The organism is Stenotrophomonas sp. STEN054, assembly GCF_056854535.1.
In genome coordinates this window covers 1-56750 of the sequence record NZ_JBXFWG010000025.1, presented here as the reverse complement: position 1 = coordinate 56750, position 56750 = coordinate 1, and the positions used below count along the sequence as shown (strand labels likewise).

The window sequence follows — 56750 nt, the reverse complement described above, 5'->3', positions numbered from 1 at the left end:
AACGGCACTCCAGCTGACAGTGCACTGGATGCGTATCGGGCGGGTTGCGGTCTGGTACTTAGTGTTGAAGGTGATACTCGGCGTGCCGGGCGGCAGCGTGACCCGCGTGGATACCTCGTTGGAATAGCCACTGCAACCTGCTGCATTGCAGGCCAGGACCCGATAGGCGTAAGTACCGTCGGCGCCTTGGCTGATGCTTCGCTGGGTCGAGCCGTCCCGCTGTATCTCACCCCAGCCACCGCCGTTGGCACTCTGCTCCAGCCGGTACTCCGTCGCCAAGGGCACTCCATTCCAGCTGACAGTGAAATTGCCGGTACTGCTGGCCTGTGGGGCACTGACAACGGTTGAGGAAGGCGGCTGCAGCGAAGCGACCGATACGGTGTTCGAGTAGACAGCACTCCACCCAGCGTCGTTGCCGGCACGAACCCGGTAACTGTAGTTTCCTGTCGGCTTGCCCGAGAACGACAAGCTGCTGGACGCCAGTTCGCTGTGCACGCTCCAGCTTCCACCATTCGGCAGCTCCTCGACGCTGTATTTATTCGCACTCGCAACGGTCGACCACGTGACAGCACAAAGGCCGTAGCCGAGCTCTACCAGGAGCGCTGGGAAATCGAACTGGGCTTCCGCGATCTTAAAAGCTCGATGCAGCGAAATGCAGTGACAACCACACCCTGTTCGTGCGCGACGACGAAGTGTGCGCGGCGTGGGCCTGGATCGACAGCGTGGCCGATGCCTGGAAGGCCGCCAACCTGCTGCGCAGCAAGACCATCCAGCTGGTGTATCAGGAAGTCTGGAGCCTGCTGCTGGCGTACAATATCATCCGCCGCGAGGCGAGCCAAGCGGCGGTTGCCTACGGCCGCGCGCCCTCGGAAATACGCTTCAAACCTGCCTGCCACTACATTGCGGCACAGCTGATCGTGATGGCTGCGGCGCAACCGGCATCGGCTACCGGGAGGCGCTTGTCCCAACTGCGGTCAGGAGTTGCCAGCCTATTCCTGGAACACCGTCCCCGGCCGACAACGCCGAGGACGGTGAAGATTTCCAAGACGCGCTATCCGGTAGATCGCAAGGCTGCACCGCTTAAGTGAACAGCATTACGACCAAGGCCGGGCCTTTTCTACAACTGGTGACGGAAACAGGAGTCGAACGTGCGACCTACGCATTGTCGAGCGGCAGACATGACTGAGACGATTGGGCATACCCAGTGAAAGAGTCAGCCCACCTCTTCAATCGATACGTAGACGTAGTCATTTGCCGGAAATTGCCACGACCAGGGGGCTACATCTCCTGGCAAAGTCAAGAGCAGTGCACCCGGCACGTCCACCGCAACGACTGAGAGGATACGGTCATCAGAGAAGTGCAGGCGAATACCAGAGTCAACGAGCAATCCAGCACCTTGCCAACGAACGACTTCAACAGACGTAACGTCAAGTGCTTCCGAAAGCTCTAGAGTGACCCACTCACATGCCGATTCAGTCAGAGCACTCGACAAGATCTCAACATTAATGGTTCCAAATTCGTCCCATCCTTGAACAACGGTACTGGACGATGTCACTTCAAGAGACACATTGGAGTCAAAGCTAAAGACTACTTGCCAAGCTAGGTTCGCTGTCTGCGTAGCGGGAAACCTGCAAGCCAGAAGCCGACGCCCTTGGAGCAGCTGAGCCACTTCACTCGGCTTCGCACCATTCCACTGCATCGGCAAATAACGCGTGCCGTCCGGAAGTACTTCAATCGTAGTGTAGGGTTTCATGTGGCTTGTCACCATTTGCAGGAATATCGATACTTTTGCCGCCCGAGCTATTGGTCTCGCGACCAAACACGCCATTCGCTCCGATCTGCGCCCCAGGAGGAGCGCTATCCCCGCGAACTGCGGGCCTGGTATCGCCTGCAAGGGTCTTGAGATCCTCGTCGTAGTTGCCTGTACCCCCGGACTCCGGCCTCAGATTTCCGCTAGTGTGGCGGGTACCATTCCTATTTGGTCCTGCCAATGGGCTACTCTGATCACCCACGAGATCAACGGGGAGGGCCGGAGAACTGGAACCGCCATCACCAGCTCCTGCTGCGTCTGAGCCGCCTGCCTCATTCTTCTGAAATAGACCTTTTACCCCTTGTATGAGGGCTTCGCCCGCCTTCTCACGCTGCTGAGGAGTAGTCATCGCATAGTAGCCTGTCGCGACGAATATGGGTATCAACACGAAAGGCGCCGCGAGCGTTGCACTGCGCCCATCCGGATCCGTGAACTTGTACGGATTCCCGTTCGCATACCGATACCGGTTGAATTGCCCAACCGGCTGGTCATACGCCGTGACCGGGTCCACCGACAGGAACATCCCAAGCTGCGGATCCATGTAGCGCTGCTGCATGTAGCTCAGGCCGGTTGCCGCATCACTCACATGCCCGGTGTACCCCGGCCCATCGGTGACCTGACCACCCACCACGGCTCCATAGGGCTCGTAGTCATAACGCTTGATCACATTACCACTGGCATCGGTCTCGGCCACAACCGAGCCCAACGGGTCCGTGTGAAAGTAGGTGACCGTCTGGGCACTGACATTGGAGACCTGGCCCAATGCAAGCAATACCAGTGCCCAAGCCCACCACACCTTCCTGGCAGCCCACCCATCACGCAGTCGGGTCACAAAGCCTGCCACGCCTGCTGCACCATGCTCCTTCATTGGTTATCTCCGATGACCAGTTGCTGGACGGAAGGGGGATTCGACCAAGCCGAACAACCGGCCGCGTTGCACGCCCTCACCTGGTGCGAGGTGGCGCAGTAGTTCTGGTTACTGGAGCTGACGCTGGTCAACGGCCCGCTGTAAGCGGTGACGCTTCCATCCTTGAGCAGTTCATAGGTCGCCGCACCGGGAACGGCACTCCAGCTGACAGTGCATTGGATGCGTATCGGGCGGGTTGCGGTCTGGTACTTGGTATTGAAGGTGATGCTCGGCGTGCCAGGTGGCAGCGTGACCCGCGTGGATACCTCGTTGGAATAGCCACTGCAACCTGCTGCATTGCAGGCCAGGACACGGTAGGCGTAATTACCGTCGGCGCCTTGGCTGATGCTTCGCTGGGTCGAGCCGTCCCGCTGGATCTCACCCCAGCCACCGCCGTTGGCACTCTGCTCCAGCCGGTACTCCGTCGCCAGGGGCACTCCATTCCAGCTGACAGTGAAAGTGCCGGTACTGCTGGCCTGTGGGGCACTGACAACGGTTGAGGACGGGGGCTGCAGCGAAGCGACCGATACGGTGTTCGAGTAGACAGCACTCCACCCAGCGTTGTTGCCGGCACGAACGCGGTAGCTGTAGTTTCCTGTCGGCTTGCCCGAGAACGACAAGCTGCTGGACGCCACTTCGCTGTGCACGCTCCAGCTCCCACCATTCGGCAACTCCTCGACGCTGTACTTGTTCGCACCCGCCACGGTCGACCACGTGATGGTGTAGTTGCCATTCAATCCCGACGCAGGCGCAGACAGTGCCGGCGCGGTGCCCGGCGGCCATACGGACACCACCGAAGCAGTGGCGGAGAAGGCACCACAACCTGCGGCATTGCACGCCCGCGCACGGTACGCGTAACTGCCAGCAGGCCGCCCTGAATACTGCATGGAATTGAGCGTCGTCGTCGGAGTGACGGCAAGCCAGTTACTGCTGCCCACGCGCTCCTGCAGTTCATACCTGCTGGCACCCACGACATTGGACCAGCTGACCGTGTAACTGCCATTGGCTGCCTGCGCAGGCGCCGAAACCGACGGTGCCTGCGCGGGCGGAAGCTGCACGACCGTGCTGGCAATGGCACTCCAGGCGCTGCAGTTGGTAGTGGCCATGCACGCCCGCACACGGTAGCCGTAAGTTCCCGCCGCCTTGCCACTGGTCGCCCAGCTCACTCCTGCACCGGCCTGTACACCGGCCCACCCACCGCCGTTGAGCCGTTCCTGCAGCTCGTAGCGTCTGGCCGCGGCAACGGCATTCCAGCTCACCGTGTAGTTGCCTGTATTGCTGAACGCCGGAGCGTTCACAGTCGGTACAACCGGGGCGACAGTGTTCTCGACCTTGGCCAACAGACTGCCATTGAGGTGAACGTACTCGCTGTTCGTCCCGAGGCGTGCATCGTCCTGCCGACGAAGAACACCATCCTGACCATACATCGACCGGATCGTCAGGCCTGCCGCATTGGTCGACGCCACACGGCGACCATGCGCATCGTAGCGGTAGCTATCAATGCCCTGCACCGAGCGAAGACGGTTACCAAAATCAAAATTGAATACCTGCCCGTTCTTTGCGCTCAGATTGCCCTGCGGGCCGTAGCTCAAGCCCATGACCGTTGCACCAGCGTTGTTCTGAACGTTGCTCATGCGATTGCGTGCGTCGTACCAGTAATTGTGTTCCTTTATGCCCGCAAGTTTTGCCGAGCGCAGGTTATCGAGCACGTCGTAGGTGTAACGCATGCTGCCGTCACCGCCGAACACCGGCGAGTCGGTCTGCACCAACCTATCCAACCCGTCATAGCGCATGTCGCGGTGTCGACCGGCGTTCACACCGTCCTCAATGCGCGACACGTTTCCGGCAGGATCGTACGACGTGCGGTAGTCGAGCACGCCGCCATCGCTCATATGTGCCGGAAGCTGCCGAGCATTCTGCGACATGGTGTGGACAACACCATTGCCATAGGTGAACTGACGCATGCCCCCATTGGGGTAGTAGCTGATGCCTGTGGCATAGCCTGCGGCACGTGATGGCTGGCCCAAAGCATTGGGCGCATAGTCGATACTCAGGCCACTGGGGTACAACACGCTGGCCATTGCGCCGTTGGCATCGTAGCCGTAGCCCAGCGTCCAAGTGGCAGAGCCGGTCTGCGACGCAGATTCGCCCGTGAGCAGGCGCCGACGGTTGTAGCTGTAGGCATTTATCGCCTGGCTGGCGCCACCATCATTGCTGGTGACCACCTGGGACGGCTTACCGTCATTGAAATAGCTCCACGTCTGGTTGCCATTGCCGTCCGGGAAGGTCAGCGTCTTCAACCGATTGCGCGCATCGTAGGTGCGATCTGCGCGACGCCCGGAATCGATGGCCGCCTGCGAATCGCAACTCGACGTACTGGGCAGTTCAAGGCCGGAGGCAGTCCAGCTGATATTGCCTGCGCCGTCATAGCCGGTAGCGGTGGCGCCGGTTTCCGGTTCGACGGTTTTGCATAGCTGCTGATGGCCGTCATAGACATAGCCGCGGGTCACCGTCAGCGTGGCATCCGCGTTGCGTCGACGGATGGTTGTCGGCTTGCCGAACAGGTCCCGACTGATCTCGGTGTAGGCCCCCTCCGGGTGCTGGATCCAGACCGGGACATCGTAGTTGGGCTGGTCAAACACCTGATAGCCGGAAAGTGTGGCCTGGCCACGCGGGTTGGTTGTTCGCGTCTGATTGCCTGGCAGGTACTGGGAAACCGTGCTCAGCAAGCCCAGCTCACTGTCCTGGGATACCGACGTCACCCGCCCCAGGGCGTCGAAGACACTCCACGTCCCTGTGGAAAGCGAGGCGCTGGCGCCCGGATATGAGGCAAAGACCTGCCGCCCCTCCTCATCGTACGCAAAGCGGTGGAAGCGCTGCGTTCCTGCAACATCAGCCGTGTCGTATTCACGGGTGACCAATGGCCGCCACAAGGCGTCCAGGTAGGTCTCTCGCCGCGCATTGCCTGTGGCAACGGTCTGCCGCCAATGGCCGGGCCCGAGACCATACTCGTCGCTACCTACCTGGGCGAAGGTCTGGGTCGTGACATTCCAATTGACCGAATCGGCGGCCGGATAGGTGATGCTGGAGATTCGACCCATCGGATCGTAGCCATACTGCGTGGAGAATCCGTTTTCATCAGTGACTGCTCTGATCCATCCGTTATCGTCTACGACGGCCGAAAGCACTTGCCCATCGGGCCAGGTAATCGACTGTGGACTCCCACGCTTCCAGCTGGCCAAGGTGGTGGTGTTGTCATTGCCATCCTTGATGGTGGCAACGGTGCCGTCGGCATGGTAGGTAAGCGACTGCTGCAATTTTCCAAACGCCCACGACTGCGACGGCATGGCATTGGCATCGTAGCTGGTCTGGGAGACCACGGCTCCTGTATTGACGTTGGTTACCGTGCCAACCTGCCCCAGCAGCCAGCGACCGGGGTCATCGTAGTACTGCGTTGCATCGGTACGAGAATGCCAGGGACTTGCCTTGGTGATGCGCGTGGGTCGAGCGTAGACGTCGAAGGCGTCGGTGTTGGATCGGTAATCGGTACCGTCCTGCGTCACCGTGGTACTTGCCATCGGCCTTACCTTCAAGGTGCCGATGTCATCGCCGCCGATGCTCAATCCGTAGCTGGGGTGGAAGGGCTGACCGGCCAACTGTGCGTCCGTCATGAGTTCAGAGCGAGTCGAAGACAGCAGGTTCCCACCCGCATCGTAGGTTCTGGACCCCATCAACTGCCCATCATTCCACGCGTACAGGAAGCCGTAGTCGTAGATGATCCTGGAGCCATCAGGCCTGTTGAACGTGTTCGCCTTGCTGGTCGGACAGGTCTGGCAAGGGTAGGCAACAGGCTGGCCGGTTCCCCACAGTGGCTGGGGATCGCGCGTGTACGACCAGGTCCACCGCAGCGGTTGTGCGATGCCTGGACCGGTGATCTCCTTGGCAACCAGAGACATTACGTCGAACCGATTGGGAGTGCGCAGTACGTAGTAAAGCTCCTGACCGTTCACTTTGCGTACGCATTCGCTGCGCTGCACACCCGATCGGTAGTGCCGGAGATTGGTGAAGCTGAACCTTCCAAGCGCACCCGAGGGATGCCGGGACGTAACCTCGTAGCTGGCCGGCAACGGATCTGCGCCGCCGGCGCACGTAATGCCTGCATCGCCGTCCCAGAAGTCAAACCCTGGCTTTAGATTTCCCGAATAGCCGTACTGCCACATGGCGCCATCAGGCAGCGTTACCGAGGCAAGGTTTCCCGCCCCGTCATACGCGTAGGTCCACGTCCGGCCGTTGGTGGAGGCGGTGGTCAGACGATCGTTCTGATACACCAGATCAATCCTCCGAATCTCGCCATTTCGATCCTCGGCCACGATGGAGGTTGGGTTGCCGCGTGCGTTGTAGCCGTAGCTCAACGTATTCCCGAACCGGTCCGTTACCTTGGTGGCAAGCAGGAACATCCGGGTACGGGCAATGGTCACCGGAAGGTTCATGGGGCCCCGCGACTGGCGCATGGTTCCGGCGGGTCGGCCTACCGCGTAGTTGAATTCAAAACGACGACCATCTGTCGTCTGCATTGCAAAGCCTTCGCCAACCATGCCCGCCTGCATGGGTATGCAGCTGAACGCATCGCGCTCGCGACTGGTCCATTTTCGGGCGACGCCATCACTGGGAAGCGGCACGCCTGCTTCAGCCAGCAACATGGGGCGATCCCCCTCCCCCGGCAGGTGAATGCTCACGCCCTGGAAGATGTCGAAAATGCTGATCGAACCGCTGAAAGAAATGACGGGAGAAACCGCAACCGAACACCGCATATCGGTCAGCCCGCCGCTGGAGTCCAATCCCCGCCAACCCACGGCGCTGTCGAACGTCGCGGAGAGATGAGGTACATCAAGATCCCAGTTGCCGAGTCCTGCCAGCTTCGGCGCGGCAATAGGCTCACCCGGGCCAACGGGTGTCAGCTCCACCGATAACCGTCGGCCCAATCGAACCGGCATACCTGAACCGGCAAGCTCGATGTCGGTGATGGAGAAGTCCGTTGCTCCGTTGTAGACGCTGACACTGTCCCCCATCAGCTCGCTCTTGAGCGCGGTCAGCGTCTGCGCCGCTTCGATACGCTTGCTGTACTCCTGATAGGGCTCTGCAGCCTTGGATTCATGCGCCAGACCGCAGAAACCGGCGCCGATCAGTATGAATCTGAAACCCCGAAGTGCGTGCATTATTCTTCCTTGTTGATTGCAGACCAGGCCACTTCATTCGCGAATTGAAGAGAAGCAACTTGCCGGACGTCCAAGCCAGATGTATCAATTCCCGACTGTGACTTACGCAGGTAATGATTACCTTCGTTGATAGCACGATTATTGATCACGTCACCAAACGGGCCTTATTGATGCCAAAACCGTCATTGCGAGTCGCACCAGGACCGCCATATCTGCAATGCATCACCGCTGCTGCGCAAATGGCGCGAACCAGGCCGGCCCTGGGGCTATTGCGGCAGCCGGTGTTTGAATGTGATTTGGACGCTCTGTGAAGCGCGTCGATACACCGCATGCAGTTCCCCTGACCTGCGCATCTTTTCAATCCTTGAAAGAGCCTTGAAGCAAGGCTGGGTATTCATAGCACAGGAATGGCCGGGTGCGGTTTCCAGGTCAGGAACAGGGCGCGGCAGTCAGTGCCTGGGAAGCCGGGGGTGAGTAGGCCGCGAGATTCGGAAGCTGGGGACTGCCAGCCGTGGGCTGGCACTACGGGTTGCCGGCATTCCGCCGGGCATGGCCCGGCGCTACCAGAGCACAAAAAAGCCCCGACCTGGGTCGGGGCTTTTCATGCAACTGGTGCCGGAAACAGGAGTCGAACCTGCGACCTACGCATTACGAATGCGCCGCTCTACCAACTGAGCTATTCCGGCTGAGCAGGCGATTTTACGGGCAGCCCACCCCGCTGGTCAATCCGCCCCTACCCGGTTGGCACATGCCCGCCCGGCGGCGAAATCGGCCAGGTTGCCCAGGGTGATGGCCGAGATCTCCTGCAGCGCCTCCACGGTGAAGAAGCCCTGGTGGCCGGTCACCAGCACGTTGGGGAAGGTCATCAGGCGCTGGAAGGCCTCGTCGTCGATGATCTCGCCGGACAGATCCTGGAAGAACAGCGCGCTTTCCTGCTCGTAGACGTCGATGGCCAGGTGGCCCAGCCGGCGCGATTTCAGCGCGCGGATCACCGCGTGGGTATCCACCAGCTCGCCGCGCGAGGTGTTGACCAGCATCGCGCCAGGCTTCATCCGCGCCAGCGAGGCGTCGTTGATGAGGTGCTGGGTGTCCGGCGTCAGCGGGCAGTGCAGCGAAACGATGTCCGCACGCGCCAGCAGGTCGTCCAGCCCCACGCTCTCCCCCACCCCGTCGAAGTCCGGCGACGGGTACGGGTCATGGCCAAGCACGGTGCAGCCCATGCCACGGAAGATGCGCGCAGTCGCCAGGCCGATCTTGCCGGTGCCGACGATGCCCACGGTGCGCCCGTGCAGGGTGCGGCCCAGCAGGCCATCCAGCATGAAGTTGCCTTCGCGCACGCGGTTGTAGGCCCGGTGGGTGTGGCGGTTGAGGGTCATCACCAGCGCCAGCGCGTGTTCGGCCACGGCCTCGGGCGAATAGGCCGGCACGCGGGCGACGAACAGGCCCAGGCGCGCGGCCTCGGCCAGATCGACGTTGTTGAAGCCGGCGCAGCGCAGCAGCACGGCGCGCACGCCCTGTGCATGCAGCGCCTGCAGCACGGGGGCATCGAGGCGGTCGTTGACGAATACGCAGACGGCGGCGCAGTCCTGCGCGAGTGCCGCGGTGTGCACATCCAGTGCGGCGTCGAAATGAACGAACTGGAAGCCCTGCCCGGCGCCGTCGCGCGCGTTGGCTTCTTCCAGGAAGCGGCGGTCGTAGGGACGGGCGCTGAACACGGCAATCTGCATGGGCGGGCCTGCACGGGAATCCTGCGCAGACCATAGCGCACCGGCGGCGATGCTGCCGCCGGTGTGCCCTTTACTCAGAACGCGTAGCCGAGGCCCAGCATCACGCCGTTCTGCACCTGGCCGTCGCGGCGCTCACCCACGTAGTCGACCATCACCGACAAGCGGTCGCTGGCGCGGCTGGTGACGCCCAGGTTCCAGGCCAGCACCTGTTCGCCCAGGGTCTGGCTGCTGCTGCCGAACACCAGGTCCGGGGCGGCGGCGAAGCCGGTGCTGTAGCGGGCCTGGGTGTCGCCCAGTTCCTTCTGCCAGACCACGCGGGCGCGCGGGGTGATGCGCTCGCCGTTGTTGCCGTCGAAGGTCTTGAACAGCTGCAGGCCGGCACCGACGCGGATGCTTTCCAGGCTGTCGCCACGGCCGGCCAGTGCGCCGGCGCCCTGCCCTTCATTGAAGCGCGTGGCCGAGGTGCGCGCGTAATCCACCACCGGCAGCAGCGGCTGCACCACCAGGCCGTTGCCGGTGGTGAAGCTGAAGCCATGTTCCAGGCGCGCGGAGATCGCATCGTTGTTGTACTTGGCGCGCAGCGGATCGCCCAGGCCGTCGATGCCGGCGATGCCGCGACGGGTGTCGTGGCGCAGGTCGGTGTAACGCACGGCGGCAGACAGGTAGCGACGCGCATAGGTGGCATCGATGTAACCGCCGATATCCAGCGCGCGCACGTCACCGGTGAAGCCGGAGCCATCGCGGGCCTTGGTCGACATGTCAGCCGCCGCCACGCTCACGCCCAGGCTGACGCGGTCATCGGCCACGCGCGTATCGGCACCCAGCACGATGCCGCCCACGGTGTGGGTCAGGCCGGCCACGCCGCCGTCGCCATCGATGCGGCCATGGCTGCCGAAGCCGCGGCCCCAGAAGCCGTGGTTGCGCTCAGCGGGGCCATAGTTGACGCCGCTCGAACCGGCCACCGCCTGCGCGGCCGGCTCCACCAGGTGCATGGCCAGCTGGTTGAACAGGCTGCCGTTGGCCATGCCCGGCTGTGCCGACGCCGCCTGTGCCGCCTGCGCAGCCAGGCCGCCGGCATCGCCGCTGCCACTGCGCAGGCCGGCCTGGTGCTGGGTGACGACGTTGCCGATGCTGCCCAGCAGGGCGTTGTCGGCCAGGCGCAGGCTGGCGTGCGCGTCACCGCGCAGGGCACCGGCCTGCTGGGCGATGACATCGCGGTCGGCAAACTGCAGGGCGCCCAGCAGCGATTTCAGGCGCGCGTCCTGGCGATCCCCTGCGGCGGCCAGGGCGACGCCCAGGCTCTGGTTGCCGTTGCTGGCGGTCAGCTGTGCCAGCTGGTCGAAGCCCGGGTTGGCGGTCAGCGACAGGCCGTCTTCGCTCTGGTGGATGTTGAAGCTGAGCAGCGAGTTGTGGCGCGGACGGAAGACTTCGTTGTCGGTGATGCTGGCGCTGTAGCCGGTATCGCCCAGGCGGACGGCATCGGCGAAGCCATCCTCGTAGATCGGGCCGGTGACCAGTTCACGCTGGTAGTTGCCGGCGTAGAAGCCTTGGGCGACGTTCAATTCCAGGTGCGCACCCGGCGAGATCACCAGCGCGCCATCGTTCTGGCCGTCGTCGAAGAAGCTGCCCACGCGCAGGCGGCCAGCGGCACTGCCACCAGCTTCGGTGACATCGAACAGCACGTTGCCGCCCGGCATGATGTTGACGTAGCCGTGGGTGACCAGGTCGCCACCGCGCGGCATCAGCGTGCCGTACACGCGCAGTCGGTTGAAGCCGTCCTCGCGCAGCGACGGACCGGTGGCGTTGAGCAGTGCATCGGTGTCGGTTTCCAGCGAGGCGATGTCGCCATGGCCGACCACCAGGCCGCCGGCCATCACCCGCACTTCCGGTGCGCGCAGTGCGCCGCCTTCCAGGGCGAGGGTACCGCCGTCGACCAGCATGAAATCAGCACCCGTGGTGGCCGAGGTGCGCCAGGTGCCGCCCTTGGCAACGCGGATCACGCCGGCCGAGTTGGCCAGCGCGGAGGCATCCAGATCGGCCAGGCGCAGCTGGCCCTGCAGGAACGCCTGGTTGCCCGGATTGTTGAGGTAGTCCTGCAGCGAGAACTGGCCAACGCCATTCGGGCCGTTGGACGCGAGGTTGTAGAGGGTCACCGCATAGTTGATGTAGGTGGTCTCGTACTCGTCGTCGTTCCAGCGCGCGAAGTCATCATCCACCAGCGCCTGCAGCTTGCGTGCGGTGGCCATGTAGCCCGGGTTGATGTCACCGCTGACGTTGCCGGTGACGGTGAGGGTATCGCCCGGGTCGCGGTAGCCGGCCTCGGTGATGATGTTGTTGCTGCGGATGTCCTGGCCCGGGAAGAGCTGCAGGTTGCGGCCGCTGCCATCGGGGTCGAAGCTGACCGAAGTGCCATTGGTGCGCGACGGGTCGCGGAACACCAGCAGGCCGTTCGGCGCCACCACTTCATACATGGCCTTGTGCAGCAGGCCGGCATCCATGCCGCCGCCGTAGTTGCCGGTGTAGATCTGGGTCATGCGCGGCGACGGGCTGTAGGTGATGCGGCCGCCGCTGCTGGCGGCATGGATCTGCACCGAATCGACCACCGGCAGGTCGCCGGCCAGGTAACGGTTGACGCCGCCGGACTGCATGATCGAGCACGACGAAATGCAGTGGCCAGACACGATGGTGTCCAGGCCCTGGGTGCGGATGATGGCCTGCAGCCACTCACCGGCGATCAGCGCGCCACCGTTCGAGGTGCGCAGCACGACTTCGCGGATCGGGCGGCCTTCTTCCTGCGCCTTGGCCAGCAGCGCCGGCAGCGCGACGACATCAGCGAAGGTCACCCCGCCACTGAGAACGACGCGGTCGTCCTGCACGTGGTAGTTCATCGCCGCTGCGTCACCCATCGCGCCCAGCGTTGCCATACCCACCAGGCCGGCCAGGGCCAGGCTCAACTTCGAATGCTTCATTGCGGTCTCTCTCTCCAACCCGCACCACGCGGGACGAAAGCAGAACGCCGCAGCGCGCCGCACACCCCCAGTGCGTCGCACGCGAAAATCTGAACTCATTCATCCAGGCATGTCGCAAACGACACGCACTTCCCCCCGCGGTCTTCGTCTTGTAAAACTCGATGACGCGTTTGTCGTTCGAGGCCTTCCCCCTGTCCGCCCCCTCCCCCCTGCCCCAGCGCGCGCCGGACCCGGCCGGGGTTCCGGATGCCTTCATCACCTTCATCCGTGAGGAACGTGCGCCGCTGTGCGCCTTCCTGCGCATGCGCGGTGTCGGCCCGGAGGATGCCGAGGACATCGCGCAGGACAGCATCGAGCGGCTGATCCGCTACCGCGGCCACGGCACCGACGAGCTGCGCCTGCTGCTGTACCGCATCGCCCGCAACCGCCTGGCTGACCGCGGGCGTTCGCCACACGCGCGCGTTCACCTGCCACTGGGTGAACGCGACGGCGGCGATGAGCCGCACGGCACTTCTCCCGATCCGCTGCGTCAGGCAGAATCCGGCCAGATGATCGCGCTGCTGCGACAGGCACTGTTCAAGCTTCCCGAACGTGCCCGCGAGGTGTATCTGCTCAACCGCATCACCGGGATGAGCTATGCACAGATCGCCCGGCACTGCGGCATCACCGCCAAGACGGTGGAAAAACACATCGCCCGTGCCCTTCAGGGCCTGCGCAAGGAGCTGGGCAGCAATCCTCTCCACACTGATGGAGAGAGTGAGTGACCCGCGACGCATACATGGATGACACGTTGCTGTTCGAGCGCGCAAGCGCCTGGGTGGCCCGCCTGGAGGCCCCCGACTGCACCTCGATTGAGCGCGACGCGTTCGAGGACTGGCTGGCCGAACACCCCTCCCACGTTACCGCCTGGGCACAGGCCGAGAAGCTGCACCTGCGCAGCGCTGGCCTGTCCGGCGACCCGTGGCTGCGCACCGCCGCTGCCCGCGCCGCACGCGCGCCTGCACGGCGCTGGCTGCCATCGGTGGCGGCGGCGGCCGGTGTCTGCCTGGCCGTGGGCATCGGCTGGATGCTCTACACCGACGGCAACCCCACCCCGCAGCGCTACGCCAACGCCAGCCACCTGCCGCAGGTGCGCACGCTGGCCGATGGCAGCGTGGCCACACTCGATGCCGGCACCACGCTGAGCGCCCGCTTCGGCTGGCGCAAGCGCGAACTGGAACTGGAACGCGGCCGCATGCAGCTGCAGGTGGCCGCCTCCCTGCGCCCGCTGCGGGTGCAGGCCGGCGGCAGCAGCATCCGCGACATCGGTACCACCTTCCAGGTCGAGCGCTTGAGCGATGGCCGGGTGGAAGTGGCGCTGCTGGAAGGCGCCGTGGAAGTGACCAGCGGCAGCGCCCAGCACACGCTGGCCCCGGGCCAGCAGCTGCAGGTGTCGCCGTCCGGCCGCATCCAGCCAGGCCCGCAGCTGGCCACCACCGCCGCGGCCGAAGCCTGGCCCGAGGGCCGGCTGGTGTTCGATGCCACGCCCCTGTCCATCGTGGTCGAGCGCATGAACCGTTACGGCAGCACGCCGCTGGTGATTGCCGACCCGGACATCGCCGACCTGGCCGTGAGCGGCAGCTTCCGTGCCGGCGATCCGCATGAACTGCTGTCTGCCCTGGAACTGGGGTGGTCGATCGCTGGCCAGCCGCGCAAGGATGGCGCGCTGGAACTGCGCCGCACTTACTGAGGCGGCGCCGATGCCCAGCCCCGGGGCACTGCGGCAGCGTTTGAGGGTCCTGCTGTGGCTTGCCCTGGCCGGTGCCACGGCCACCGCAGCATCGCCCGCCGCCGCCCCGATCGAATACCACATCGCCGCCGGCCCCTTGGCCCCGGCGCTGCAGCAGTGGGCGCGGCAGAGCGGTGTATCGCTGGTGTTCGATGCACGCGAGCTGGCCGACCTGCGCACGCCCGGGACGCAGGGACCGCAGGAACCTGCCGCTGCGCTGAAGGCGCTGGTGGCCGGCCGGCCGATCAACATCCTGCGCACCGCCGGCGGTGGCTACGTGCTGCGTCGCCATGCGGTGGCGGCATCGGCGCCTGCTGCGGTTGCGCCCGCCCCGCCGCCGCGACCGCAGCGGCCGGCACAGGTGGACCTGGCACCGGTCCATGTGACCGGCAGCCGCCTGCCGCGCACCTCGGTGCAGACCACCCTGCCGGTGACGGTGATCGAGCGCGAGGACATCCTGCGCAGCGGCTACGGCACGCTGTTCGATCTGCTGCGCCACCTGCCTGGCATGAACGGCCATCCGCCACTGAGCACCTCGCGCGGCGGCGATTCGCTGTACCTGCCGGTGGGCGCGGCCGCCACCACCAGCCTGGACGGCATGGGCCCGCGCGCCACGCTGTTCCTGGTCAACGGCCGCCGCCTGCCGCGCTACCCCATGGTGTCGCTGGAAGAAGGCGGCCTGACCGACCTCGGCGGCATTCCGCTCAGCTTCGTTGAACGCATCGAACTGGTGCGCGGCGGCGCCTCGGCCATCTACGGCGCCGACGCGATGTCCGGCGTGGTCAACATCATCCTGCGCGACCAGGCCGATGGCCCGGAAGCCACCCTGCAGACCGGCGTCAGCGGCCGCGGCGATGGTGACCAGCATCGCGTGCAGGCCGCCACCGGCGGCGTGCGCGACAACGGTGACCGCTGGTTCGCCGGCCTCGACCTGCACCGCCTGCGCCACGTGGCCGGCGACCGCCGTCGCTGGCATGCCGACAGCGCGCTGTACCCGATCGGCCTGATCCTGGCCAACGGCGATTACTACCCGGCCAGCGAATGCCATGCGCCGCTGCAGGAGGACGAGGACGGCTGCTGGTATGACAGCGTGCGCCCGCGTTCGCTGCAGCCGGCCTCGGACACGGTGGCCGGCTACCTGCACTACCGCCACGAGCGCGGCGAAGGCCGCTACGCCTATGTCGACGCGCGCGCCAGCCACAACCGCCAGCGCTTCGAACTGGGCCCCACTGCGGTGGCGCTGGATTTCAACCGCAACGCCCTGCTCAACGTGGTGCTGCAGGAGGGCGGCGAGGTGCAGCCGCGGGTGCGCGCCAGCGAAGGCGACCTGACCGTTGGCATCGGCCGCGACCGGCGCGGCCGCAGCTGGGAGGCCGGGCTGAGTGCGCAGCGCAGCCAGGTGGACCTGCGTACCGGCGGCGCCGTGCGCAGCGAACGCCTGCTGGAGGCCGCGCTCGCGCTGGACTTCCTGCCCGGTTTTTCCACGCTGCCACCGGGCCTGGCCGACGAACTGTTCCCGACCATCCGCAACCGCGGCCGCACCACCCAGCTGCAGGGCTGGTGGGGCGTGCAGCGCGAACTGATGGACCTGCCCGGCGGCAAGGCACAGCTGGCCACCGGCCTCGACCTGCGCCAGGAACGCTGGACCTCGCTGCCCGATCCGCTGCTGGGCAAGGGCGAACTGGCGCTGGGCCTGCCGCTGGAACAGCGGCGGCTGTCGCGGCCGAGCAGCGCGGCGTATGCCGAACTCGGCCTGCCGCTGGCCTCGACGCTGCGCCTGGACCTGGCCGCGCGGCTGGACCGCGATGATGGTGACAGCGCGTTCTCGCCGCGTGCCGGCCTGCGCTGGAGCCCGAGCCCGCACTGGTCGTTCCTGCTGGCCAGTGGCCGCGGCTTCCGCGCACCCAGCCTGTTCGAACGGCGGCGGCCACCGGCCTACTTCGGCCTGCTGGCCCTGCCCGCGTCGGACACCCTGCCGCCGTGTGCACGCACGCTGCGCGGTGGTGGCTGCGCGGTGGAAGTGGACGTGGTGGAGAACGACGCACTGCGCGCTGAAACCTCGCGCAGTCACTCGCTGGCGGCCAGCTGGACGCCCACCGACGCGTTCTCGCTGTCGTTGACCCACAACATCGTCGAGCTGCGCAACGAGATCCTCGCGCTGCAGCCCAGCGATGCGCTGTGGAACCCCGATACGTGGGAACTGGATGAGCAGGGCCGCCTGCGCGACCTGCGCCTGTCCTTCGACAACATCGGCCGCACCACCTCGCGCAACTGGGTGCTGCGCGGCGAGTACCGCATCGATGCCGGCCGCGATGGCCAGTGGCTGTTCTCGCTGGATGGCCTGAAACAGCAGGAGCTGCGCCGCGACCGCGCGCACGGTGAATCGGTGGACCTGCGCGGCCACGCCACGCCCACTTTCGCCGGCATCATCAACGTGCAGTGGCAGAACCCCTCGTGGGACATCGCACTGCGCGGCAACCGCGTGGGCCGCACGCGTGCGTGGCTGGCTGGCGAGGACTGCCCGGTGGAGCAGCGCGAGGCGCATCGCTGCATGAACCCCGCGCAGCTGCGCTGGAACCTGCACGTGGCGCGCAAGCTGAGCCCGCGCGTGGTGGCGGCGCTGGACGTGCACAACGTGCTGGATACCGCGCCGGTGAATTACCTGGTGGGCAGCGGCGGACAGATGCCCGGGCTGGATGATCCGCTGGGGCGTTACTTCCTGCTGACGCTGCAGTTCCGCTGACCTGCTTGTGTAGCGCCGAGCCATGCTCGGCTGCCGCACCTCCTGTAGAGCCGAGCCATGCTCGGCTGCCGCGTTTGTAGAGTCCAGCATGGCTCGACGCTACAAAAGGCAAACCGCTTTCACGCATGCGGGGCTACAGTGGCCGCACACCCTTCTGGAGGCACGCCATGCGTCCCTCGATATTCCAGGCCGGTGCGTCGCTGGCATTGATGCTCTGCATGGCGAGTGCAGCGGCCGAAGAAACCGCCCGCGCCCCTGAGCCTCCCGACCAGCCGCTCGCGCCGTTGTTCCAGCAGGTGCAGCGCGCCCATCTGTTCGCCGACCAGAAGACCTTCGCCGACGCCGTACCGCATCAGCCGGCTGCGGCCGTGCTGGCCGACTGGCAGGCCGCACAGCGGCAACCCGGTTACACACTGCGCGATTTCGTCGCGACCCGCTTCACGGTACCGGGCGATGCACCGGCCTACGTACCACCCGCAGGGGAAACACTGCGCGCGCACATCGAAGGCCTGTGGCCGGTGCTGCAGCGGCACACCACCACCGTTGATCCGCACGGTTCACTACTGCCCCTGCCGCACCCGTACGTGGTGCCCGGCGGCCGCTTCCGTGAGGTCTATTACTGGGACAGCTACTTCACCCTGCTCGGCCTGGCGTCCAGTCAACGCTGGCAGCAGGTGCGCGACATGGTCGACAACTTCGCCTGGCAGCTGGACCAGTATGGCCACATCCCCAACGGCAACCGCAGCTACTATCTCAGCCGCTCGCAGCCGCCGTTCTTCAGCCTGATGGTGGAACTGCTGGCCAGCCACGAAGGTGACGACGCGTACCGGCGCTACCTGCCGCAGCTGCGCATCGAACACGCATTCTGGACGCAAGGCGCGGAGGGCCTTGCACCGGGCCAGGCGCGCGAACGCGTGGTGCGGTTGGCCGATGGCCAGCTGTTGAACCGCTACTGGGATGCGCGCGCGGTGCCGCGTACCGAATCGTGGACGGATGATCTGGCGACGGCAGCGCAGGCATCACAACGTGCGCCCTCGCAGGTGTACCGCGATCTGCGCGCCGGTGCCGAATCCGGCTGGGATTTCAGCTCGCGCTGGCTGGATGACCCGGCGCAGCTGTCCAGTATCCGCACCACGTCCATTGTGCCGGTGGATCTGAACAGCCTGCTGTTCCAGCTGGAGCAGACGCTCGCGCGCGCGAGCACGGCATCGGGTGCGCGTGACGATGCGCGCCGTTTCCAGCAGCTGGCCGCCTCACGCCGCGCGGCCATCAACACGCAGCTGTGGGATGCGCGCCAGGGGTACTACGTCGACCGCGACCTGGACAGCGGCCAGCAGCGCCCTGCCCTGACCGCCGCGACGCTGTTCCCGCTGTGGCTCAAGATTGCCGACACTGCCCAGGCGCGACGCACCGCCGCTGCCGTGGAAGCCGGCCTGCTGCGCTCCGGTGGCCTGCTGACCACCCAGCGCGATACCGGGCAGCAATGGGACGCCCCGAACGGCTGGGCGCCGCTGCAGTGGGTGGCGGTGGATGGGCTGCAGCAGTACGGCCAGCAGGCTCTGGCGCGGACGCTGGGCGTGCGCTTCCTGCACACGGTGCAATCGGTCTACGACCGCGACGGCAAGCTGGTGGAGAAGTACGTGGTGGACGGCTCGGCCAGCGGCGGTGGCGGCGGCGAATACCCGCTGCAGGATGGTTTCGGCTGGAGCAACGGCGTGACCCTGGCCCTGCTGGATCGCCTGTGCGCGCCGGAGCGCATCTGCGAAAGCGCGGCCGACGTCGAATAAACGCTTTTGTAGCGTCGACCGTTGGTCGACTGCTGCCGCTCTTGTAGAACCGAGCCATGCTCGGTTGCTGCTGCTTTTCTGTAGAGCCGAGCCATGCTTGGCTGCTGCTGCTCTTCTGTAGAGCCAAGCCATGCTCGGCTGCTGCTGCTCTTCTGTAGAGCCGAGCCATGCTCGGCTGCTTCTGCTCTTCTGTAGAGCCGAGCCATGCCCGGCTGCTTCTGCTCTTCTGTAGAGCCGAGCCATGCTCGGCTGCTGCTGCTCTTCTGTAGCGCCGAGCCATGCTCGGCTGCTGCTGCTCTTCTGTAGAGCCGAGCCATGCTCGGCTGCTTCTGCCAAAGGCAGTCGACCAACGGTCGACTCTACAGAAATCACCACATCATCGCGCCTTCCACAGCTCGGCAAGGCGGTCCGGCTTGCCGGCGATGCGCTCCAGCACCGGGTACTGCAGGCCTCCGTGGTAATCGATGTTCATCGTATCGATGCGATCGAACTGCTTGACCAGCAGCACGATCGGCGCCTTGTCCCTGGCCGCGGCAGAGACCGCCTCCTTCAGGCGCTCGCTGCTGTACTCGCGGCCACCCACGGCAATCACCTTCATGCCCGGTGCCAGGCCGGCGTTGAAGGCCGGGCTGTCCCAGATCACGTCACCCACCACGCCCGTATCGAGCACGGTGGCACCCAGCGAGTACGCCAGCAGCGCGGCCTTGGCGCGCTTTTCCTGCGCCTTGTAGGCCTCGTTCGGCGTATCGCGGTAGGCCAGCTTCCAGCCGGCCAGTTCCAGGCCACCGGTCAGCGAACCATGCCCGTCCAGGCGCTGCCGCAGGAAGCTGGCCCAGTCGTACGGCGCGATGCCGTTGAGGGTCGCCACCACATCCTCGAAGGTGTACGGCTTGACGTTCCAATCGCCATTACCGACACCGAAGAACGCGCGTGCGAAATCGTCCAGACTGCGACGGTTGCCGCTCAGCTCGCGCAGCTTGCCTTCCACTTCCAGCCACAGCATCTGCCCGCCGGAGTAGTAGTCCTCGCTCATCTGGTAGTTGCGATAGGCCAGCCCGCGGCGCTGGGCGATGGTCGGGTCGTTGGTGGTGTCCTGCAGCGCGCGCCAGGCCAGGCCCGGGCGGCCACGGTCGTAGGTCGCCGCCACGTTGGCCAGCATGTCGCGGGTCTGCTCGTTCGACCACAGGCCCGAGCGCGCGGCCAGCACCTGGCCCCAGAACTGGGTCTGGCCCTCGTACACCCACAGCAGGCTGTCGCCCATCGGCACGTTGAAATTGGCGGTGGCCAGGTCCGCGCCGCGACGGTACTTGCCGTTCCAGGAGTGGGTGTACTCGTGCGGCAGCAGGTCGCGCATCCACGCGTTGCTGTCCCACTCGGTGAAGTAGCCGGGCGCGGCGCTGTTCTCGCTGGACCGGTGGTGTTCCAGGCCGATGCCGCCGAGGCGGTCGGTCAGGGCCAGCAGAAATTCGTAGTGATCGTAGTGGCGTGCGCCGTACAGCTTGTCGGCCTGCTGCACCAGCGCGCGGTGCAGCTTGATCTGTTCGTCGGTCGGCTTCAGCGACTTGGCGTCGTCGGCGAACACATTCAGGTGCACCGGCACCTTCGCGCCCGGGTCGAGGTCGATGCGCTGGTGGTGCTCGCCGGCAAACAGCGGCGAATCGACCAGGTGGTCATAGGAGATCGGCTTGAACACCACGGTGTCGCCATCGCGGCGCGCGGTTTCCAGTGCGGTGGCATAGCCCCAGCCCTTGGGCAGCGTCACGCTGGCCTGCGCCTGCAGGTTGCGCGCATCGACGCCGGCCGGATACAGCGAGTTGGCGTTCCACTGCAGGTTGAGCATTTCCGGAGTCATCACCACACGACCCTGGCTGCCGCCCTGCGAGGAGAGGAAATCGAAGTGCGCGACGATCTCGCTGACACCGTCGGGCACGTCCACCTTGAACGCATAGACATTGAACTGGTCGCGCTGCCAGGCCAGCGGCTTGCCGTTGGCGGTCACGCGCAGGCCGGCCAGCTTGTCGATCGGGCCGGTGGGCGAATGGTTGCCGGGGATCCACTGCGGGTACAGCAGAGTGACCGGACCGGGCGTGACCGGCACGGTGGCGGTCACCTTGAAAATGCGACGGGCAAGGTCACGTGCATCTACATCGATGCGCAGCAGGCCAGGGGCCGCGGCGTCGCCCGGCGGCGAGGTCTGCGCCAGCGCAGGCGTGGCAGCCAGCGCGAACAGCACGGACATCACCAGGGCACGGGTCTTCATCAGGCAGGTTCCAGCTACGGTAGAACCTTTGATGCTAGGCCTGTGGCGTGCCCAACCCCATGGCCGAAGGTCATGGTCGAGAGAACTATTGAGGCACATCCATCACGGAAGCTGATTCGACGCCTCTTCTTTCCCAGCCGCCTCAATGGCCGCCTTCAATCTCGCCGGATCTTCGATCCTGACACCGGTCAAACACCTCGAGCCGGTTGCATCGAAAAATACCGTCGACGCCGAGCCTCCCTGGAAGTGCGCATAACCTATTACCGGCGCAAGGGAATCGGCCAGCGGAGCCCATACGATCCTGCCGAGTGCCAGTTTCGCCCTCGCATTCTCCCGCTCGACACACCCGCCCGATGCTTTCACGACGATCACGGTCTGGCCTGATTGTTGTGAAAGCTCGGCAGCAAGTTCAATACCACCGAAATTCCGGGCGATCCCAGAGACCGACGCAGCGTCCGCGCCGGAGCCGCTCTCGATACCCAACGCATCAGCGGCGGCCTGCGGCCCGGCGCTTCGCGCCACCTCCAGCCTCTCGATGTAATCCAGCGCTGCCAGCTGCGAAGCGCTTGCAGCGGGACTCCATGCTTGAGAAGAAGGTGTCGCCGCAACCGCTGCGAGGGGAATGAGCGAAGACAGGATCAGCAATGACTTCACTGGCACTCTCACGAAATCAGCGAGGATGCCTCGCATCGTAGTAGCCCTCATGCTGCCAGGTACAGATTTTCCGTAATGGCCGAGGTTCATCGGTGAGAGCTCATCCACGCATGGCGTGGATCTACTGCCGCGGACAGGCGATGCCCTTTCTACGCCATGCGTGGATGACATGCACCCGGTAGCGCCGGGCCATGCCCGGCGAAGCACCTTCCGCAGTCAATCCACCAACCGCAGCCGCAGTTCCTTCGGCAGCGCGAACACCATCGATTCCGGCTCGCCGTCCAGCTCGCCCACGCCGTTGGCGCCGAGCTCGGCCAGGCGGGCCAGCACGCCATCCACCAGCACCTGCGGTGCCGAGGCGCCGGCGGTCACGCCGATGTGCTGCTTGCCTTCCACCCAGCGCGGGTCGATCTCGTGCGCGCCGTCGATCAGGTAGCTCTCCACGCCCTCGCGGCGGGCCAGCTCACTCAGGCGGTTGGAATTGGAGCTGTTGGGCGAACCCACCACCAGCACCAGGTCGCAGCGCTTGGCCAGATCGCGCACGGCGTCCTGGCGGTTCTGCGTGGCGTAGCAGATGTCGTCGTTCTTCGGGCCCTGCATCTCCGGGAACCGCTCGCGCAGCGCCTCGATGATGCCGCGCGTGTCGTCCACCGACAGCGTGGTCTGGGTGGTGTAGGCGAAGTTCGTCGGCTGGTTGATTTCCAGCAACGCGACCTGCTCCACGTCCTCGACCAAGTAGATCTGCCCAGTACCGGCTTCGCGGTTCCACTGGCCCATGGTGCCTTCCACTTCCGGGTGACCGGCGTGGCCGATCAGCACCACGTCACGGCCGGCACGGCAGTGGCGGGCCACTTCGAAGTGAACCTTGGTCACCAGCGGGCAGGTGGCGTCGAACACTTTCAGGCCACGACGGTCGGCTTCCTGACGCACGGCCTGGGAGACGCCGTGCGCGCTGAAGATGACCGTGTTGTTGTCCGGCACTTCATCGAGTTCCTCGACGAAGATCGCGCCGCGCTGCTTCAGGTCGTCGACCACGAAGCGGTTGTGCACCACTTCATGGCGGACGTAGATGGGCGCGCCCAGCGTTTCGATCGCGCGCTTGACGATCTCGATCGCACGATCGACACCGGCACAGAAACCACGCGGGTTGGCGAGCAGCACATCCATCAGTTCAGTCTCCCGGCAGCGGCCGGCTTACGGTTTCGGGGTGGCATTATCCGCCTTTTTGGCGGACTTGCCGTCGAACAGGCCAAACAGGGCGATGCCCACGGCACCGACCACGATGGCCGAGTCGGCCACGTTGAACGCTGGCCAGACATGGTCACCGATATACCACTGGATGAAATCGACCACGTGACCGTGCACCTGGCGGTCGATCACGTTGCCGATGGCACCGCCGATGATCAGCGCGTATGGCACCGCCGCCTTCCAGTTGCCACGGGCGGTGGCGCGCAGCCACCACGCCATCAGGGCGCTGATGGCGATGGCCAGCACGGTGAAGAGGTGCTTCTGCCAGCCACCGGCATCGCTCAGGAAACTGAACGCTGCACCGGTGTTGTAGGTGCGGTACCAGTTCCAGAAGCCGTCGATGACCACCACCGGCTGGAACTCCGGCAGGCTCGACAGCACCCAGGCCTTGGACCACTGGTCCAGGCCGATGATGGCGGCCGACAGCAGCAGCCAGACCAGGGCGTTCGGATGCGGACGGGGCGCGGCCATCAGAACCAGCTCCGCACTTCACCAGCACCGGTGATGTTGCCCGCGCAGCGGCCGCACAGTTCCGGGTGGTCGGCATTGCTGCCGACGTCGGCACGGTGGTGCCAGCAGCGCACGCACTTGCTCTTCTGGGTCGGCTGGGCGCTGACGAACACTTCGTCGGTGGTCGCCGGGCGCACCTGCACGTCGCCGCTGATGAACAGGAAACGCAGTTCATCGGCCAGCGGCTGCCACTTCGCGGCCTGCTCTTCGCTGGCGGCGATGGTGATTTCCGCTTCCAGCGCAGCACCGATCGCACCGTTGGCGCGCATCGGCTCGAGGACCTTGGCGACCTGCTCGCGCACGGCCAGCAGCTGATCGAAATCAGCGGCATTGAGCTGGGCATCGGCCGGCAGCGGCGCCAGGCCGTCGTACCAGGTGGTGAACAGCACGTGCTCGGCACGCTCGCCCGGCAGGTAGCCCCACAGCTCGTCGGCGGTGAAGGTCAGGATCGGCGCGATCCAGCGGGTGAACGCTTCGGCGATGTGGTACATCGCGCTCTGTGCCGAACGACGACCGTGCGAATCGGTCGGCATCGTGTACAGGCGGTCCTTGGTCACGTCCAGGTACAGCGAGCCCAGGTCCACGCTGCAGAAGTTCAGCAGCAGCTGGACGATCTCGGCCATGTTGTAGTTGTCGAACGCGGCCTTGATCTTTTCCTGCAGCTCCCAGGCGCGATGCACGATCCAGCGGTCCAGCGCGACCATCTCGTTCAGCGGGCGCAGGTGCTGGGCCGGATCGAAACCATCCAGGTTGCCCAGCAGGAAGCGCGCGGTGTTGCGCAGGCGGCGGTAGGCATCGGCGTTGCGCTTGAGGATTTCCTGCGACAGCGACATTTCGTTGCTGTAGTCCGCCGAGGCGATCCACAGGCGCAGGATGTCCGCGCCCAGCTTGTTCATGATGTCCTGCGGCTCGATGCCGTTGCCCAGCGACTTGGACATCTTGCGGCCGTGCTCGTCCACGGTGAAACCGTGGGTGAGGCACTGCTTGTACGGGGCACGCTGGTCGATGGCCACGCCGGTCAGCAGCGAGGACTGGAACCAGCCGCGGTGCTGGTCGGAACCTTCCAGGTACAGGTCGGCCGGCTTGCCGAAGCCACGCGCGGCCAGCACGCCTTCATGGGTGACGCCCGAATCGAACCAGACGTCGAGGATGTCGGTGACCTTCTCGTAGTCGGCCGCTTCGGCGCCCAGCAGTTCGGCCGCGTCCAGCGAGTACCACACGTCGATGCCCTCGGCTTCGACGCGGTCGGCGACCTGCTGCATCAGCTCCACCGTGCGCGGGTGGATCTCGCCGGTCTGGCGATGGGTGAACAGCGCGATCGGCACGCCCCAGGTGCGCTGGCGCGAGATGGTCCAGTCCGGGCGACCGTCGACCATGCTCTGGATGCGCGCCTTGCCCCAGCTCGGGAACCAGCCCACGGTATCGATGGCGGCCAGCGCATCGTTGCGCAGGTTTGCCTTGTCCATCGAGATGAACCACTGCGGGGTGGCGCGGAACACCACCGGCGTCTTGTGGCGCCAGCAGTGCGGGTAGCTGTGGCGGATCGGGTGGAAGGCCAGCAGCGCGCCGTTGTCGCGCAGCACGCCGACGATGGCTTCCTGCGCCTTCCACAGGTGCTGGCCCGCCAGCACCACGTCACCGGCCGGCGGGGTCGATTCCAGGTACACGCCACGGCCGTCGATCGGAGTGACCTGGCCGGCGTTGTACTTGTCCAGCAGGCCGTACTTCTGGCTGACCACGTAGTCTTCCTGGCCGTGGCCAGGGGCGGTGTGCACCGCACCGGTACCGTCCTCGTCGGACACGTGTTCGCCGTTGAGCACCAGGATCTCGCGCTCCGGGTAGAACGGATGCGCCAGCAGCTGGTTTTCCAGCGCCGCGCCGGTGGTTTCACCGTGCAGCACCACGTTTTCGACGCCATAGCGCTGCAGGGCGCGCTCGGCCAGGGCAGCGGCCAGCACCAGCCAGCGGCGCTTGCCGTTGAGCGCCGGGCCTTCGGCCAGCACGTAGCGGATCTCCGCGCCCAGCGACACCGCCAGCGAGGCCGGCAGCGTCCACGGGGTGGTGGTCCAGATCGGCACGGCCACTTCGACGTCGCCCGGCAGGCTCACGCCGAAGGCCTGGGCCACTGCCTGCGCATCGCGCGCGGCGTAGGCCACGTCGATCGCCGGCGATTCCTTTTCCTGGTATTCGATTTCCGCCTCGGCCAGTGCCGAGCCGCAGTCGAAGCACCAGTAGACCGGCTTGGCGCCACGCACCAGGTGACCGTTTGCCACGACCTTGGCCAGCGCACGGATCTCGTTGGCCTCGAAATCGAAGCTGAGGGTCTTGTACGGGTTGTCCCAGTCGCCGGTCACGCCCAGGCGCTTGAAATCGGCGCGCTGGATGTTGATCTGCTCTTCGGCGAACTCACGGCACTTCTGCCGGAATTCGACCGCGTCGAGCTTGGTACCGACCTTGCCCCACTTCTTTTCCACCGCGATTTCGATCGGCAGGCCGTGGCAATCCCAGCCCGGCACGTAGGGCGCATCGAAGCCGGCCAGGTAGCGCGACTTGACGATGATGTCCTTGAGGATCTTGTTGACCGCGTGGCCCAGGTGGATGCGGCCGTTGGCGTACGGCGGGCCGTCATGCAACACGAACAGCGGGCGGCCGGCGGCGTTGTCACGCAGCTGCTGGTAGAGCCCCTGCGCTTCCCACCGCGCCAGAATGCCCGGCTCGCGCTTGGGCAGGTCGCCGCGCATCGGGAATTCGGTGGCTGGCAGGTTCAGGGTGGTCTTGTAGTCCTGGCTCACGCAGTGGCTCGCAATCTATGTTCGGAAAGGATGGCGCGCGCCTGGTCGGCGTCGCGGTGCATCTGGTCGGTCAGTGCCGCCAGATCATTGAATTTCTCTTCGTCGCGCAGCTTGGCGACGAATTCCACTTCGATGTGTCGACCGTACAGGTCGCCCTGGAAATCGAACAGGTGGGCTTCCAGCAGCGGCTCCACGCCTTCCACCGTCGGCCGGGTGCCGAAGCTGGACACCGATGGCCACGGCTGGTCGAACACCCCATGCACCCACGTGGCGTAGATGCCCGACAGCGCCGGCGTTTTCGGGAAGCGCAGGTTGGCGGTGGGATAGCCCAACGTGCGGCCGAGCTGGCGCCCACGCACCACCCGCCCGCTGATTGCGTAGGGGCGACCGAGCAGATCGTTGGCATGACTGAAATCGCCGGCCTGCAGCAATTGGCGGATGCGGGTGCTGGAAATGCGATCGCCGTGCAGGTCGACCGCTTCGATCTCGCCCGCGGTGAAGCCAAGCTCGCCGCCCATCGCCTGCAGCAGGGCCAGGTCGCCGCGACGGCGGTTGCCGAAGCAGAACTCCGGCCCGATCCACACTTCGCGCGCGCCCAGGCGCTGCGCCAGCAGCGTATGAACGAAATCTTCGGCCGGCATGGCCGCCATCGCCGCGTCGAAGCGCAGCAGGCCGATCGCATCCACGCCCAGTTCGCGCAGGATCCCGACCTTGCCGCGGGCCAGGGTCAGCCGCGGCGGCGGCGTGCCCCGGGCAAAGAATTCACGCGGCAGCGGCTCGAATGCCACGGCCACCGCGGCCACGCCCAAGGCGCGCGCGCGGGCGACCGCGTGGCGGACCAGCGCACGATGCCCCAGGTGGAGGCCGTCGAATGCACCGATACAGACCACGCTTCCGTTGGGGAACAGCTCCCCGCCCTCGACGCTTCTGAACAGCCTGCTCATCAACTCTCGTTCCGGCCCACCCGGGGCCGCCGCTTCAATGGTGTAACCCTGAAGTATAGCCGCCGTGGGCCCCGATCAATGCCCGCGCAGGTCGCGGGGGCGGAAGCCCATCGCCAGCATGGCCAGCAGATAGGTCAGGCCGCCGCCGCCGACCAGCAGCCCCAGGGCGCCGATCCGCTCCCATACGCCCATGGCCGAGAAGGCAGGCAGCCAGTGCAGCAGGGCCAGCAGCACGCCGACCATGGCCACGCAGGCAACCAGCAGGCGGATCAGGTAGCCGCCCCAGCCGGGCCGGCGCTGGTAGACATCGGTCTTGCCCAGCCAGTACCAGAGCAGGCCCAGGTTCAGGTAGCTGGACAGCGCACTGGCGATGCCCAAGGCCAAGTGCAGGCCCGGCTGCTTGCCGATGGCGGCCATCACGCCCTGCGCCTTGAGGTCGTCGGGCACCATCACCTGGTACAGCACGGCCAGCAGGGCGAAATTGAAGACCATGTTGGCCACCAGCGCGGCCACGCCGGCGCGCACCGGGGTCTTGGTGTCCTGGCGGGCGTAGAAGGCCGGCAGCACCACCTTCAGCAGGGCGAACGCCGGCAGGCCGAAGCTCAGGCCGTACACCGACAGCGCGGTCATGCGGGTGTCGAAAGCGCTGAACTGGCCGTGCTGGAAGATGGTGGCGATCAGCGGCTCGGCCAGGAACAGCAGGCCCAGCATGGCCGGCACCGAGATCAGCAGGGTCATGCGCAGGCCCCAGTCCAGCGAGCGCGAGAAGCCTTCGCGGTCGGTGCTGACATGGTGGCGGGCCAGCGCCGGCAGGATCACCGTGCCCAGGGCCACGCCGAATACGCCCAGCGGCAGCTCAAGGAAACGGTCGGCCAGCGACAGCCAGGACTGCGAGCCGTCGGTCAGCTTGGCGGCAATGACGGTATCCAGCAGCAGGTTGATCTGCGCCACCGACGAGCCGAACAGGGTCGGCACCATCAGGGTCATCACCTTGCGCACGCCCGGGTGGGTCCAGCCCCAGCGCGGCAGGGTCAGCAGGTTGATGCCCTTCAGCGAGGGCAGCTGGAACAGCAGCTGCAGGATGCCGGCGGCCAGCACCGCCCAGCCCAGCGCCAGGATCTGCTTTTCCGGGGTGCCGCCCAGCCGCGGCGCCAGCCACAGCGCGCCGGCGATCATGCACAGGTTGAGGATGACCGGGGTCAGCGCCGGCATGGCAAAGCGCTGGAAGCTGTTGAGCGCGCCACCCGCCAGGGCGGTGAGCGAGACGAACAGCAGGAACGGGAAGGTCAGGCGGAAGAGGTCGACCAGCAGGCCCTGCTTGACCGGATCGGTATCCACCCCACTTGAGAACACCGACGCCAGCTGTGGCGCGAAAATCAGCGCCACGGCGGTCACCAGCATCAGGATGCCGCCGAGGGTGCCGGCCGTGCGCGCCATCAGTTCGCGCAGCTCCTCATGACTGCGGGTCTCTTTCACTTCCGTGAACACGGGCACGAAAGCGGTCGCGAATGAGCCTTCGGCGAACAAACGGCGCAGGAAATTGGGTACCCTGAAGGCGACCCAGAAAGCATCAGTGATGGCGTTGGTGCCGAACGTGGTGGTCACCACGAAGTCCCGGACAAGTCCGAGAACGCGCGAGACCATGGTCATGCTGCTGAACGACAGCAGGCCCCGCAACAACTTGGGTGAACTCACTCAGCGTCCCTCTTGACAATCGACTTGACGTGCATTTCTTACGCCATCATACTAGCTAGCTTGCTGTTCCCATAACACCGATTTTTTCAGGAAACCACCACCGTGGCCAATATCAAGTCCGCCAAGAAGCGCGCCAAGCAGACCGTCGTGCGCAACGCGCGCAACGTGGCTCAGCGCTCGATGCTGCGCACCGCTGTCAAGAAAGTGATCAAGGCGCTGGACGCCAACGATGCCGCCGGCGCCGAAGCCGCCTTCGCCGTTGCCCAGCCGATCCTGGATCGCTTCAGCGCGCGTGGCCTGATCCACAAGAACAAGGCTGCTCGTCATAAGAGCCGTCTGAACGACCGCATCAAGGCCCTCAAGGCCGCCTGATCCGGCGTTGCCGCCCTGCCCTTCGGGGTCGGGCAGCAGACAAAAGCCCGGCCTCGGCCGGGTTTTTTGTTGCCCGCGATCTGGGATTGCCACACATCCGATGATGTCGACCCGCTCGATGATGTCGACCCGGTAGAGTCGACTGTCAGTCGACTAACGCGCGCAGCGCGGGGTTTTGCCATTTCCGCCAGGTGCAGTCGACTGACAGTCGACTCTACCCGCCAGGGCTGCCGGCCAGCGGCCGGCACTACCAGAACAAAAAACCCGGCCGAAGCCGGGTTTTTCGTGCGGAACCACAACATCATCACAGCGCGTTGCGGGCCTCCAGTTCGTCTTCCTTCTGGCGGTCGAAGAAGGCCATGACCCGGCTCATGATCGGGAAGGTGCCTTCGCGGCCCAGCGCCGAGACCAGGAACCACGGCTCCTTCCAGCCCAGCTCGGCGACGATCTGCTCGGCCGCGGCCTTGGCCTCGTCCTCGAACATCAGGTCGGCCTTGTTCAGCACCAGCCAGCGCGGCTTCTGCAGCAGCTCCGGATCGTGCTTTTCCAGCTCGCGCTCGATGGCACGCACCTGCTCGACCGGGGAAATGCCCTCCACGCCGCCTTCCATGGGGGAGATATCCACCAGGTGCAGCAGCAGGCGGGTGCGCTGCAGGTGGCGCAGGAACTGCGCGCCCAGGCCGGCACCGTCGGCCGCGCCTTCGATCAGGCCCGGAATGTCGGCGATGACGAAGCTGCGGTAGTTCTCCACCTTCACCACACCCAGGTTCGGGTACAGCGTGGTGAACGGGTAATCGGCCACCTTCGGCGTTGCCGCCGAGACGGCGCGGATCAGGGTGCTCTTGCCGGCGTTGGGGAAGCCCAGCAGGCCGACGTCGGCCAGCAGCTTCAGCTCCAGCTTCAGCGTGCGCTCTTCGCCCGGCTCGCCCGGCAGCGCCTGGCGCGGCGAGCGGTTGGTCGAGCTCTTGAAGTGCATGTTGCCGAGGCCGCCACGGCCGCCCTGCGCCACCAGCAGGCGGTCGCCATGCTGGGTCAGGTCGCCGATGACTTCGTCGGTGGCCACGTTGATGATCACGGTGCCGACCGGCACGGTGATGGTCAGGTCTTCGCCGCCCTTGCCATAGGCCTGGCGGCCCATGCCGTTCTCGCCACGCTGCGCCTTGAAGATGCGGTCATGGCGGAAGTCGACCAGGGTGTTCAGGTTTTCGTCGGCGCGGATGTACACGCTGCCGCCCGCACCGCCGTCGCCGCCGTCCGGGCCGCCGAGCGGAATGAACTTCTCGCGACGGAAGCCAATGCAGCCGTTGCCGCCGTTGCCGGCGAACACTTCGATTTCTGCTTCGTCTACCAGTTTCATTGTTTCGATGCCTGCGATGGGCGCGGCCTGCGTGCCGCCACCTTGCTTGAATGTCGGGCCGTGCCCGTTGTACCACTGATTCCAACGAAAAGCCCCGCCGAAGCGGGGCTCTTCATGCAGCGTGCGATTCGACCAGCAGGGCCATGCCGAGGCATGGCCGCCAGTCCAGCCTTATCAGGCTTCGACCGACACGACGCTGACGGTGCGACGCTTCTTGGCGCCCTTCACCGAGAACTCCACCTTGCCGTCCACGAGGGCGAACAGGGTGTGGTCGCGGCCGAGGCCGACGCCCGAACCCGGGTGGAACTGGGTGCCGCGCTGACGCACGATGATGTTGCCGGCCTCAATGGCCTGGCCACCGAAGATCTTGACGCCCAGGTACTTCGGGTTGGAGTCGCGACCGTTGCGCGAAGAGCCTACGCCTTTTTTATGTGCCATGACCTATCTCCTTACTTGCTGCCACCGGCAATGCCGGTGATCTCGATTTCGGTGTAGTACTGACGGTGACCCTGACGCTTCATGTGGTGCTTGCGGCGACGGAACTTGATGATCCGGACCTTGTCAGCACGACCCTGGGACAGGACGGTGGCGGTGACCGCAGCGCCGCTCAGGGCGTCGCCGATCTTGATGCCATCGCTGTCGCCGAGCAGCAGGATGTTGTCGAACTTGATCTCGCTGCCGACGTCGGCTTCGAGCTTTTCAATGCGGAGCTTTTCGCCCTGCGCCACGCGGTATTGCTTACCGCCGGTGACCAGTACTGCGTACATGACCAGACTTCCTCTGTAGTTATTGTGGTCTATGGACTGCCGCCATCGAGGGCGGACAGGAGCGGGATTGTACGCAGATCAATGGGCGCCGGTCAAGTCAACCCTGGGCGGCCCGGCCGGGGTCCGCCCCCGGCCCCAGCAGAGCCGGGCCATGCTCGGCTGAACGGTGCGGGGTCGAGGCAGCCGAGCTTGGTTCGGCTCTACACGAAGCTGTCGCCTTGTCTCACAAGGTGAGACACCGCGCTGGCATTGTCGCTTATTGCCCCCATCTGGTCACCTCGGTAGGCTGACCGACTGCCCGTCCCCCGCTGGCCCGGCACCCAGCCAACGTCCCCCCATAACCGGATCCCCCATGGCGATGGATTTCATCCGCATCCGCGGCGCGCGGACGCACAACCTCAAGAACATCGACCTCGACCTGCCCCGCGACAAGCTGATCGTGATCACCGGCCTGTCCGGCTCGGGCAAGTCCTCGCTGGCGTTCGACACCATCTATGCAGAAGGCCAGCGCCGCTACGTCGAGTCGCTGTCAGCCTATGCACGGCAGTTCCTCAGCGTGATGGAAAAGCCGGACCTGGACCACATCGAGGGCCTGTCTCCGGCCATCTCGATCGAGCAGAAGTCGACCTCGCACAACCCGCGTTCGACCGTCGGCACCATCACCGAGATCTACGACTACCTGCGCCTGCTGTACGCCCGCGTCGGCACCCCGCGCTGCCCGGACCACGGCTATCCGCTGGAAGCGCAGACGGTCAGCCAGATGGTCGACCAGGTGCTGACCCTGGACCCGGAACAGCGCTACATGCTGCTGGCCCCGGTCATCCGCGACCGCAAGGGCGAGCATGCGCAGGTCTTCGACCAGCTGCGTGCGCAGGGCTTCGTGCGCGTGCGCGTGGACGGCGAGCTGCATGAAATCGACGCGGTGCCGCCGCTGGCGCTGCGCCAGAAGCACACCATCGAAGCGGTGATCGACCGGTTCCGCCCGCGCGAGGACATCAAGCAGCGCTTGGCCGAGAGCTTCGAGACCGCGCTGAAGCTGGGCGACGGCATGGCCTCGGTGCAGAGCCTGGACAACGCCGGGACCGCGCCGACCCTGTTCTCCTCCAAGTACTCCTGCCCGGTCTGCGATTACTCGCTGCCCGAGCTGGAACCGCGCCTGTTCTCCTTCAACGCGCCGATGGGCGCCTGCCCCGGCTGCGATGGCCTGGGCATGGCCGAGTTCTTCGACCCGGCGCGCGTGGTGGTGCACCCGGAACTGTCGCTGGCCGCCGGTGCGGTGCGCGGCTGGGACCGTCGCAACGCGTACTACTTCCAGCTGATCGCCTCGCTGGCCAAGCACTACAAGTTCGACGTCGATGCGTCGTGGAACTCGCTGCCGGACAAGGTGCAGCAGGCCGTGCTGTACGGCAGCGGCGATGATGCGATCACCTTCACCTATTTCACCGAGGCCGGTGGCCGCACCCAGCGCAAGCACCGCTTCGAAGGCATCATTCCCAACCTGGAACGCCGCTACAAGGAAACCGAATCGGCGGCGGTGCAGGAAGAGCTGGGCAAGTACATCAGCGAACACGCCTGCCCCGAGTGCAAGGGCGCGCGCCTGAACAAGGCCGCGCGCAATGTGTTCGTGGCCGACCGCCCGCTGCCGGACCTGGTGGTGCTGCCGATCGACGAAGCACTGAAGTTCTTCAGCGAGCTGAGCCTGCCGGGCTGGCGCGGTGAGATCGCTTCGAAGATCGTCAAGGAAATCGGCGAACGCCTGGGCTTCCTGGTCGACGTCGGCCTGGATTACCTGACCCTGGAGCGCAAGGCCGACACGCTGTCCGGTGGCGAAGCGCAGCGCATCCGCCTGGCCAGCCAGATCGGTGCCGGCCTGGTCGGCGTGATGTACGTGCTCGACGAGCCGTCCATCGGCCTGCACCAGCGCGACAACGAACGCCTGCTGGGGACCCTCACCCGCCTGCGCGACCTCGGCAACACGGTCATCGTGGTCGAGCATGACGAGGATGCGATCCGCCTGGCCGACTACGTGCTGGACATCGGCCCGGGCGCGGGCGTGCATGGTGGCGAGATCGTCGGCCAGGGCACCCTGCAGGACATCCTGGATGCGCCGCGTTCGCTGACCGGCCAGTACCTGTCGGGCAAGCGCGCGATCGAGATTCCGGCGCGCCGGCACAAGCCGAACCCGAAGATGACCCTGCACCTGCGCGGTGCCAGCGGCAACAACCTGAAGGGCGTGGACCTGGCGATTCCGTCCGGCCTGCTGACCTGCGTGACCGGCGTGTCCGGCTCGGGCAAATCGACCCTGATCAACGACACCCTGTTCTCGCTGGCCGCCAACGAGATCAACGGCTCCTCGCACCCGATCGCCCCGTACAAGGAGATCGACGGCCTGGACCTGTTCGACAAGGTGGTGGACATCGACCAGTCGCCGATCGGCCGCACCCCGCGTTCGAACCCGGCCACCTACACCGGCCTGTTCACGCCGCTGCGCGAGCTGTTCGCACAGGTGCCCGAAGCGCGTGCGCGCGGCTATTCGCCGGGCCGTTTCAGCTTCAACGTGCGCGGCGGCCGCTGCGAGGCCTGCCAGGGCGATGGACTGATCAAGGTCGAGATGCACTTTCTGCCGGACGTGTACGTGCCCTGCGACGTCTGCCACGGCAAGCGCTACAACCGCGAGACGCTGGAGATCCTGTACAAGGGCTACAACATCAACGACGTGCTGGAAATGACCGTCGAAGATGCGCTGAGGCTGTTCGAGCCGGTGCCGTCGATCGCCCGCAAGCTGGAAACGCTGGTGGACGTGGGCCTGAGCTACATCAAGCTGGGCCAGAGCGCGACCACGCTGTCCGGTGGTGAAGCGCAGCGCGTGAAGCTGTCCAAGGAACTGTCGCGCCGCGATACCGGCCGCACCCTGTACATCCTCGACGAGCCGACCACCGGCCTGCACTTCCACGACATCGAAGCGCTGCTGGGCGTGCTGCACAAGCTGCGCGACGAAGGCAACACGGTGGTGGTGATCGAGCACAACCTGGATGTCATCAAGACCGCCGACTGGATCGTCGATCTCGGCCCGGAAGGCGGCCACCGCGGCGGCACCATCCTGGTGACCGGCACGCCGGAAGACGTGGCGGCCTGCCCGCAGTCGTACACCGGCCAGTTCCTGGCCCGCATGCTGCCGTCCACCAGCGCGCGCCCGGACCAGCCCGCCGCTGTGGCCAACAAGCCCGATGCGCGCCCGCCGCGCAAGGTCAAGCCGGAGAAGCCGGCGAAGAAGGCGGCCGCTGCCAAGAGCACCGGCAAGGCCAGCAAGACCGCTTCGCCCCGCAAGAAGAAGGACGCCTGATGAGCAACGAACACAAGATCCTGGCCCGCATCCCGATCAGCGTGCGCTGGCGTGACATGGACAGCATGGGCCACGTCAACAACGCCAAGTACATTTCCTACCTGGAAGAAGCGCGCGTGCGCTGGATGCTGGGCGTGGAAGGCGTGTCGATGACCGACCGCATCGCACCGGTGGTGGCTGCGACCAACGTCAATTACCGGCTGCCGATCGTGTGGCCCAACGACATCCTGGTCGAGCTGTTCGTCGAGCGCCTGGGCAACAGCAGCGTGACCATCGGCCACCGCATCGTCGACCAGCAGGACGACACCAGGCTGTATTCGGACGGCAACGTGGTGGTGGTGTGGATGGATACGCAGACCGGCAAGAGCGCGCCGCTGCCGGACGCGATCCGCAACGCTTCCACCTGATCCGCTTCTGGTAGGTGCCGACCCTGGCCGGCGTTTCGCACGCCGGGCATGGCCCGGCGCTACCGCTGCAATTCAAAGGACTGAAATGACCGCGCACCACAACGCGTTCACCGGCATCAACTGGATCGCCTTCGAGCTGACCGCGGACAACCGCATGCGCTTCCTCGGCACGCAGGAATACTTCCTGGGTGAAGCCGTGGAGGGCGACGACGGCCGCGCCCATATCGTGGAAATGCGCGAGAGCCATGCCAAGGCACGTGCGTATTTCCAGCAGCACGGGCGCCTGGCCAGCTGCTCGCGCTACGGTGACGGCGAGCTGGACGAGCAGGCATGGCTGCAGCAGCTGGGCGGCCCGATCTGGTTCGGCAACTGGTCCGGCCATGCCCCGCTGCCTGCGGCGTTCCAGCTGCAGGATCTCGCCGGCTACCAGCAGCGTGGCAGCCTGCGTTTCCGCAATGACAGCAGCCAGCTGGCCGACGATGGCCTGCAGCTGACCCGCGACGGCCAGGCCTCTTTCCATGTGGCCAGCGTGCCGGCCAGCAACTGGGTCGCGGCCGGCGCCGATGCCATCGTGATGTTCTACGAACCGCACAGCCGCACGGTCCTGTTTACGTTCGACTGGTCGTAAAACCCCGCCGGGCATGGCCCGGCACTACCGGTGATGATCCGGCGGTATGTCGGGGGAGCACCGGGCCATGCCCGGCGGACAGGCGACGCGTTACGGCGCGGCCTTGCGCACCGTCAACGTCACGCTGGCTTCGCCACCGCCCTCCAGCTGAAGCTGCAGCGGCACGACCTGCCCTTCCTTCAGCGCGCCCCTGCCCTCCATCAGCATCAGATGCAGGCCGCCCGGCTTGAGCTCGGCGCGCGCACCCGGTGCCAGCGGCAGGCGCTCGACCGCACGCATGCGGCTGACCCCATCGACGATCGTGGTTTCGTGCAGCGACACGTCACCGAAGCTGGCGCTGCGTGCGCCGCTGATGGCCACCGCTTTCGCGCAGCCGTTATGGATCACCCCGTAGCCAGCGGTCATCGGCATGGCCGGGTTTGGCGGCAGGCGCGCCCAGCCCTGCTGCACGGTGACGCAGGCCGGCACGGCGGTCGCCGCCGATGCTGCGCCCGCACAAAGCAGCAACAATACGCCAACGAATGGTTTGGTTATCATCGCCTCAGATTCCTGTCCGCAACGAGACCGCAGCATGACGATGCTCATCGAGGTGATCAACCATGGCCCCATCCGCGAACTGCGCCTGGCGCGGCCACCGGTCAACGCACTGGACACCGAGTTGTGCCGGCAGCTGATCCACGCCATCGAGCTGGCGATGGCCGAGGACGCGCACGGCATCGTGCTGTCGGGCAGCGAGCGGGTCTTCACAGGCGGCATGGACGTGCCGCACCTGCTCTCCCACGGCGATGACAAGCACAAGCTGCTGGACAGCTGGAACGCCTTCTTCGGCGCGGTGCGCAGCGTGGCCGAGAGCCGCATCCCGGTGGTAGCGGCCATCACCGGCCATGCGCCGGCCGGCGGCTGCGTGCTGGCGCTGTGCTGCGACTACCGGGTGATGGCGCGCAGTGCCGACCCGGCCCGCCCCTATGCCATCGGCCTGAACGAGGTGCAGGTGGGCCTGGTGGCGCCGGAAGGCATCCAGCGCCTGCTGCGCCGCGCAGTGGGCGTGCACCGTTCGGGCATCCTGCTCACCACGGGCGCGCTGGTGCCGGCCGAACAGGCGCTGCAGATCGGCCTGGTCGATGAACTTGCCGACGGCGACCTGGTGGTGCCACGCGCCATTGCCTGGCTGCAGAACCTGCTGAAACAGCCGCGCCAGCCGATGCTGCTGACCCGCGCGGTGGCCCGTGCCGACCTGCAGGAGGCCCTGCACCCGGACCTGATCCAGCTGGACCGGTTCGTTGACGCGTGGTTCGCGCCGGATGCCCAGAATGCCCTGCAGGCACTGGTGGCGAGGCTCGGCAAGTAACTGCCGCGCCTGCCCTGGGGTCAGAGCCCTTTCGCAAAGCGAAAGGGATCCGACCCCTGACCGGTATAATCAAGGCTTCTTCACTGCTGTGGCCGCCCCCTTGAACGACACGCCCGAACCCGTCGTCTCCGAGCTGATCGACCTGCTCACCCTGGAGCGGCTGGAGGACAACCTGTTCCGCGGGCAGAGCCGCGACATCGGCACCAAGTACGTGTTCGGCGGCCAGGTGCTGGGCCAGGCGCTCGCGGCGGCACAGGCCACGGTCGACAACGGCCGCCACGTGCACTCGCTGCATGCCTACTTCCTGCGTGCCGGCAACATCGACCACCCCATCGTCTATGACGTGGACCGTACCCGTGATGGCGGCAGCTTCTCCGTGCGCCGGGTCACCGCGATCCAGCACGGCAAGGTGATCTTCTTCTGCGCGGCCTCGTTCCAGCAGGCCGAGACCGGTGCCCAGCACCAGCACAAGATGCCCGAGGTGCCGCAGCCGGAGGACATCGAACCGAACCGTCCGCTGCCGGCCGAGGTGCTGGAGCGGCTGCCGATCAAGGTGCAGCGCTGGCTCTCGCGCGGGGGCCCGTTCGAGTTCCGCCACGTGTACCCGCGCGACGAACTGAACCCACCCAAGCGCCCGCCCTACCACCAGGTGTGGCTGCGCCTGAGCGAGCCGGTCGGCGATGCGCCCGAGCTGCATCAGGCGTTGCTGGCCTATGCCTCCGACTTCCACCTGCTGGGCACGGCCACCTTCCCGCACGGCATCAGCTACTACCATCCGCACGTGCAGATGGCTTCGCTGGACCACGCGATCTGGTTCCACCGCCCGTTCCGCGCCGACGACTGGCTGCTGTATTCGCTGGACAGCCCCAGCGCGCAGGATTCGCGCGGCCTGGCCCGCGGCCAGTTCTTCACCCGTGATGGCGTGCTGGTGGCCAGCACCGCCCAGGAAGGCCTGATACGCGTGGTACCGGACCAGGATGCCGCGGCCGCCGTGCCGGCCAAGGAGTAAGCAATGCGCCAGATTTTCAGCAGCCAGCGCGTGGAAACCGTCGAGGGCGTGGCCGAGCTGCTGCGCAGCCACGACATCGAAGTGAAGGTGACCAACGGCCGCTCGTACAAGACCCGTCGCCGTGGCCAGTTCAGCTATACCGACCTGGGCAACAGCCAGGGCTACCCGGCGGTGTGGATCGTGCGTGCCGACGACCAGCCGCGTGCACGCGAGATCCTGCGTGACGCGCGCCTGCTCGACACCACCCGCCGCGACCACCCGACCGCCGAATTCGCCTTCCGCGATACCGCCGTGACCACCGGCAGTGGCCGCGGCTGGGCCTGGCGCATCCGCATCGCCCTGCTGGTGGTGATCGCCGGCGTGGCGCTGGTGATCGGCCTTCGCCACCGCGGCGCCCCGGCTCCCGCCGCACCGGCCCCGGCCCCGCAGGCACAGCCGCAGCAGGCGCAACCGGCCCCGCAGGCGCCGCCGGAAGAGGAAGAAGTCCGCGTCCGCATCCAGCCGTCCACGTAATGCGCAGGTAGGGCCGGGCCATGCCCGGCGAGCGCAGCGGCCTGACGGATGAGCCGCCGGGCATGGCCCGGCGCTACCGGAACGCAAACTGGTCACACCCGGCGCGCAGCTCCGTCTTGGGACACAATCCCAGCAGGAGCTGCCGCCATGACGACTTTCGCTGCAACGATCGACGAGACGCTGGAACGCGAGCTGCCGGCGGCCAGCACTGGCTGCCAGCACGCCTATGGGCGCATCGTGCTGGCCTGCCAGAACACGGTCACCGCCATCGCCCTGGCGATCACCCGCGACCGCCAGGCCAGCGAGGACATCGCCCAGGAGGCCTTCGTCAAAGCCTGGCAGCAGCTGCACCAGCTGCGCAGCTCGACCAGCTTCCTGCCGTGGCTGCGGCAGATCACCCGCAACCTGGCCCGCGACTGGCTGCGCGCGCAGCGCGGCCGTCCGCTGACCGGCGACGCCGCCGAGGTCGCGCTGGGCATGGCCGCCGACCCGACGCCGGTCGCGGCCGACCGCCTGCAGCGGCTGGAAGAAGAAGTGGTCGCCGAGGACATCATCTCGGCCCTGCCCAGCGACAGCCGCGAGGTGCTGTTGCTCTATTACCGCGAGGGCCAGCGTTCGCAGCAGGTGGCCGACCTGCTCGGCCTCAGCGATGCGGCCGTGCGCAAACGCCTGTCACGTGCACGCGCGCAGGTGCGCGACGGCCTGCTGCAGCGCTTCGGCGACTTCGCCCGCAGCAGTGCGCCCAGTGCCGCGTTTGCGACAACAGTGGTGTCAATGGTGCTGATCGCTGCACCGGGCACGGCCAGCGCGGCGATCCTGCTGGGCACCGGGGTAGGCGTGGGTGGCAGCAAACTGGGGCTGGGCGGGGTCAGCGCCGCGGGCGGTGCCGCCATGGGTTCGTTGACCGCCGCTGCCAGCCAGCTGCACCTGATTCCCGCCAGCAACTGGGGGGCCATTGCCGGTGGCGTCATCGGCGGCATTGCCGGCAGCTATCTCGGCGGTCGCTTCCTGCTGCGCTTTGCAGACACGCCGCAGGAGCAGGCCGAGGTGCGGCGGTTCGTGCACCTCAATACGTTCACTGCGATGGTCGTCTGCACCAGCCTGCTGGTCTCGCTGATGCTGGCCGTGCCGCTGTGGCTGCAGCTTGCCCTCCTGGTCATCGGCCTGGGCGTGGTGAATTACCAGTGCCTGGTACCGCTGCAGCGGATCATGAAACCGCTGATTGCCCGCGACGCCGCGCGCAAGGGCCGCTCGGCGAGGAACTGGAGCTATGAACTGGCCTACGGCCGGACCGGCGTGTTGGCGATGAACGTGATGGTGGTGGCGCTGCTGGTGTATTCGCTGGCGCGCAGCGGGCGACTGTAGGACCCTGCAACGGACAACGCCGGCACGAGGCCGGCGTTGTCGTTGGTCACCGCTGCGGGGTTCAGCGCGGCGGCTTCGGTGCGTTGCCATCACGCGGGCCGCCGTGGCGCGGGCCACCGTGCATCGGGCCCTTGGCGGCATCGAACTCGGCCTTGCTCAGCTGGCCATCCTTGTTGGTGTCGGCGGTGGCGAACCAGGCATCACGGTGCTGCTTCATGCGCAGCTCGCGGTCGGCCTTGTCCAGGTAGCCGTCCTTGTTGACGTCCATCTGGTCGAAGCGCGCGGCCAGGCGCGGATCGGCCTTGGCTTCATCACGGCTGATGCGGCCGTCCTTGTTCACGTCCAGCTTGGCCATCCAGGCGCCCGGGCCACCACGACGGCCATGCTTCCAGCGCGGCAGCTCGTCGCGCGACAGCTTGCCGTCCTTGTTCTTGTCCAGCGCGTCGAACTTCGCGGCCAGGCGCGGGTTGGCGGCGGCTTCACTGCGGTCGATGACGCCATCGCCATTGGTGTCCAGCTTGGCATGACGCTGCGCCGGGGCGTTCGGGTTGGCGGGGGTATCGGCGGCCAGGGCGATGCCGGTGGCGGAGGTGCCCAGCAGCAGGGCCAGCAGCAGGGGGGTACGGATCATGGAGTCACTCCTGGTATGGGGATTGCGTCATTGCGTCGAGGTGATCACTTCACCCTCGGGAGACAACAACGCCCGACCACGACATCGGTTGACGCAGCTGCCGGTTCCGTTCATCCGGCGGACAGTCGCGGCCATTGCGACACGCTGGGGCTATGCTGTGCCCATGGCGATCCACGGCGACAGAGACGACGAACTGAGACTGTTCCAGACCGGCGAGCACCCCTGCGGGTACTGGTCGGACCGCGTTGCGCGCGATCTGGTGCTGGACCCGCAGGACCGCCGCCTCGGTGGGCTGTACCCGCTGGCCCTGAGCTGGGGCTTCCGCCGCAGTGGCGACCTGGTCTACCGCCCGCACTGCGCGCAGTGCCATGCCTGCGTGGCCGTGCGCATCCCGGTGGCGCGGTTCGCCGCCGACCGCAGCCAGCGCCGCTGCGCCGCGCGCAATGCCGACCTGGAGGTGCGCATCACCGCCGCCATGCCGCGCCAGGACCTGTTCGACCTGTACCACCGCTACCTGACCCATCGCCATGCCAACGGCGGCATGGACGACCACGGCCCGCACGAGTTCGAGCAGTTCCTGATCGGCAGCTGGTCGCATACCCGCTTCCTGGAGATGCGCCTGCCCGGCCATGACGGCCAGCCCAGCCAGCTGCTGGGGGTTGCGGTGACCGACGTGACCGAACACGGCCTGTCGGCGGTCTACACCTTCTTCGATCCGGACCATGCCGCGCGCGGCCTGGGCACCTTCGCCATCCTGCAGCAGATCGAATGGGCCCGGCGCGAGGGCCTGCCGCACCTGTACCTCGGCTATTGGATCCGCGACCACCAGAAGATGGACTACAAGCGCCGCTACCGCCCGCTGGAGGCCTACGACGGCCGTCGCTGGCATGATTTCGACAGCGATCTGGACGGACGCTGACAAACCGCTGACACCGGGCCGGGTGCACAATACGGCCCATGAACATCACCCGCCGCCGTCCCCTGATCCTCGCCCTGGCCCTGCTCTGCGGCGCCAGCGCCTCCGCCTTCGCCAAGTCCCCTGCGATGACCGACAAGCCGTCCTCGACGCTGCGCCTGGCCACCTACAACACTTCGCTGTATTCGGATGATGCCGGCGGCCTGATCAAGGAACTGGAAGGCGACAGCGAGCACGCGCGCAAGATCGCCGCGGTGCTGCAGCAGGTGCGCCCGGACCTGGTGCTGTTGAACGAATTCGACTTCGACGACGCCCACCGCGCCGCCGACCTGTTCCAGAAACGCTACCTGGAAGTGGCCCAGCCCGGCGGCGGCAAGCCGCTGCACTTCGCCTACCGCTACCTGGCGCCGGTCAACACCGGCGTGCCCAGCGGCCTGGACCTGGACGGCAACGGCACGGTCGGCGGCGAAGGCCGCAGCCGCGGCAACGACGCCTGGGGCTACGGCCTGCACCCGGGCCAGTACGGCATGCTGGTGCTGTCGCGCTACCCGATCGACGAAGCCAAGGTGCGCAGCTTCCAGCTGCTGAAGTGGAGCACGATGCCCGGCGCGATCCGCCCGGTCGACCCGCGCACCGGCAAGAGCTTCTACAACGACCAGGTGTGGTCGCAGCTGCGCCTGTCCTCGAAGTCGCACTGGGACGTGCCGGTAAAGACCCCGGCCGGCGTGGTCCACGCGCTGGTCTCGCACCCGACGCCGCCGGTGTTCGACGGCCCGGAAAAGCGCAATGCCGCGCGCAACCACGACGAACTGCGCCTGTGGCAGGAATACCTGTCGGCCGGCGACAAGCCGTGGCTGTGCGATGACAAGGGCCACTGCGGCGGCCTGGCCCAGGACGCGCGCTTCGTGATCTTCGGCGATCTGAACAACGACCCGGTGGACGGCGACGGTCGCCACGACGCCATCGTCAACCTGATCGAGAATCCGCGCGTGCTGCGCTACCCCACCCCGCGCAGCGTCGGTGGCGAGCAGACCAGCCTGGCCTATGCGGCCAAGGGCATCGTGCGCAAGGGCGCGCCGTTCCACGCCACCGGCGATTTCGGCCCGAAGTCCGGCACCATGCGCCTGGATTACGTGCTGCCCTCGACCGGCTTCGAGTACGTCGGCAGCGGCGTCTTCTGGCCGGCCAATGAAAGCCCGGAAGCGAAGATCGCCGACGGCAGCGACCACCACCTGGTGTGGGTGGACGTCAAGTAACCCGGTAGCGCCGGCCCATGCCCGGCGGCTTTTCCAGACCCCGTTGCACACACGCAGAGCCGCCGGGCATGGCCCGGCGCTACCTGCTTACGGGCGCAGTTCGACGCCGATGGTTTCGGCGGCATCACGCGCGATGGTGCGGGCTTCGTCAATGGTCGCGGCGCGCGCCAGGGTCACGCCCACGCGGCGGTGGCCATGCACGCTCGGCTTGCCGAACAGGCGCACGGCAGTGTCCGGCACCTGCAGTGCGGCGGCGACGTTGTTGAAGTACGGCACGCCTTCGCCATGCGCCAGCAGCGCGCACGAGGCCGACGGGCCGCTCTGGCGGATCACCGGAATCGGCAGGCCGAGGATCGCGCGGGCGTGCAGGGCGAATTCGCTCAGCTCCTGCGAGACCAGGGTCACCAGGCCGGTGTCGTGCGGACGCGGTGAGACTTCGCTGAACCACACCTCATCGCCCTTCACGAACAGCTCCACGCCGAACAGGCCCCAGCCGCCGAGGTCGTCGGTGATCGCGCGCGAGATTTCCTCCGCACGCGCCAGCGCAGCGCTGGACATCGGCTGCGGCTGCCAGCTTTCGCGGTAGTCACCGTCCTTCTGCAGGTGGCCGATCGGCGCGCAGAACGAGGTGCCGCCGGCATGGCGCACGGTCAGCAGGGTGATCTCGTAATCGAAATCGATGAAGCCTTCGACGATGCAACGGCCGGCACCGGCACGACCGCCGGTCTGCGCGTACTCCCACGCCGCGGCGATGTCCGCTTCGCTGCGCAGGGTGCTCTGGCCCTTGCCCGAGGACGACATCACCGGCTTGACCACGCACGGCAGGCCGATGGCGGCCACGGCGGCGCGGTACTCGGCTTCGGTATCGACGAAGCGGTACGGCGAGGTCGGCAGGCCCAGGGTCTCGGCGGCCAGGCGGCGGATGCCCTCGCGGTCCATGGTCAGGCGTGCAGCGCGCGCGGTCGGGATCACCCGCAGCCCCTGCTCCTGCTCCAGCTGGACCAGGGTCTCGGTGTGGATGGCCTCGATTTCCGGCACCACCAGGTGCGGCTGCTCCTGGGCGATCAACGCGCGCAGCGCCATCGCGTCGAGCATGTCGATCACGTGCGAGCGGTGCGCGACCTGCATGGCCGGGGCATCGGCATAGCGATCGGCGGCAATCACCTCCACGCCCAGGCGCTGCAGTTCGATGGCCACTTCCTTGCCAAGTTCGCCCGAGCCCAGCAGCAGTACGCGGTTGGCGGAGGGGGACAACGGGGTTCCAAGCTTGGCCATGGCGGGGGTCCGGCAGCAATGTGAAGGCGGGTGGGCATTCTAGCCGGTCTGCCTCCGGCCAGCCGACGAACGGCACTTGCTAACTGATATCACTTTGATATCGTTTCTACGATTCCTCAAGGACGTACTGCCATGAAAGAGAAGTCGCTTTCCTCCCTCAACGGCCTGGGCATGCTGGCGGGCGCCCTGCTGGTCGCGCTGGCTGGCGCCGGGCTGTTCGTGCTCGGCGTCGCGGCCAAGGCGACTGCCGGCTCGCCGAACCTGCTGATGCTGTTCGGCGGGATCGTGATCGTGGCGCTGGCCATCTTCGCGCTGGCCGGCCTCTACACCGTGCAGCCCAACCAGGCGGCGGTGCTGAGCCTGTTCGGCAAGTACGTGGGCACCGTCAAGGACAACGGCCTGCGCTGGAACAACCCCTTCTACAGCAAGCGCCGGGTCAGCCAGCGCGTGCGCAATTTCGAAAGCGGCAAGCTGAAGGTCAACGAGCTGGACGGCAGCCCGATCGAGATCGCTGCGGTGATCGTCTGGCAGGTGATCGATGCCTCCGAGGCGGTCTACAACGTGGACGACTACGAGAGCTTCGTGCACATCCAGTCCGAATCCGCCCTGCGCGCGATGGCCACCAGCTACCCGTACGACCAGCATGAAGAGGGCCAGCTGGCCCTGCGCAGCCACGCCAGCGAGATTTCCCAGCACCTCAAGAACGAGCTGGCCGAGCGCCTGGCCGATGCCGGCGTGCAGGTGATCGACGCACGCATCAGTCACCTCGCCTACGCCGCCGAGATCGCCCAGGCGATGCTGCAGCGCCAGCAGGCCAACGCGGTGATCGCTGCGCGTACCCGCATCGTCGCCGGTGCCGTGGGCATGGTTGAAATGGCCCTGGCCGAACTGCAGAAGAACGGCGTGGTGCAGCTGGATGAGGAACGCAAGGCGCACATGGTCAGCAACCTGCTGACCGTGCTGTGCTCGGACCGCGGCACCCAGCCGATCGTCAACGCTGGTTCGCTGTACTGAACCCTCGCAACGGGGCGCCCCACCGCCCCGCCAGGAGCTTGCATGAGTGAGAAGAAAGCCTATCCGCTGCGTATCAACGCCGATGTCCTGGCCGCCGCGCAGCGCTGGGCTGACGACGAGTTGCGCAGCCTCAACGCGCAGATCGAATACGTGCTGCGCGACGCCCTGCGCAAGGCAGGACGCCTGCCAAAACCCAAGCCATCGTCGGAGGACAAGGAATGAGCAAGCGTTGGAGCTACCTGACCGTTGAAGTCAAAACGTCGCTGATGGGCCTGCAGAAGCCGGAGGACATCCAGGCCGAACTGAGCCGCCAGGGACAGCTCGGCTGGGAACTGGTCAACATCATCATCCCGGCGCCGATGCGCCCGGCCATGCTTGTCTTCAAGAAGGAGCAGTAACCATGCGCCTGCGCCCCTCCCTGTTTGCCGTGGCACTGGCCGCCTTCAGCGGCGGTGCCCTCGCCGCCGAGCCGCAGCAGGTGGCCTCGCAGCTGCTGGACCACCTGCAGGCCGGCCGCATGGCCGAGGCCGAGGCGATGTTAACCGCGCAGATGGCCAGCGCCGTACCGGCCGACAAGCTGCAGGTGCTGTGGCAATCGCTGGGTGAGCTGAAGCAGCGCGGCGCCGCCCACAGCAGCGAACAGCAGGGCGTGCACGTGGTCGAGGTGCCGCTGCAGTTCGCCAGCGGCGCGGTGGTCGCACAGGTGGCGGTGGACGCGCAGGACAAGGTCGCCGGCCTGATGCTTCGCCCTGCCCCGGCGGCCAAGGCAGCACCGCCGCCGGCCGGCGCGAATTACGCCGAGACGGAGTTCAGCGTGCCGCAGGCGCGCGGCGCATTGCCGGGCACGCTGGCCCTGCCGAAGGGCAAGGGGCCGTTCCCGGCGGTGCTGCTGGTGCATGGTTCGGGCCCGCAGGACCGTGACGAAACGATCGGCGCCAGCCGCCCGTTCCTCGATATCGCCCGCGGCCTGGCCGCGCAGGGCATCGCGGTGCTGCGCTACGACAAGCGCACCCTCGCCCGCCCGCAGGATTTCCAGGGCGGCAGCTTCACCGTCGATGACGAAACCACCGACGACGCAGTGGCCGCACTGACCGCGCTCGCCGCCGATCCGCGCATCGATGACCGCCGCGTGTTCGTGCTCGGCCACAGCCAGGGCGGCATGCTGGCCCCACGCATCGCCAGCCGCTGGCCGCAGGCGCGCGGCGCGATCCTCTGGGCCGCGCCGGCACGCACGCTGCTGGAATTGCTTCCCGAGCAGAACCGCTACCTGCTCAGCCTGGACGGCAACATCACGGCGCCGGAACAGGCCTTCCTGGACAGACTGGACGCCCAGATCGCCGCCGCCCACGGCAGCGCACCGGTCGCCGCCAGCGAACTGCCGCTGGGCGTGCCGCAGACGTTCTGGAGGAGCATCGAAGCAGTCAACGCACGGGCCGATGCCAAGGAACTGCGCGCGCCGCTGCTGATGCTGCACGGTGGCCGCGATTTCCAGGTGCCCGACGTAGATTGGCAGCTGTGGAAGCAGGCGCTGCAGGGCCGCAAGGATGTGCAGTGGCAGGCCTACCCGGCCCTCAACCATATCGGCGTGGCCGGCAACGGCCCGAGCTCGCTGAAGGAGTACGCCCAGCCCGGGCACGTCGACCCGGCGCTGATCGCCGATGTCGCACGCTGGGTGGAGGCACAGCGATGAGCGGTAGTGATCCGCGCACGTTCGACGTTGCAGAGAGTTCGCCGCTGCGCGTGCTGTGGATCCTCGGTCCGGTGCTGGTGGTCTTTGCCCTCTGTGTCTGGGCCGAACTGAAGGACGCACCCGCCGATGCGCCATGGATGGAGATCACCCTGTCGCCGCCGTTCTTCCGGATGTGGGGCAGCGCGGCCTGGAGCCTGGCGACGCTGGTGCTGATCGGTGCGGGCCTGGGCACCGCGTTCTTCCGCCGCCGGGTCAGCCTGGCCGGCGATGTGCTGGACGTGCGCTCGACCCTGTACCGCCGCCGCACGCCGGTGACACAGATGCAGCTGGACCAGGCCGAGGTGGTCGACCTTGGCCGCGACCGCCGCTACGGCCTGCGCATGAAAACCAACGGTTACTCGATGCCGGGCTTCTACTCGGGGCACTTCCGCCTGCAGGGCGGCAGCAAGGGCTTTGCCTTGGTCACTGATCGCCAGCACACGCTGGTCATTCCGGTGCGCGGCGGCAGCACCCTGCTGCTCAGCCTGGACCGGCCACAGGCCCTGCTGGATGCACTGCGCAAGGTGGCTGCCACCACGCCACCGCAGTAAGCTGCGGGCATGCACCGTCATGCCCCCCTGCTGATCAACACCGAGGCCGTGGAACTGTGGCCGGCCGATCTGCTACGTGCGCGCAGCAACCTCGATGCGCGCCTGCTGGCGCGTGCTCGCTGGGTGCTGCGACGCAAGCGCGATGGCCGCTACCTGGCGGCGGTGCTGCCGCAGGGCGTGCATTCGCTGGTGCCGCACCTGCCGCGCGAACCCGGCGTGGAGGACGCGCTGGCGCTTCTGGAGGGCGCTGCCGCAGCGCGCCCGTTTGCTGCGATTCTGGGCGCACAGTGGCTGCCGCTGGCCGGCCTGCAGCAGCGCCTGCAGCAGCTGGGGCTGGATGCACCGCAGTACGCGCAGGACAGCGGCCTGGCGCTGGAGGCCGAGCCCTGCGTGCTGCATTTTGCCGGCCGTGACCGCTTCGGCCGCCCGCTGTGGCTGCGCCGTGGCGCCGCGCAGGGCTGGCGCCGCATGCGCCTGCATGCCGCGCGCGATGGGGTAACGCTGGATGCGATCTCCGGCTTCCGCAGCCATGCTTACCAGCTGGGCATCTTCGAACGGAAACTCGCGCGCGGGCTGAGCGTGGCCGACATCCTCAAGGTCAACGCGGCCCCGGGGTTCAGTGAACACCACAGCGGCCATGCCCTGGACATCGGCACGCCGGGCGATGCCCCGGCCGAGGAAACCTTCGAAGCAACGGACGCGTTTGCCTGGCTGCAGGCGCACGCCGGCACGCATGGTTTCAGCCTGAGTTATCCCCGCGACAACCCGCACGGCATCATCTACGAGCCGTGGCACTGGTGCTGGACCGGCTCCCTGTAGCGCCCAGCCCAGGGTCGGCCCCGATCAAACGCAGCCGAGCATGGGCTCGGCTCTGCACGGTTCACGCTGCCCCACCCTGTAGCGCCGGGCCGTGCCCGGCGGCCGTCGTCGCAACGGCGTTCAGCGCCTCAGCGCATTGATCGCCAGCAGCACCCACCCTGCCATCAGCGTGGTGCCGCCCACCGGTGCCAGCCGCGTTGGCAACTGCCACAACGCCGCACCGGCCAGGCTGCCGGAGAACAGCAGTACGCCCAGCAGCAGCACATACAGGCCCAGGTGGGCGATCGCCCCCTGCGCGCGCGGGCCCAGCGCCAGCAGCACCGCGCCGTGGGCGAAGGCATACAGCGCGGCCATGTTCAGATGCTGCTGGGCCAGCGGATCGGCCACGCCGTGCGCTGCATAGGCGGACAGGCCGATCGAGGCCGCTGCCAGCATCGCGCCCAGGCAGGCCAGCAGGGAAGGTCTACGCGCGCGTCGTTCCGGATTGAACATGACTGCTCCTTGCGCAGCGCCCACGGGGCGCAGATCAAAAAAAAACGCGCCGCAGGAAGCGGCGCGTTTTCGTGTCCAACATTACATGGGTCAGCCGAGGCTTACTTGACGGCCCAGTAGATGTCGTAGGTACCTTCCGGGGTGAACGACTTGTCCAGACCGTCCTTCCAGGATTCGTACGGGCGATCGACCACTTCCGAACCGTTGGTCACAGCCCAGGCACGCAGGGCGTTGCGGGCGATGTCCAGGCCAGCCATGTGGCCGGTGTAGGCCGCGTGGGCCGAACGATGCGGAGCAACGCGGACGTACTTCACCGGTGCGCCACCGTCGATCTTGACGCTGAGTTCTTCAGCGGCGGCGCCTTCGGTACCCTTCTTCTTCACCGGCTGGGCGATGTCGAAGGCGTACTTCTCAGCACCGAAATCGGTGGTGATGATGCGGAACGGGCCGGCGGCTTCGAGACCATTGGCCTCCATCACGCGCTTGATCCACTCCTGGTTGTCCTTGATGGACTTGGTGATGGTGTCCTGGCCGCGGTCGACGTTACCGGCGTTGACGACCAGCAGGTCTTCAGCCGGCACTTCCACGATCGCCAGATCGGTCAGCGGGGCTTCGGCGGTGCGGTAGTCGACGTTCGGCACGGTGGCCAGCATGTTCGCCATGCGCGACAGACCCATCTTGATGTCATCGCCGATCTGGCGGCTGACATACAGGCCTGCGTAGCGGCCGAACAGGTCGAAGCCGTACTTCACCGAGTAATCCTGGGTGATCTTGACGTTACGGCCACCCTTGCCGGTCGGCTCCAGGCTGAAGGTGGTCACCTTGTCGTGGCCCTTGGTCGGGTCTTCGACGGCGATCACAACGCGCTTGTTCTCTTCCGACTCGGTGATCTTCCAGGAACCGTTGCCCAGGTCCTTGGAGGAGAAGTCGAGAGTGGCACCGACGCCGGAGGCCGGGCCGGACAGCTTCAGATCAACGGCGGGATCGCGCAGTACCAGCGGGTTCCAGTCCTTGAAGCGGCGCAGGCTGTTGACCGTGTCGTACACGATCGTCATCTTGCGGTTGGTCTCGATGCTTTCGGTGATGTGACGCTCGCCCGGCAGACAGACGCCAATAATGACGAACAGGCCAGCCACGATCCCCAAGGCGATCAGGAACTCGATAATACGGGTCATTCAGAGAGTCTCCGGGGCCGATCCCACGGCCGGGTTGATTGAAGCGAAGCGCCAATCCTAGCAGGCTTCGCAGGCATTGTTTATCGGATTGGCGCACCGGTTTCCGTGCCGGCTGCGGATTTGTATGGACAAAGATTTTGAAGAGTAACGCATCCGGGGGCCCCGCAAGTAGGGGGCACCCTGCTCCGGCGCCCCGGGCCTGGCCCAAATCGTTGTCGCAAAAGGATTTTTCAGACCAGCTGAAGTTCGAACGCCTTCAGCACGGCGCGGGTGCGGTCGCGCACCCCCAGCTTGGACAGGATGTTGGACACGTGATTCTTGATGGTCCCTTCGGCGACCCCCAATGAATTGGCGATCTCCTTGTTGGAGAAACCGCTGGCCATCAGGCGCAGGATCTCGGTCTCGCGGTCGGTCAGCGGGTCCGGGCGGTCCAGGCTGACGAAGTCGTTGCGCATGTGCTCCAGGCCTGACAGCAGGCGCTGGGTCACCGCTGGCTGCACCAGCGAACCGCCGTCGGCCACGGTGCGGATGGCACCGACCAGCTGCGCCAGGGTGACGTCCTTGAGCAGGTAGCCCTTGGCACCGGCCTTCAGCCCGGCCAGCACCAGCTGGTCGTCGTCGAAGGTGGTCAGGATGATGGTCGGCGGCAGCTGCTCCTGGCGCGACAGCACCTGCAGCGCCTCCAGGCCGGACATCACCGGCATGCGCATGTCCATCAGGACCACGTCCGGACGCACCTGCGGCACCAGTTCGACGGCCTGGCGGCCATCGGCGGCCTCGGCCACCACTTCGATACCGTCGTCGAGCGCCAGCAGGGAGCGGATTCCCTGCCGCACCAGGGTTTGGTCATCGACCAGGCAGACGCGAATCATCAACGCACTCCTTCAGGAACCTCGGTGAGGGCCGCCAGTACCGTTGCCGGAACCGTGGCCCGCAGGCGGAAGCCTTCGCCGGGGTGGGTATCCACCTGCAGCTGGCCGCCACATTGTTGCAGGCGTTCGCGCATCCCGCGCAAGCCATTGCCCGCATTGACCATCTGTGCGCCGACGCCATCGTCGCGGGCGTCCACCACCACCAGGTCCGGCACCTCACGGTACACCCGGATCCACAGGTGGCGCGCCTGGGCGTGGCGCACCGCGTTGGTGATGATCTCCTGGGTGCAGCGCAGCAGCACGTGGGCGCGCTGCGGGTCTTCCACGTTCAGCGGCTCCTCCACGTCCAGCACGATGTCCAGCGAGGGCACGTTCTCGGTAAGCGGGCGCAGCGCGGCGGCCAAGTCGATGGCGCCGGTCTCGCGCAGCTGGCTGACCACCTCGCGCACGTTGCCTAGCAGCAGTTTGGCCAGGGTATGCGAGCGCTTGACGTGTTCCAGCGCCTGGCCGTCGGCCAGGTGCCCGGCCACTTCCAGGTTCAGGGTCAGCGCGGTCAGCTGGTGGCCCAGCACATCGTGCAGCTCGCGCGAGATGCGCGTGCGCTCGTTGACCCGTGCGCTTTCGGCCAGCAGGGCGCGGGTGGCGCGCAGCTCGGCGTTCAGGCGGCGCTGCTCGTCGCGGGCCTCGGTCTGCTGCCGCGCGACCAGGCTGGTCACGAAGATGAACATCGAGAAGCCGCCATACAGCAGCGACTGCATCACCGCCTCGAACAGCGGGAAGCGCAGCAGCATGTAATAGACCGGCGCCACGGCCAGTTGGCTGACCAGCAGCCACAGCACGCCCAGCCGCACCGACAGCATCCACGGGATGACCCCGGCGGCGACCATCATCAGGATGCTCCCCAGGCCCGAGCCGCTGAGGAAGCTGACCCCCAGCGCGGACACGGTGAGCAGCAGCAGCAGGCCCCGGTCGAGCCAGGTGGTGTGACTGTCGCTGCGCAGCGAGCGGGTCAGGCGGAAGTAGGCGGCGCCAAAGGACAGGTAGGCCAGGAACAGCAGCACGGCCCAGCCGCCCATATCGGCACGGGCATGCAGGTTCTCGAACTGCGAATAGGCCAGGGGCAGGCCGACCATGACCCAGGTAAACAGGCCGGCCAGTCGCAGGACACGGGTATGGCTGAGGACTCCCAACATGCCAGCACTCTACGGTTGAAGCCCTCCTGGTGCACTCTGGCGGAAGTCATGCATGCCCTTCCCCCTGTTCATGCCGCAGCCCGCCCTGGGCATGCAATAATCGTGCGCAGGGTCCGTTGATGGACCAACCGCGTTACCCCACGGAGTCACAATGTCGATTGTCATCCGCGACGTGCGCGAGCACGAGCTCGATTCCGTCCTGGCTTTGAACAACAATGCTGGCCTGGCCATCCTTCCGCTGGATGCCGCACGCCTGCACCTGTTCTACGATACCGCTGAGTATTTCCGCGTCGCCGAGCGCGACGGCAACCTGGCCGGCTTCCTGATCGGCTTCGGCAGCGACAGCCAGCACGACAGCAGCAACTTCGCCTGGTTCAAGCAGCAGCTGGCCACGCCCTTCTTCTATATCGACCGCATCGTGGTCGCCAGCCGCCGTCGCGGTGGCGGCGTCGGCCGTGCGTTCTATGCCGATGCGCAGAGCTTTGCCGAGCTGCGCTACCCGCAGATGACCTGCGAGGTGTTCCTGGACCACGGCGCCGACGCCGCGCTGCTCTTCCACGGCAGCTTCGGCTTCCGCGAGCTGGGCCAGAACACCATGCCGCACGTCGACGTGCGCGCCAGCATGCTGGCCAAGGAACTGTGCAGCTACCCGTGGGTCCACGAGACCTACGGCGGCAAGCTGCCGGATGTGGCATGGGCGCGTGACCGGCAGCTGCCGGTGCAGGCACAGCGGCCGACGGGGACCTGAGCGTGGCGGTGAATTTCGATTATGAACAGGCCGGTGAACTGAAGATCGGCCAGGTGGGCATCGCCAACCTGCGCATCCGTACCCTTGATGTCGAACGCCTCGTGCAGGAAATGCAGGAGCGCGTGAACCGTGCGCCGAAGCTGTTCGGCCGCGCCGCGGTCATCCTCGATTTCGGAGGCCTGAGCCAGGTGCCCGACGCGGCCACCGCGCAGGCGCTGGTGGATGGCCTGCGCAGCGCGGGCGTGCTGCCGGTGGCGCTGGCCTATGGCACCACGGCGGTCGACCTGCTCTCGCAGCAGCTGGGCCTGCCACTGCTGGCCAAGTTCCGTGCGCAGTACGAGCGTGCCGAGGCCGAACAGGTCCCGCCGCCGCCCGCACCCGCACCGGAACCGCGTCGTGCAGCCAAGGCCGACCCGGCCCCGGCCCCCGTCGCACCGGTGGGCAACGCCGCCGATGCGGCCGCGCCGCAGCCGGGACGCATGCAGCTGGGCAACGTGCGCTCGGGCCAGCAGCTGTATGCGGAAAACTGCGACCTGACCGTGATGGCCACCGTCGGCGCAGGTGCCGAGGTCATCGCCGACGGCAGCATCCATATCTACGGGACCCTGCGCGGCCGCGCGCTGGCAGGGGCCCAGGGCAACACAGCGGCACGTATTTTCTGCCGTGATTTCCATGCGGAACTGGTCGCCATTGCAGGCCACTACAAGGTACTGGACGATGTGCCGGACAACCTGCGCGGCAAGGCCGTGCAGGTGTGGCTGGAACAGGACCAGATCAAGATCGCTGCGCTGGACTGACGCAGCCCCAAAACAGAATCATCAGGAGAAGTCCTTTGGCTGAAATCATCGTAGTCACCTCCGGCAAGGGCGGCGTCGGCAAGACCACTTCCAGCGCGAGCCTGGCCTGCGGCCTCGCTCGGCGCGGCAAGAAGGTGGCCGTGATCGACTTCGACGTCGGCCTGCGCAACCTCGACCTGATCATGGGTTGCGAGCGCCGCGTGGTGTACGACTTCGTCAACGTCGTGCACGGCGAAGCGACCCTCAAGCAGGCCCTCATCAAGGACAAGCGCTTCGACAACCTGTACGTGCTGGCTGCCTCGCAGACCCGCGACAAGGATGCGCTGACCCAGGAAGGCGTAGGCAAGGTCCTGAAGGACCTGGCCGCCGACGGCTTCGACTACATCATCTGCGACTCCCCGGCCGGCATCGAGAAGGGCGCCTTCCTGGCGATGTACTTCGCCGACCGCGCCGTGGTGGTGGTGAACCCGGAAGTGTCCTCGGTGCGCGACTCGGACCGCATCATCGGCCTGCTGGATTCGAAGACCCACAAGGCCGAATCCGGCCAGAACGTGCCGGCCTTCCTGCTGCTGACCCGCTACACCCCGGTGCGCGTGGAAAGCGGTGAGATGCTGAGCATCGCCGACGTCGAGGAAGTGCTGGGCCTGAAGGCCATCGGCGTAATCCCCGAATCGGGCGACGTGCTCAATGCCTCCAACAAGGGCGAGCCGGTCATCCTGGACGTGGAATCGGCCGCCGGCCAGGCCTACGACGATGCCGTTGCACGCATCCTCGGCGAAGAGCGCCCGATGCGCTTCACCACCGTTGAGAAGAAGGGCTTCTTCAGCAAGCTGTTCGGAGGGTAAGCATGGGCCTGTTCGATTTCCTCAAAGCGAAGAAGACCACCGCCGAAACCGCGAAGAACCGCCTGCAGATCATCATCGCGCAGGAACGCAGCAACCGCGGTGGCCCGGACTACCTGCCGCTGCTGCAGCGCGAGCTGCTGGAAGTGATCAAGAAGTACGTCAACATCGACGTCGACGCGGTGAAGGTCGACCTGGTGAAGGATGGCCAGCACGACGTGCTGGACATCTCGGTGGCGCTGCCCGAAGGCCCGGAAAAACCCTGACCTCCTGCCCCGCCCGTGCCTGCATGGGCGGGGCCGTGTGACCCCCGCATGACCGACACCGCACCCGAACCGAACGTCACCCGCGTCGGCGATATCGCCTTCGCCGATGCACAGCGCCTGCTCGCCGCGCATGACCTGCGCCTGCACCACGTGGCTGCCGGTGCGCCGATTCCCGGCAGCTACTGGGGCGAACCGGAGGCCGGCATCATCGCCAGCGACGTCTACGTGCGCGACGACACGCCGGTGCATTCGATGCTGCACGAGGCCTGCCACCTGATCGTGCTGCCCCCGGAGCGGCGCGCGCAGGTACATACCGACGCCACCGACTCGGTGCCCGAGGAAGATGCCACCTGCTACCTGCAGATCGTGCTGGCCGGGCAGCTGCCCGGCGTAGGCAGCGAACAGCTGATGGCCGACATGGATGCGTGGGGGTATACGTACCGGTTGGGGTCGACGAAGGCGTGGTTTGAGCAGGATGCGGAAGACGCGCGGGCGTGGTTGATCGAACGCGGGTTGCTGGTGGCGTAGGTAACGCCGGGCATGGCCCGGCGCTACCGTGCGTCACGTAGCCAGCGCGCGCAGGGTGATGCCGACGATGTACGCCAGGTACGTGCCGGTGGCATAGCCCATCGTGCCCAGCAGCACCCCCACCGGCGCCAATGCCGGATGGAAGGCCGCCGCCACCACCGGCGCCGAGGCCGGGCCGCCGATGTTCGACTGCGAACCGATGGCGAAATAGAAGAACGGCACCTTCAGCAGCTTGCCCAGGCACCACAGCAGGGCGATGTGCACGGCAATCCAGATGATGCCGAGCAGGAACAGCCACGGGCGGTCCAGCAGCGCCAGCAGGTCCATCTGCATGCCGATGCAGGCGATCAGGAAGTACAGCAGCAGCGAGCCCAGGCGCGAGGCGCCCGCGCCTTCCAGGGTGCGCGCGCGGGTGAAGCTCAGGCTCAGGCCCAGCGTGGTCGACAGCACTACCACCCACACGAACGGCGCATCCAGGCTGAACTGCGAGGCCCAGCTGACATTGGCCTTGAACCATGCCGCCAGCGGCGCGCCGATGGCGTGCGACAGGCCGACGCCGCCGAAGGCCACCGCCACGATCAGCATCAGGTCGGTCAGGCTGGGAATGCGCTCGTGCTCGGCCTGGAAGCGCGCGATACGCTCCTTCAGTTCATCGATGGCCGAGGTATCGGCGCCACTGCGCGCATCGATCTTCGCCGCACGCCCGGCCAGGAAGATCAGCGCGGCCATCCACACGTAACCCACGCCGACATCGACCACGGCGAACTGGCCGAAAGTGGTCGCGTTGACGTCGAAGACTTCGCGCATCGCCAGCATGTTGGCGCCACCACCGATCCAGCTGCCGGCCAGTGCGGCCATGCCGGCCCAGGTGTCACCGGCCACGGTGTCGGGATGGATCGCGCGCATCACCAGGAAGGCCACCACCGCGCCGAGCATGATGCTGGCCGAGGCGCCCAGGTACATCAGCACCAGCTTCGGGCCCAGCCGCAGGATGCCCTTGATGTCCACCGCCAGGGTCAGCAGGATCAGCGCCGCCGGCAGCAGGATGTCGCGTGCGATGGGGTTGTAGAGCTTGGTGTTCTGCCCGTCGATGAGGCCGACGGTGTTGTAGATACCGGGAATGAGGTAGCACAGCAGCAGTGCCGGCACGAAGGTGTAGAAGCGCTTCCACGCCCCCTGTTCGCGCGAGGCGGTCCAGAACACGGCGCCGAGGGTAGCGGCGATCAAACCGAAGACGACGATGTCGTTCTGGATCAGGGCATTCGAAGGCATGCAGGCGCTCAAGTAGAGCCGAGCCATGCTCGGCTGCTGTTGGCGGGAAAGGAGTCTCAGAGCAGCCGAGCATGGCTCGGTTCTACAGAAAACAGAAGCGGCCCCCCGCGGGGGGGGGCGCGGCCCCCGGATTAGAACAGGTTGGGGTTGAGCCCACCCCAAGCCGGGGGAGTGCAAACCGAGAAGTTTTTTGGGTTTCTCACCCCCGGGGTGTAGGTCGGGGAAAAAAGACATA

Annotated in this window: 49 protein-coding genes, 1 tRNA gene and 1 pseudogene (1 of these 51 running past the window's edge); 26 read left to right on the top strand and 25 right to left on the bottom strand. The window is 66.4% G+C overall.

Features of this window, described 5'->3' with window-relative positions; all coding sequences use genetic code 11:
* Window positions 1-495 carry the 5' portion of a hypothetical protein gene (locus AC1VXD_RS11785; protein WP_482992186.1) on the bottom strand. The gene continues 195 nt to the left of window position 1, outside the view, so only the first 495 of its 690 coding nucleotides appear in the window; it begins with the start codon at window positions 493-495; its stop codon lies beyond the left edge, outside the window.
* A 72-nt stretch (window positions 496-567) separates the two neighbouring features.
* Here AC1VXD_RS11785 and AC1VXD_RS11780 point away from each other — a divergent pair.
* Window positions 568-1088, top strand: a pseudogene (locus AC1VXD_RS11780) (transposase); the annotation flags it as partial.
* A gap of 125 nt (window positions 1089-1213) precedes the next feature.
* Here AC1VXD_RS11780 and AC1VXD_RS11775 read toward each other — a convergent pair.
* The 6 genes from AC1VXD_RS11775 to AC1VXD_RS11750 form a co-directional block, all read right to left on the bottom strand.
* The gene (locus AC1VXD_RS11775) at window positions 1214-1753 is read right to left on the bottom strand and encodes a hypothetical protein (RefSeq protein WP_482992185.1); all 540 of its coding nucleotides are present in this window, start codon (window positions 1751-1753) and stop codon (window positions 1214-1216) included.
* On the bottom strand, window positions 1731-2678 hold the full coding sequence (locus AC1VXD_RS11770; protein WP_482992184.1) for an RHS repeat-associated core domain-containing protein: 948 nt from the start codon (window positions 2676-2678) through the stop codon (window positions 1731-1733). The genes AC1VXD_RS11775 and AC1VXD_RS11770 overlap by 23 nt, the downstream gene beginning before the upstream one ends.
* The gene (locus AC1VXD_RS11765; RefSeq protein WP_482992183.1) at window positions 2675-7933 is read right to left on the bottom strand and encodes an RHS repeat protein; all 5259 of its coding nucleotides are present in this window, start codon (window positions 7931-7933) and stop codon (window positions 2675-2677) included. Before AC1VXD_RS11765 ends, AC1VXD_RS11770 begins: the two co-directional genes overlap by 4 nt.
* Before the next feature lie 610 nt (window positions 7934-8543).
* Window positions 8544-8619: transfer RNA gene (locus AC1VXD_RS11760), tRNA-Thr, on the bottom strand.
* A 36-nt stretch (window positions 8620-8655) separates the two neighbouring features.
* Entirely contained in the window at window positions 8656-9660 is a 1005-nt protein-coding gene (locus AC1VXD_RS11755) for a 2-hydroxyacid dehydrogenase (protein ID WP_482992182.1), read from the bottom strand.
* Between the two features lie 74 nt (window positions 9661-9734).
* On the bottom strand, window positions 9735-12629 hold the full coding sequence (locus tag AC1VXD_RS11750) for an autotransporter domain-containing protein (protein WP_482992181.1): 2895 nt from the start codon (window positions 12627-12629) through the stop codon (window positions 9735-9737).
* A 302-nt stretch (window positions 12630-12931) separates the two neighbouring features.
* On the opposite strand from AC1VXD_RS11750, the gene AC1VXD_RS11745 reads away from it, so the two are divergent.
* From AC1VXD_RS11745 to treA, 4 genes are all read left to right on the top strand, one after another.
* Window positions 12932-13393 (top strand): RNA polymerase sigma factor, encoded by a 462-nt coding sequence (locus AC1VXD_RS11745; RefSeq protein WP_482992196.1) that lies wholly within the window; start codon window positions 12932-12934, stop codon window positions 13391-13393.
* A gap of 14 nt (window positions 13394-13407) precedes the next feature.
* Window positions 13408-14358, top strand: coding sequence for a FecR family protein (locus AC1VXD_RS11740; protein WP_482992195.1), 951 nt, complete (start codon window positions 13408-13410; stop codon window positions 14356-14358).
* Between the two features lie 10 nt (window positions 14359-14368).
* The gene (locus tag AC1VXD_RS11735; protein ID WP_482992180.1) at window positions 14369-17140 is read left to right on the top strand and encodes a TonB-dependent receptor domain-containing protein; all 2772 of its coding nucleotides are present in this window, start codon (window positions 14369-14371) and stop codon (window positions 17138-17140) included.
* 167 nt (window positions 17141-17307) lie between these two features.
* Window positions 17308-18927 carry an alpha,alpha-trehalase TreA gene (gene treA, locus AC1VXD_RS11730; RefSeq protein WP_482992179.1) on the top strand — a complete coding sequence of 540 codons (1620 nt, stop codon included), beginning with the start codon at window positions 17308-17310 and terminating at the stop codon, window positions 18925-18927.
* Window positions 18928-19303: 376 nt separating this feature from the next.
* Here the strand turns inward: treA and AC1VXD_RS11725 are convergent, their stop codons facing one another.
* From AC1VXD_RS11725 to murJ, 7 genes are all read right to left on the bottom strand, one after another.
* On the bottom strand, window positions 19304-21187 hold the full coding sequence (locus AC1VXD_RS11725) for a M61 family metallopeptidase (protein WP_482992178.1): 1884 nt from the start codon (window positions 21185-21187) through the stop codon (window positions 19304-19306).
* A 102-nt stretch (window positions 21188-21289) separates the two neighbouring features.
* A complete protein-coding gene (locus tag AC1VXD_RS11720) occupies window positions 21290-21877 on the bottom strand; it encodes a hypothetical protein (RefSeq protein WP_482992177.1) in 588 nt (195 codons plus the stop codon).
* A gap of 180 nt (window positions 21878-22057) precedes the next feature.
* The gene (gene ispH, locus AC1VXD_RS11715) at window positions 22058-23008 is read right to left on the bottom strand and encodes a 4-hydroxy-3-methylbut-2-enyl diphosphate reductase (RefSeq protein ID WP_482992176.1); all 951 of its coding nucleotides are present in this window, start codon (window positions 23006-23008) and stop codon (window positions 22058-22060) included.
* Window positions 23009-23035: 27 nt separating this feature from the next.
* Entirely contained in the window at window positions 23036-23560 is a 525-nt protein-coding gene (lspA, locus tag AC1VXD_RS11710; protein WP_482992175.1) for a signal peptidase II, read from the bottom strand.
* Window positions 23560-26391, bottom strand: coding sequence for an isoleucine--tRNA ligase (ileS, locus tag AC1VXD_RS11705; protein WP_482992174.1), 2832 nt, complete (start codon window positions 26389-26391; stop codon window positions 23560-23562). Before ileS ends, lspA begins: the two co-directional genes overlap by 1 nt.
* Window positions 26388-27335 carry a bifunctional riboflavin kinase/FAD synthetase gene (locus tag AC1VXD_RS11700; RefSeq protein WP_482992173.1) on the bottom strand — a complete coding sequence of 316 codons (948 nt, stop codon included), beginning with the start codon at window positions 27333-27335 and terminating at the stop codon, window positions 26388-26390. Before AC1VXD_RS11700 ends, ileS begins: the two co-directional genes overlap by 4 nt.
* A gap of 75 nt (window positions 27336-27410) precedes the next feature.
* Window positions 27411-29015: a murein biosynthesis integral membrane protein MurJ gene (gene murJ / locus AC1VXD_RS11695; protein WP_482992194.1), complete on the bottom strand. Its 1605-nt coding sequence runs from the start codon at window positions 29013-29015 to the stop codon at window positions 27411-27413.
* Between the two features lie 117 nt (window positions 29016-29132).
* Between murJ and rpsT the strand changes: the two genes are divergently transcribed.
* The gene (gene rpsT, locus AC1VXD_RS11690; protein WP_005408560.1) at window positions 29133-29402 is read left to right on the top strand and encodes a 30S ribosomal protein S20; all 270 of its coding nucleotides are present in this window, start codon (window positions 29133-29135) and stop codon (window positions 29400-29402) included.
* 304 nt (window positions 29403-29706) lie between these two features.
* Here the strand turns inward: rpsT and cgtA are convergent, their stop codons facing one another.
* The 3 genes from cgtA to rplU all read right to left on the bottom strand — a co-directional run bounded on the left by cgtA (window position 29707) and on the right by rplU (window position 31526).
* Window positions 29707-30759 carry an Obg family GTPase CgtA gene (gene cgtA / locus AC1VXD_RS11685; RefSeq protein WP_482992172.1) on the bottom strand — a complete coding sequence of 351 codons (1053 nt, stop codon included), beginning with the start codon at window positions 30757-30759 and terminating at the stop codon, window positions 29707-29709.
* A 174-nt stretch (window positions 30760-30933) separates the two neighbouring features.
* A complete protein-coding gene (gene rpmA / locus AC1VXD_RS11680) occupies window positions 30934-31197 on the bottom strand; it encodes a 50S ribosomal protein L27 (RefSeq protein ID WP_004148333.1) in 264 nt (87 codons plus the stop codon).
* Window positions 31198-31208: 11 nt separating this feature from the next.
* The gene (gene rplU / locus AC1VXD_RS11675; RefSeq protein ID WP_093817644.1) at window positions 31209-31526 is read right to left on the bottom strand and encodes a 50S ribosomal protein L21; all 318 of its coding nucleotides are present in this window, start codon (window positions 31524-31526) and stop codon (window positions 31209-31211) included.
* Window positions 31527-31878: 352 nt separating this feature from the next.
* On the opposite strand from rplU, the gene uvrA reads away from it, so the two are divergent.
* The 3 genes from uvrA (at window position 31879) to AC1VXD_RS11660 (ending at window position 35904) form a co-directional block, all read left to right on the top strand.
* Entirely contained in the window at window positions 31879-34869 is a 2991-nt protein-coding gene (gene uvrA, locus AC1VXD_RS11670; RefSeq protein ID WP_482992171.1) for an excinuclease ABC subunit UvrA, read from the top strand.
* Window positions 34869-35276 carry an acyl-CoA thioesterase gene (locus tag AC1VXD_RS11665; RefSeq protein WP_482992170.1) on the top strand — a complete coding sequence of 136 codons (408 nt, stop codon included), beginning with the start codon at window positions 34869-34871 and terminating at the stop codon, window positions 35274-35276. The genes uvrA and AC1VXD_RS11665 overlap by 1 nt, the downstream gene beginning before the upstream one ends.
* Before the next feature lie 85 nt (window positions 35277-35361).
* Window positions 35362-35904, top strand: coding sequence for an enolase (locus AC1VXD_RS11660; protein ID WP_482992169.1), 543 nt, complete (start codon window positions 35362-35364; stop codon window positions 35902-35904).
* Between the two features lie 90 nt (window positions 35905-35994).
* Here the strand turns inward: AC1VXD_RS11660 and AC1VXD_RS11655 are convergent, their stop codons facing one another.
* Window positions 35995-36441 (bottom strand): copper chaperone PCu(A)C, encoded by a 447-nt coding sequence (locus tag AC1VXD_RS11655; RefSeq protein ID WP_482992168.1) that lies wholly within the window; start codon window positions 36439-36441, stop codon window positions 35995-35997.
* 34 nt (window positions 36442-36475) lie between these two features.
* Here AC1VXD_RS11655 and AC1VXD_RS11650 point away from each other — a divergent pair, with 34 nt between their 5' ends.
* From AC1VXD_RS11650 to AC1VXD_RS11635, 4 genes are all read left to right on the top strand, one after another.
* Entirely contained in the window at window positions 36476-37252 is a 777-nt protein-coding gene (locus tag AC1VXD_RS11650; RefSeq protein ID WP_482992167.1) for an enoyl-CoA hydratase/isomerase family protein, read from the top strand.
* Between the two features lie 88 nt (window positions 37253-37340).
* Window positions 37341-38261, top strand: coding sequence for an acyl-CoA thioesterase II (gene tesB, locus AC1VXD_RS11645; RefSeq protein ID WP_200752761.1), 921 nt, complete (start codon window positions 37341-37343; stop codon window positions 38259-38261).
* Between the two features lie 3 nt (window positions 38262-38264).
* On the top strand, window positions 38265-38774 hold the full coding sequence (locus AC1VXD_RS11640) for a pathogenicity-like protein (protein WP_482992166.1): 510 nt from the start codon (window positions 38265-38267) through the stop codon (window positions 38772-38774).
* Between the two features lie 147 nt (window positions 38775-38921).
* Window positions 38922-40139 (top strand): RNA polymerase sigma factor, encoded by a 1218-nt coding sequence (locus tag AC1VXD_RS11635; RefSeq protein WP_482992165.1) that lies wholly within the window; start codon window positions 38922-38924, stop codon window positions 40137-40139.
* 61 nt (window positions 40140-40200) lie between these two features.
* Here the strand turns inward: AC1VXD_RS11635 and AC1VXD_RS11630 are convergent, their stop codons facing one another.
* Complete coding sequence (locus AC1VXD_RS11630) at window positions 40201-40770, bottom strand: EF-hand domain-containing protein (protein ID WP_482992164.1); 570 nt, start codon at window positions 40768-40770, stop codon at window positions 40201-40203.
* Between the two features lie 163 nt (window positions 40771-40933).
* Between AC1VXD_RS11630 and AC1VXD_RS11625 the strand changes: the two genes are divergently transcribed.
* Window positions 40934-41689: an arginyltransferase gene (locus tag AC1VXD_RS11625; RefSeq protein ID WP_108768169.1), complete on the top strand. Its 756-nt coding sequence runs from the start codon at window positions 40934-40936 to the stop codon at window positions 41687-41689.
* A gap of 38 nt (window positions 41690-41727) precedes the next feature.
* Complete coding sequence (locus AC1VXD_RS11620; protein ID WP_482992163.1) at window positions 41728-42942, top strand: endonuclease/exonuclease/phosphatase family protein; 1215 nt, start codon at window positions 41728-41730, stop codon at window positions 42940-42942.
* Window positions 42943-43029: 87 nt separating this feature from the next.
* Here AC1VXD_RS11620 and purT read toward each other — a convergent pair whose 3' ends face one another.
* Complete coding sequence (gene purT, locus AC1VXD_RS11615; RefSeq protein ID WP_482992162.1) at window positions 43030-44217, bottom strand: formate-dependent phosphoribosylglycinamide formyltransferase; 1188 nt, start codon at window positions 44215-44217, stop codon at window positions 43030-43032.
* A 132-nt stretch (window positions 44218-44349) separates the two neighbouring features.
* Between purT and AC1VXD_RS11610 the strand changes: the two genes are divergently transcribed.
* From AC1VXD_RS11610 to AC1VXD_RS11585, 6 genes are read left to right on the top strand one after another with little or no spacing between them, the layout of a single operon-like run.
* Complete coding sequence (locus tag AC1VXD_RS11610) at window positions 44350-45231, top strand: SPFH domain-containing protein (RefSeq protein WP_482992161.1); 882 nt, start codon at window positions 44350-44352, stop codon at window positions 45229-45231.
* Between the two features lie 42 nt (window positions 45232-45273).
* Window positions 45274-45453: a type II toxin-antitoxin system antitoxin gene (locus AC1VXD_RS11605; RefSeq protein ID WP_079221055.1), complete on the top strand. Its 180-nt coding sequence runs from the start codon at window positions 45274-45276 to the stop codon at window positions 45451-45453.
* Complete coding sequence (locus tag AC1VXD_RS11600) at window positions 45450-45629, top strand: DUF4177 domain-containing protein (RefSeq protein WP_108768165.1); 180 nt, start codon at window positions 45450-45452, stop codon at window positions 45627-45629. Before AC1VXD_RS11605 ends, AC1VXD_RS11600 begins: the two co-directional genes overlap by 4 nt.
* 2 nt (window positions 45630-45631) lie before the next feature.
* Entirely contained in the window at window positions 45632-46921 is a 1290-nt protein-coding gene (locus tag AC1VXD_RS11595; RefSeq protein WP_482992160.1) for an alpha/beta hydrolase, read from the top strand.
* Window positions 46918-47511 (top strand): PH domain-containing protein, encoded by a 594-nt coding sequence (locus AC1VXD_RS11590; RefSeq protein WP_482992159.1) that lies wholly within the window; start codon window positions 46918-46920, stop codon window positions 47509-47511. The genes AC1VXD_RS11595 and AC1VXD_RS11590 overlap by 4 nt, the downstream gene beginning before the upstream one ends.
* Window positions 47512-47520: 9 nt before the next feature.
* Window positions 47521-48330: a M15 family metallopeptidase gene (locus AC1VXD_RS11585; protein WP_482992158.1), complete on the top strand. Its 810-nt coding sequence runs from the start codon at window positions 47521-47523 to the stop codon at window positions 48328-48330.
* A 120-nt stretch (window positions 48331-48450) separates the two neighbouring features.
* Here the strand turns inward: AC1VXD_RS11585 and AC1VXD_RS11580 are convergent, their stop codons facing one another.
* From AC1VXD_RS11580 to AC1VXD_RS11565, 4 genes are all read right to left on the bottom strand, one after another.
* Window positions 48451-48822, bottom strand: coding sequence for a DUF423 domain-containing protein (locus AC1VXD_RS11580; protein ID WP_482992157.1), 372 nt, complete (start codon window positions 48820-48822; stop codon window positions 48451-48453).
* A 101-nt stretch (window positions 48823-48923) separates the two neighbouring features.
* Window positions 48924-49997, bottom strand: a complete 1074-nt coding sequence (locus AC1VXD_RS11575) for a polyketide cyclase (protein ID WP_482992156.1) — start codon at window positions 49995-49997, stop codon at window positions 48924-48926.
* Between the two features lie 230 nt (window positions 49998-50227).
* Window positions 50228-50869, bottom strand: coding sequence for a response regulator (locus AC1VXD_RS11570; RefSeq protein WP_108746175.1), 642 nt, complete (start codon window positions 50867-50869; stop codon window positions 50228-50230).
* The gene (locus tag AC1VXD_RS11565) at window positions 50869-52062 is read right to left on the bottom strand and encodes a sensor histidine kinase (protein WP_482992155.1); all 1194 of its coding nucleotides are present in this window, start codon (window positions 52060-52062) and stop codon (window positions 50869-50871) included. Before AC1VXD_RS11565 ends, AC1VXD_RS11570 begins: the two co-directional genes overlap by 1 nt.
* A gap of 151 nt (window positions 52063-52213) precedes the next feature.
* Here AC1VXD_RS11565 and AC1VXD_RS11560 point away from each other — a divergent pair, with 151 nt between their 5' ends.
* The 5 genes from AC1VXD_RS11560 to AC1VXD_RS11540 are packed head-to-tail and all read left to right on the top strand — an operon-like array spanning window position 52214 to window position 55243.
* Window positions 52214-52810, top strand: a complete 597-nt coding sequence (locus AC1VXD_RS11560; RefSeq protein ID WP_108768158.1) for a GNAT family N-acetyltransferase — start codon at window positions 52214-52216, stop codon at window positions 52808-52810.
* A gap of 8 nt (window positions 52811-52818) precedes the next feature.
* Window positions 52819-53607, top strand: coding sequence for a septum site-determining protein MinC (gene minC / locus AC1VXD_RS11555; protein WP_482992154.1), 789 nt, complete (start codon window positions 52819-52821; stop codon window positions 53605-53607).
* A 35-nt stretch (window positions 53608-53642) separates the two neighbouring features.
* Entirely contained in the window at window positions 53643-54452 is an 810-nt protein-coding gene (gene minD / locus AC1VXD_RS11550; RefSeq protein WP_150455841.1) for a septum site-determining protein MinD, read from the top strand.
* Between the two features lie 2 nt (window positions 54453-54454).
* Window positions 54455-54715, top strand: a complete 261-nt coding sequence (gene minE / locus AC1VXD_RS11545; RefSeq protein ID WP_079221044.1) for a cell division topological specificity factor MinE — start codon at window positions 54455-54457, stop codon at window positions 54713-54715.
* 48 nt (window positions 54716-54763) lie between these two features.
* Window positions 54764-55243: a hypothetical protein gene (locus tag AC1VXD_RS11540; RefSeq protein ID WP_482992153.1), complete on the top strand. Its 480-nt coding sequence runs from the start codon at window positions 54764-54766 to the stop codon at window positions 55241-55243.
* A gap of 33 nt (window positions 55244-55276) precedes the next feature.
* Here AC1VXD_RS11540 and AC1VXD_RS11535 read toward each other — a convergent pair whose 3' ends face one another.
* Window positions 55277-56515 carry a DUF819 family protein gene (locus AC1VXD_RS11535; RefSeq protein WP_482992152.1) on the bottom strand — a complete coding sequence of 413 codons (1239 nt, stop codon included), beginning with the start codon at window positions 56513-56515 and terminating at the stop codon, window positions 55277-55279.
* Window positions 56516-56750 lie beyond the last annotated feature (235 nt).

Bases quoted from the DNA above. Each gene is read 5' to 3' on its own strand.
- AC1VXD_RS11775 (WP_482992185.1), bottom strand. From the start codon at position 1,753: ATGAAACCCTACACTACGATTGAAGTACTTCCGGACGGCACGCGTTAT.
- AC1VXD_RS11770 (WP_482992184.1), bottom strand. From the start codon at position 2,678: ATGAAGGAGCATGGTGCAGCAGGCGTGGCAGGCTTTGTGACCCGACTG.
- AC1VXD_RS11765 (WP_482992183.1), bottom strand. From the start codon at position 7,933: ATGCACGCACTTCGGGGTTTCAGATTCATACTGATCGGCGCCGGTTTC.
- AC1VXD_RS11755 (WP_482992182.1), bottom strand. From the start codon at position 9,660: ATGCAGATTGCCGTGTTCAGCGCCCGTCCCTACGACCGCCGCTTCCTG.
- AC1VXD_RS11750 (WP_482992181.1), bottom strand. From the start codon at position 12,629: ATGAAGCATTCGAAGTTGAGCCTGGCCCTGGCCGGCCTGGTGGGTATG.
- AC1VXD_RS11745 (WP_482992196.1), top strand. From the start codon at position 12,932: ATGCGCGGTGTCGGCCCGGAGGATGCCGAGGACATCGCGCAGGACAGC.
- AC1VXD_RS11740 (WP_482992195.1), top strand. From the start codon at position 13,408: ATGGATGACACGTTGCTGTTCGAGCGCGCAAGCGCCTGGGTGGCCCGC.
- AC1VXD_RS11735 (WP_482992180.1), top strand. From the start codon at position 14,369: ATGCCCAGCCCCGGGGCACTGCGGCAGCGTTTGAGGGTCCTGCTGTGG.
- treA (WP_482992179.1), top strand. From the start codon at position 17,308: ATGCGTCCCTCGATATTCCAGGCCGGTGCGTCGCTGGCATTGATGCTC.
- AC1VXD_RS11725 (WP_482992178.1), bottom strand. From the start codon at position 21,187: ATGAAGACCCGTGCCCTGGTGATGTCCGTGCTGTTCGCGCTGGCTGCC.
- AC1VXD_RS11720 (WP_482992177.1), bottom strand. From the start codon at position 21,877: ATGCGAGGCATCCTCGCTGATTTCGTGAGAGTGCCAGTGAAGTCATTG.
- ispH (WP_482992176.1), bottom strand. From the start codon at position 23,008: ATGGATGTGCTGCTCGCCAACCCGCGTGGTTTCTGTGCCGGTGTCGAT.
- lspA (WP_482992175.1), bottom strand. From the start codon at position 23,560: ATGGCCGCGCCCCGTCCGCATCCGAACGCCCTGGTCTGGCTGCTGCTG.
- AC1VXD_RS11700 (WP_482992173.1), bottom strand. From the start codon at position 27,335: ATGAGCAGGCTGTTCAGAAGCGTCGAGGGCGGGGAGCTGTTCCCCAAC.
- cgtA (WP_482992172.1), bottom strand. From the start codon at position 30,759: ATGAAACTGGTAGACGAAGCAGAAATCGAAGTGTTCGCCGGCAACGGC.
- rpmA (WP_004148333.1), bottom strand. From the start codon at position 31,197: ATGGCACATAAAAAAGGCGTAGGCTCTTCGCGCAACGGTCGCGACTCC.
- rplU (WP_093817644.1), bottom strand. From the start codon at position 31,526: ATGTACGCAGTACTGGTCACCGGCGGTAAGCAATACCGCGTGGCGCAG.
- uvrA (WP_482992171.1), top strand. From the start codon at position 31,879: ATGGCGATGGATTTCATCCGCATCCGCGGCGCGCGGACGCACAACCTC.
- AC1VXD_RS11665 (WP_482992170.1), top strand. From the start codon at position 34,869: ATGAGCAACGAACACAAGATCCTGGCCCGCATCCCGATCAGCGTGCGC.
- AC1VXD_RS11660 (WP_482992169.1), top strand. From the start codon at position 35,362: ATGACCGCGCACCACAACGCGTTCACCGGCATCAACTGGATCGCCTTC.
- AC1VXD_RS11655 (WP_482992168.1), bottom strand. From the start codon at position 36,441: ATGATAACCAAACCATTCGTTGGCGTATTGTTGCTGCTTTGTGCGGGC.
- AC1VXD_RS11650 (WP_482992167.1), top strand. From the start codon at position 36,476: ATGACGATGCTCATCGAGGTGATCAACCATGGCCCCATCCGCGAACTG.
- AC1VXD_RS11640 (WP_482992166.1), top strand. From the start codon at position 38,265: ATGCGCCAGATTTTCAGCAGCCAGCGCGTGGAAACCGTCGAGGGCGTG.
- AC1VXD_RS11635 (WP_482992165.1), top strand. From the start codon at position 38,922: ATGACGACTTTCGCTGCAACGATCGACGAGACGCTGGAACGCGAGCTG.
- AC1VXD_RS11630 (WP_482992164.1), bottom strand. From the start codon at position 40,770: ATGATCCGTACCCCCCTGCTGCTGGCCCTGCTGCTGGGCACCTCCGCC.
- AC1VXD_RS11625 (WP_108768169.1), top strand. From the start codon at position 40,934: ATGGCGATCCACGGCGACAGAGACGACGAACTGAGACTGTTCCAGACC.
- AC1VXD_RS11620 (WP_482992163.1), top strand. From the start codon at position 41,728: ATGAACATCACCCGCCGCCGTCCCCTGATCCTCGCCCTGGCCCTGCTC.
- purT (WP_482992162.1), bottom strand. From the start codon at position 44,217: ATGGCCAAGCTTGGAACCCCGTTGTCCCCCTCCGCCAACCGCGTACTG.
- AC1VXD_RS11610 (WP_482992161.1), top strand. From the start codon at position 44,350: ATGAAAGAGAAGTCGCTTTCCTCCCTCAACGGCCTGGGCATGCTGGCG.
- AC1VXD_RS11605 (WP_079221055.1), top strand. From the start codon at position 45,274: ATGAGTGAGAAGAAAGCCTATCCGCTGCGTATCAACGCCGATGTCCTG.
- AC1VXD_RS11600 (WP_108768165.1), top strand. From the start codon at position 45,450: ATGAGCAAGCGTTGGAGCTACCTGACCGTTGAAGTCAAAACGTCGCTG.
- AC1VXD_RS11595 (WP_482992160.1), top strand. From the start codon at position 45,632: ATGCGCCTGCGCCCCTCCCTGTTTGCCGTGGCACTGGCCGCCTTCAGC.
- AC1VXD_RS11590 (WP_482992159.1), top strand. From the start codon at position 46,918: ATGAGCGGTAGTGATCCGCGCACGTTCGACGTTGCAGAGAGTTCGCCG.
- AC1VXD_RS11585 (WP_482992158.1), top strand. From the start codon at position 47,521: ATGCACCGTCATGCCCCCCTGCTGATCAACACCGAGGCCGTGGAACTG.
- AC1VXD_RS11580 (WP_482992157.1), bottom strand. From the start codon at position 48,822: ATGTTCAATCCGGAACGACGCGCGCGTAGACCTTCCCTGCTGGCCTGC.
- AC1VXD_RS11575 (WP_482992156.1), bottom strand. From the start codon at position 49,997: ATGACCCGTATTATCGAGTTCCTGATCGCCTTGGGGATCGTGGCTGGC.
- AC1VXD_RS11570 (WP_108746175.1), bottom strand. From the start codon at position 50,869: ATGATTCGCGTCTGCCTGGTCGATGACCAAACCCTGGTGCGGCAGGGA.
- AC1VXD_RS11565 (WP_482992155.1), bottom strand. From the start codon at position 52,062: ATGTTGGGAGTCCTCAGCCATACCCGTGTCCTGCGACTGGCCGGCCTG.
- AC1VXD_RS11560 (WP_108768158.1), top strand. From the start codon at position 52,214: ATGTCGATTGTCATCCGCGACGTGCGCGAGCACGAGCTCGATTCCGTC.
- minE (WP_079221044.1), top strand. From the start codon at position 54,455: ATGGGCCTGTTCGATTTCCTCAAAGCGAAGAAGACCACCGCCGAAACC.
- AC1VXD_RS11540 (WP_482992153.1), top strand. From the start codon at position 54,764: ATGACCGACACCGCACCCGAACCGAACGTCACCCGCGTCGGCGATATC.
- AC1VXD_RS11535 (WP_482992152.1), bottom strand. From the start codon at position 56,515: ATGCCTTCGAATGCCCTGATCCAGAACGACATCGTCGTCTTCGGTTTG.